The 57,339-nt window shown below is 40.9% G+C and carries 61 protein-coding genes and 2 pseudogenes (1 of these 63 only partly in view); 35 read left to right on the top strand and 28 right to left on the bottom strand.

The window, feature by feature from the left end; all coding sequences use genetic code 11:
* The 5 genes from FTU03_RS04435 to FTU03_RS16300 form a co-directional block, all read left to right on the top strand.
* Positions 1-170: the 3' end of an FAD-dependent oxidoreductase gene (locus FTU03_RS04435; RefSeq protein ID WP_179992174.1), read on the top strand. Its footprint begins 1,252 nt before the window's first position; 170 of the gene's 1,422 nt are visible here — the last part of the coding sequence; the start codon falls outside the window, past its left edge; it ends in the stop codon at positions 168-170.
* A 270-nt stretch (positions 171-440) separates the two neighbouring features.
* Positions 441-1,034, top strand: a complete 594-nt coding sequence (locus FTU03_RS04430) for a LemA family protein (RefSeq protein WP_218945690.1) — start codon at positions 441-443, stop codon at positions 1,032-1,034.
* 37 nt (positions 1,035-1,071) lie between these two features.
* On the top strand, positions 1,072-2,115 hold the full coding sequence (locus FTU03_RS04425) for a TPM domain-containing protein (protein WP_179992173.1): 1,044 nt from the start codon (positions 1,072-1,074) through the stop codon (positions 2,113-2,115).
* Positions 2,109-2,669, top strand: coding sequence for a TPM domain-containing protein (locus FTU03_RS04420; RefSeq protein WP_179992172.1), 561 nt, complete (start codon positions 2,109-2,111; stop codon positions 2,667-2,669). Before FTU03_RS04425 ends, FTU03_RS04420 begins: the two co-directional genes overlap by 7 nt.
* A gap of 219 nt (positions 2,670-2,888) precedes the next feature.
* Entirely contained in the window at positions 2,889-3,242 is a 354-nt protein-coding gene (locus tag FTU03_RS16300; RefSeq protein ID WP_306669516.1) for a prepilin-type N-terminal cleavage/methylation domain-containing protein, read from the top strand.
* Positions 3,243-3,792: 550 nt separating this feature from the next.
* On the opposite strand, the pseudogene FTU03_RS04410 reads toward FTU03_RS16300, so the two are convergent.
* Together FTU03_RS04410 and FTU03_RS04405 are read right to left on the bottom strand one after the other, a co-directional pair.
* Positions 3,793-4,203 (bottom strand): annotated as a pseudogene (locus FTU03_RS04410) (transposase family protein); the annotation flags it as partial.
* A 37-nt stretch (positions 4,204-4,240) separates the two neighbouring features.
* The gene (locus FTU03_RS04405; protein WP_004783114.1) at positions 4,241-4,645 is read right to left on the bottom strand and encodes a transposase family protein; all 405 of its coding nucleotides are present in this window, start codon (positions 4,643-4,645) and stop codon (positions 4,241-4,243) included.
* Between the two features lie 788 nt (positions 4,646-5,433).
* Between FTU03_RS04405 and FTU03_RS04400 the strand changes: the two genes are divergently transcribed.
* Complete coding sequence (locus FTU03_RS04400; protein WP_179992170.1) at positions 5,434-7,068, top strand: PglL family O-oligosaccharyltransferase; 1,635 nt, start codon at positions 5,434-5,436, stop codon at positions 7,066-7,068.
* Between the two features lie 50 nt (positions 7,069-7,118).
* On the opposite strand, the gene bfr is transcribed toward FTU03_RS04400, so the two are convergent.
* From bfr to FTU03_RS04385, 3 genes are all read right to left on the bottom strand, one after another.
* Complete coding sequence (gene bfr / locus FTU03_RS04395) at positions 7,119-7,583, bottom strand: bacterioferritin (protein ID WP_179992169.1); 465 nt, start codon at positions 7,581-7,583, stop codon at positions 7,119-7,121.
* A gap of 226 nt (positions 7,584-7,809) precedes the next feature.
* Positions 7,810-8,004: a bacterioferritin-associated ferredoxin gene (locus FTU03_RS04390; RefSeq protein WP_004787097.1), complete on the bottom strand. Its 195-nt coding sequence runs from the start codon at positions 8,002-8,004 to the stop codon at positions 7,810-7,812.
* A 218-nt stretch (positions 8,005-8,222) separates the two neighbouring features.
* Positions 8,223-8,606 carry a RidA family protein gene (locus FTU03_RS04385; protein WP_004787096.1) on the bottom strand — a complete coding sequence of 128 codons (384 nt, stop codon included), beginning with the start codon at positions 8,604-8,606 and terminating at the stop codon, positions 8,223-8,225.
* A 131-nt stretch (positions 8,607-8,737) separates the two neighbouring features.
* Between FTU03_RS04385 and FTU03_RS04380 the strand changes: the two genes are divergently transcribed.
* A complete protein-coding gene (locus tag FTU03_RS04380; RefSeq protein ID WP_179992168.1) occupies positions 8,738-9,796 on the top strand; it encodes an RNA-guided endonuclease TnpB family protein in 1,059 nt (352 codons plus the stop codon).
* A gap of 73 nt (positions 9,797-9,869) precedes the next feature.
* Here FTU03_RS04380 and FTU03_RS04375 read toward each other — a convergent pair whose 3' ends face one another.
* The 3 genes from FTU03_RS04375 to gmk form a co-directional block, all read right to left on the bottom strand.
* Positions 9,870-11,975 (bottom strand): bifunctional (p)ppGpp synthetase/guanosine-3',5'-bis(diphosphate) 3'-pyrophosphohydrolase, encoded by a 2,106-nt coding sequence (locus FTU03_RS04375; RefSeq protein ID WP_179992167.1) that lies wholly within the window; start codon positions 11,973-11,975, stop codon positions 9,870-9,872.
* Between the two features lie 217 nt (positions 11,976-12,192).
* Entirely contained in the window at positions 12,193-12,474 is a 282-nt protein-coding gene (gene rpoZ / locus FTU03_RS04370) for a DNA-directed RNA polymerase subunit omega (protein WP_004650579.1), read from the bottom strand.
* A gap of 77 nt (positions 12,475-12,551) precedes the next feature.
* Entirely contained in the window at positions 12,552-13,175 is a 624-nt protein-coding gene (gene gmk, locus FTU03_RS04365; RefSeq protein ID WP_179992166.1) for a guanylate kinase, read from the bottom strand.
* Between the two features lie 135 nt (positions 13,176-13,310).
* Here gmk and ispH point away from each other — a divergent pair, with 135 nt between their 5' ends.
* The 12 genes from ispH to rplS all read left to right on the top strand — a co-directional run bounded on the left by ispH (position 13,311) and on the right by rplS (position 23,684).
* Positions 13,311-14,261: a 4-hydroxy-3-methylbut-2-enyl diphosphate reductase gene (ispH, locus tag FTU03_RS04360; protein ID WP_179992165.1), complete on the top strand. Its 951-nt coding sequence runs from the start codon at positions 13,311-13,313 to the stop codon at positions 14,259-14,261.
* A 161-nt stretch (positions 14,262-14,422) separates the two neighbouring features.
* The gene (locus tag FTU03_RS16170; RefSeq protein WP_257225557.1) at positions 14,423-14,848 is read left to right on the top strand and encodes a Tfp pilus assembly protein FimT/FimU; all 426 of its coding nucleotides are present in this window, start codon (positions 14,423-14,425) and stop codon (positions 14,846-14,848) included.
* A gap of 10 nt (positions 14,849-14,858) precedes the next feature.
* Positions 14,859-15,305 carry a prepilin-type N-terminal cleavage/methylation domain-containing protein gene (locus tag FTU03_RS04350; protein ID WP_179992164.1) on the top strand — a complete coding sequence of 149 codons (447 nt, stop codon included), beginning with the start codon at positions 14,859-14,861 and terminating at the stop codon, positions 15,303-15,305.
* On the top strand, positions 15,298-16,149 hold the full coding sequence (locus FTU03_RS04345) for a PilW family protein (protein ID WP_179991495.1): 852 nt from the start codon (positions 15,298-15,300) through the stop codon (positions 16,147-16,149). Before FTU03_RS04350 ends, FTU03_RS04345 begins: the two co-directional genes overlap by 8 nt.
* Positions 16,146-16,922: a hypothetical protein gene (locus FTU03_RS04340; RefSeq protein ID WP_179992163.1), complete on the top strand. Its 777-nt coding sequence runs from the start codon at positions 16,146-16,148 to the stop codon at positions 16,920-16,922. The genes FTU03_RS04345 and FTU03_RS04340 overlap by 4 nt, the downstream gene beginning before the upstream one ends.
* Positions 16,923-16,932: 10 nt before the next feature.
* The gene (locus FTU03_RS04335; protein ID WP_257225556.1) at positions 16,933-20,562 is read left to right on the top strand and encodes a pilus assembly protein; all 3,630 of its coding nucleotides are present in this window, start codon (positions 16,933-16,935) and stop codon (positions 20,560-20,562) included.
* Positions 20,563-20,570: 8 nt separating this feature from the next.
* Entirely contained in the window at positions 20,571-20,969 is a 399-nt protein-coding gene (locus FTU03_RS04330) for a prepilin-type N-terminal cleavage/methylation domain-containing protein (protein ID WP_373684490.1), read from the top strand.
* 8 nt (positions 20,970-20,977) lie between these two features.
* On the top strand, positions 20,978-21,382 hold the full coding sequence (locus FTU03_RS04325; protein WP_179992161.1) for a type IV pilin protein: 405 nt from the start codon (positions 20,978-20,980) through the stop codon (positions 21,380-21,382).
* Between the two features lie 138 nt (positions 21,383-21,520).
* Complete coding sequence (gene rpsP / locus FTU03_RS04320; protein WP_004826436.1) at positions 21,521-21,778, top strand: 30S ribosomal protein S16; 258 nt, start codon at positions 21,521-21,523, stop codon at positions 21,776-21,778.
* A 21-nt stretch (positions 21,779-21,799) separates the two neighbouring features.
* Positions 21,800-22,348, top strand: coding sequence for a ribosome maturation factor RimM (rimM, locus tag FTU03_RS04315; RefSeq protein WP_004787070.1), 549 nt, complete (start codon positions 21,800-21,802; stop codon positions 22,346-22,348).
* A 43-nt stretch (positions 22,349-22,391) separates the two neighbouring features.
* Positions 22,392-23,141 (top strand): tRNA (guanosine(37)-N1)-methyltransferase TrmD, encoded by a 750-nt coding sequence (gene trmD, locus FTU03_RS04310; protein WP_179992160.1) that lies wholly within the window; start codon positions 22,392-22,394, stop codon positions 23,139-23,141.
* 171 nt (positions 23,142-23,312) lie between these two features.
* Positions 23,313-23,684 (top strand): 50S ribosomal protein L19, encoded by a 372-nt coding sequence (rplS, locus tag FTU03_RS04305; protein WP_004787066.1) that lies wholly within the window; start codon positions 23,313-23,315, stop codon positions 23,682-23,684.
* A 523-nt stretch (positions 23,685-24,207) separates the two neighbouring features.
* Here rplS and FTU03_RS04300 read toward each other — a convergent pair.
* From FTU03_RS04300 to FTU03_RS04290, 3 genes are all read right to left on the bottom strand, one after another.
* On the bottom strand, positions 24,208-25,176 hold the full coding sequence (locus tag FTU03_RS04300) for a triacylglycerol lipase (RefSeq protein ID WP_034704494.1): 969 nt from the start codon (positions 25,174-25,176) through the stop codon (positions 24,208-24,210).
* A 169-nt stretch (positions 25,177-25,345) separates the two neighbouring features.
* Positions 25,346-26,356, bottom strand: coding sequence for a triacylglycerol lipase (locus FTU03_RS04295; protein WP_179992159.1), 1,011 nt, complete (start codon positions 26,354-26,356; stop codon positions 25,346-25,348).
* 505 nt (positions 26,357-26,861) lie between these two features.
* Positions 26,862-27,890: a lipase secretion chaperone gene (locus tag FTU03_RS04290; protein WP_179992158.1), complete on the bottom strand. Its 1,029-nt coding sequence runs from the start codon at positions 27,888-27,890 to the stop codon at positions 26,862-26,864.
* Positions 27,891-28,043: 153 nt separating this feature from the next.
* Between FTU03_RS04290 and truB the strand changes: the two genes are divergently transcribed.
* The 3 genes from truB to FTU03_RS04275 all read left to right on the top strand — a co-directional run bounded on the left by truB (position 28,044) and on the right by FTU03_RS04275 (position 30,327).
* Positions 28,044-28,949, top strand: a complete 906-nt coding sequence (gene truB / locus FTU03_RS04285) for a tRNA pseudouridine(55) synthase TruB (protein WP_179992157.1) — start codon at positions 28,044-28,046, stop codon at positions 28,947-28,949.
* A gap of 15 nt (positions 28,950-28,964) precedes the next feature.
* Complete coding sequence (locus FTU03_RS04280) at positions 28,965-29,732, top strand: TSUP family transporter (RefSeq protein WP_004787054.1); 768 nt, start codon at positions 28,965-28,967, stop codon at positions 29,730-29,732.
* A 127-nt stretch (positions 29,733-29,859) separates the two neighbouring features.
* Positions 29,860-30,327, top strand: coding sequence for a hemerythrin domain-containing protein (locus tag FTU03_RS04275; RefSeq protein WP_179992156.1), 468 nt, complete (start codon positions 29,860-29,862; stop codon positions 30,325-30,327).
* Between the two features lie 72 nt (positions 30,328-30,399).
* On the opposite strand, the gene FTU03_RS04270 is transcribed toward FTU03_RS04275, so the two are convergent.
* Positions 30,400-31,284: a DMT family transporter gene (locus tag FTU03_RS04270; protein ID WP_179992155.1), complete on the bottom strand. Its 885-nt coding sequence runs from the start codon at positions 31,282-31,284 to the stop codon at positions 30,400-30,402.
* A gap of 332 nt (positions 31,285-31,616) precedes the next feature.
* On the opposite strand from FTU03_RS04270, the gene FTU03_RS04265 reads away from it, so the two are divergent.
* Positions 31,617-32,747, top strand: coding sequence for a hypothetical protein (locus FTU03_RS04265; protein ID WP_179992154.1), 1,131 nt, complete (start codon positions 31,617-31,619; stop codon positions 32,745-32,747).
* 45 nt (positions 32,748-32,792) lie between these two features.
* Here the strand turns inward: FTU03_RS04265 and FTU03_RS04260 are convergent, their stop codons facing one another.
* Positions 32,793-33,659 carry a DMT family transporter gene (locus tag FTU03_RS04260; protein ID WP_179992153.1) on the bottom strand — a complete coding sequence of 289 codons (867 nt, stop codon included), beginning with the start codon at positions 33,657-33,659 and terminating at the stop codon, positions 32,793-32,795.
* 126 nt (positions 33,660-33,785) lie between these two features.
* Entirely contained in the window at positions 33,786-35,018 is a 1,233-nt protein-coding gene (serA, locus tag FTU03_RS04255) for a phosphoglycerate dehydrogenase (RefSeq protein ID WP_005233651.1), read from the bottom strand.
* A 354-nt stretch (positions 35,019-35,372) separates the two neighbouring features.
* On the opposite strand from serA, the gene FTU03_RS04250 reads away from it, so the two are divergent.
* From FTU03_RS04250 to FTU03_RS04240, 3 genes are all read left to right on the top strand, one after another.
* Positions 35,373-36,782, top strand: coding sequence for an FAD-binding oxidoreductase (locus FTU03_RS04250; RefSeq protein ID WP_034704522.1), 1,410 nt, complete (start codon positions 35,373-35,375; stop codon positions 36,780-36,782).
* A gap of 142 nt (positions 36,783-36,924) precedes the next feature.
* Positions 36,925-37,302: a hypothetical protein gene (locus tag FTU03_RS04245; RefSeq protein WP_179992152.1), complete on the top strand. Its 378-nt coding sequence runs from the start codon at positions 36,925-36,927 to the stop codon at positions 37,300-37,302.
* A 74-nt stretch (positions 37,303-37,376) separates the two neighbouring features.
* On the top strand, positions 37,377-37,952 hold the full coding sequence (locus FTU03_RS04240; protein ID WP_179992151.1) for a hypothetical protein: 576 nt from the start codon (positions 37,377-37,379) through the stop codon (positions 37,950-37,952).
* On the opposite strand, the gene FTU03_RS04235 is transcribed toward FTU03_RS04240, so the two are convergent.
* Positions 37,943-38,911 (bottom strand): IS30 family transposase, encoded by a 969-nt coding sequence (locus FTU03_RS04235; RefSeq protein ID WP_257225564.1) that lies wholly within the window; start codon positions 38,909-38,911, stop codon positions 37,943-37,945. The genes FTU03_RS04240 and FTU03_RS04235 overlap by 10 nt on opposite strands.
* Positions 38,912-39,092: 181 nt before the next feature.
* On the opposite strand from FTU03_RS04235, the gene FTU03_RS04230 reads away from it, so the two are divergent.
* The gene (locus tag FTU03_RS04230) at positions 39,093-39,506 is read left to right on the top strand and encodes a hypothetical protein (protein WP_179992149.1); all 414 of its coding nucleotides are present in this window, start codon (positions 39,093-39,095) and stop codon (positions 39,504-39,506) included.
* A gap of 102 nt (positions 39,507-39,608) precedes the next feature.
* The gene (locus FTU03_RS04225) at positions 39,609-40,838 is read left to right on the top strand and encodes an MFS transporter (RefSeq protein ID WP_179992148.1); all 1,230 of its coding nucleotides are present in this window, start codon (positions 39,609-39,611) and stop codon (positions 40,836-40,838) included.
* A 181-nt stretch (positions 40,839-41,019) separates the two neighbouring features.
* On the opposite strand, the gene FTU03_RS04220 is transcribed toward FTU03_RS04225, so the two are convergent.
* The 5 genes from FTU03_RS04220 to FTU03_RS04200 form a co-directional block, all read right to left on the bottom strand.
* Positions 41,020-41,316, bottom strand: a complete 297-nt coding sequence (locus tag FTU03_RS04220) for a DUF3817 domain-containing protein (RefSeq protein ID WP_004787034.1) — start codon at positions 41,314-41,316, stop codon at positions 41,020-41,022.
* Positions 41,317-41,443: 127 nt separating this feature from the next.
* The gene (gene yccS, locus FTU03_RS04215; RefSeq protein ID WP_257225563.1) at positions 41,444-43,546 is read right to left on the bottom strand and encodes a YccS family putative transporter; all 2,103 of its coding nucleotides are present in this window, start codon (positions 43,544-43,546) and stop codon (positions 41,444-41,446) included.
* A gap of 205 nt (positions 43,547-43,751) precedes the next feature.
* On the bottom strand, positions 43,752-44,294 hold the full coding sequence (gene sodC / locus FTU03_RS04210) for a superoxide dismutase family protein (protein ID WP_034701498.1): 543 nt from the start codon (positions 44,292-44,294) through the stop codon (positions 43,752-43,754).
* A gap of 110 nt (positions 44,295-44,404) precedes the next feature.
* Positions 44,405-45,553 (bottom strand): AI-2E family transporter, encoded by a 1,149-nt coding sequence (locus FTU03_RS04205; RefSeq protein WP_179992146.1) that lies wholly within the window; start codon positions 45,551-45,553, stop codon positions 44,405-44,407.
* A gap of 132 nt (positions 45,554-45,685) precedes the next feature.
* The gene (locus tag FTU03_RS04200; RefSeq protein ID WP_179992145.1) at positions 45,686-46,330 is read right to left on the bottom strand and encodes a ParA family protein; all 645 of its coding nucleotides are present in this window, start codon (positions 46,328-46,330) and stop codon (positions 45,686-45,688) included.
* Positions 46,331-46,453: 123 nt separating this feature from the next.
* Here FTU03_RS04200 and FTU03_RS04195 point away from each other — a divergent pair, with 123 nt between their 5' ends.
* Both FTU03_RS04195 and FTU03_RS04190 read left to right on the top strand, forming a co-directional pair.
* On the top strand, positions 46,454-46,921 hold the full coding sequence (locus tag FTU03_RS04195; RefSeq protein WP_004787020.1) for a Holliday junction resolvase-like protein: 468 nt from the start codon (positions 46,454-46,456) through the stop codon (positions 46,919-46,921).
* 26 nt (positions 46,922-46,947) lie between these two features.
* Positions 46,948-47,532, top strand: coding sequence for a hypothetical protein (locus tag FTU03_RS04190; RefSeq protein ID WP_179992144.1), 585 nt, complete (start codon positions 46,948-46,950; stop codon positions 47,530-47,532).
* Here the strand turns inward: FTU03_RS04190 and FTU03_RS04185 are convergent.
* The gene (locus FTU03_RS04185) at positions 47,529-48,155 is read right to left on the bottom strand and encodes a class I SAM-dependent methyltransferase (protein ID WP_179992143.1); all 627 of its coding nucleotides are present in this window, start codon (positions 48,153-48,155) and stop codon (positions 47,529-47,531) included. The genes FTU03_RS04190 and FTU03_RS04185 overlap by 4 nt on opposite strands.
* A gap of 180 nt (positions 48,156-48,335) precedes the next feature.
* Here FTU03_RS04185 and FTU03_RS04180 point away from each other — a divergent pair, with 180 nt between their 5' ends.
* Entirely contained in the window at positions 48,336-48,899 is a 564-nt protein-coding gene (locus FTU03_RS04180; RefSeq protein WP_004787012.1) for a hypothetical protein, read from the top strand.
* Between the two features lie 223 nt (positions 48,900-49,122).
* Here the strand turns inward: FTU03_RS04180 and FTU03_RS04175 are convergent, their stop codons facing one another.
* Positions 49,123-49,455, bottom strand: a complete 333-nt coding sequence (locus FTU03_RS04175; protein ID WP_179992142.1) for a HopJ type III effector protein — start codon at positions 49,453-49,455, stop codon at positions 49,123-49,125.
* Positions 49,456-49,620: 165 nt separating this feature from the next.
* On the opposite strand from FTU03_RS04175, the gene crcB reads away from it, so the two are divergent.
* Complete coding sequence (crcB, locus tag FTU03_RS04170; RefSeq protein WP_179992141.1) at positions 49,621-50,001, top strand: fluoride efflux transporter CrcB; 381 nt, start codon at positions 49,621-49,623, stop codon at positions 49,999-50,001.
* Between the two features lie 76 nt (positions 50,002-50,077).
* On the opposite strand, the gene FTU03_RS04165 is transcribed toward crcB, so the two are convergent.
* A complete protein-coding gene (locus FTU03_RS04165; protein ID WP_179992140.1) occupies positions 50,078-50,329 on the bottom strand; it encodes a type B 50S ribosomal protein L31 in 252 nt (83 codons plus the stop codon).
* Between the two features lie 97 nt (positions 50,330-50,426).
* Entirely contained in the window at positions 50,427-51,725 is a 1,299-nt protein-coding gene (locus tag FTU03_RS04160) for an AarF/ABC1/UbiB kinase family protein (RefSeq protein WP_179992139.1), read from the bottom strand.
* 288 nt (positions 51,726-52,013) lie between these two features.
* Here FTU03_RS04160 and FTU03_RS04155 point away from each other — a divergent pair, with 288 nt between their 5' ends.
* Positions 52,014-52,220: a DUF1737 domain-containing protein gene (locus FTU03_RS04155; protein WP_034701512.1), complete on the top strand. Its 207-nt coding sequence runs from the start codon at positions 52,014-52,016 to the stop codon at positions 52,218-52,220.
* Between the two features lie 31 nt (positions 52,221-52,251).
* Here the strand turns inward: FTU03_RS04155 and FTU03_RS04150 are convergent, their stop codons facing one another.
* Together FTU03_RS04150 and FTU03_RS04145 are read right to left on the bottom strand one after the other, a co-directional pair.
* A complete protein-coding gene (locus FTU03_RS04150) occupies positions 52,252-53,610 on the bottom strand; it encodes an MATE family efflux transporter (protein ID WP_179992138.1) in 1,359 nt (452 codons plus the stop codon).
* 40 nt (positions 53,611-53,650) lie between these two features.
* Entirely contained in the window at positions 53,651-54,109 is a 459-nt protein-coding gene (locus FTU03_RS04145; protein ID WP_004786999.1) for a DMT family transporter, read from the bottom strand.
* A gap of 126 nt (positions 54,110-54,235) precedes the next feature.
* On the opposite strand from FTU03_RS04145, the gene hemW reads away from it, so the two are divergent.
* Complete coding sequence (gene hemW / locus FTU03_RS04140) at positions 54,236-55,390, top strand: radical SAM family heme chaperone HemW (RefSeq protein WP_179992137.1); 1,155 nt, start codon at positions 54,236-54,238, stop codon at positions 55,388-55,390.
* 102 nt (positions 55,391-55,492) lie between these two features.
* Here hemW and FTU03_RS04135 read toward each other — a convergent pair whose 3' ends face one another.
* Positions 55,493-55,777: a hypothetical protein gene (locus tag FTU03_RS04135; RefSeq protein ID WP_179992136.1), complete on the bottom strand. Its 285-nt coding sequence runs from the start codon at positions 55,775-55,777 to the stop codon at positions 55,493-55,495.
* A gap of 375 nt (positions 55,778-56,152) precedes the next feature.
* Positions 56,153-56,362, bottom strand: coding sequence for a cold-shock protein (locus FTU03_RS04130; protein ID WP_004786992.1), 210 nt, complete (start codon positions 56,360-56,362; stop codon positions 56,153-56,155).
* 423 nt (positions 56,363-56,785) lie between these two features.
* Here FTU03_RS04130 and FTU03_RS04125 point away from each other — a divergent pair.
* Positions 56,786-57,339 (top strand): annotated as a pseudogene (locus FTU03_RS04125) (IS4-like element ISAbe18 family transposase); the annotation flags it as partial.

Genomic DNA, 57,339 nt, shown 5'->3' with positions numbered 1-57,339 from the left:
ATGGTTCAGGTCGCGTACTTGCAGCTGAACAACAGCAATACAAATTCCAGACTTCAAATCCAAAAATCTTTGCTGGTGGCGACATGGTCCGTGGTTCTGACCTAGTCGTGACTGCGATCTGGGAAGGTCGTCAGGCTGCAGAAGGTATTCTCGATTATCTTGATATTTAATCTAATTTAATCCTCTATTTAAAAAACCCGCTACGGCGGGTTTTTTATTTTTTTTCATTTTACTAATTTATTCAGCTTAGTTCTAAGTAGTTATAATAAATATGGATTTAAACTTATCAATATATCCAATATTAATTCGTAGCTCTGAAGCAGAACAGAAGGAATAAAAACGATAAAAGTAAAAAATTATAAAAATTAACAAAAACTAGGAAAAATATGTTTAAAATCAAATTAATTAAATAAATATCAATAAAGAATTGAGGATAAAAGATGATCCCTGTATTAAAAAAATCTTTCATTGCTCTGATGTTAGCCAGTACCCTGACGCTTACAGGTTGTGGCTATAACACCTTACAAGTTAAGGATGAGGCTGTAACTGCAGCATGGTCCGAAGTACAAAACCAGTACCAGCGTCGTGCTGACTTGGTGCCGAATTTGGTGAATATTGTCAAAGGCTATGCGGCGCATGAAGAGCAGGTATTGACTGAAGTGACTCAGGCACGCGCTAATGTTGCAGGTTTGAAAGTCGATCGTGAAGTGCTGGAAGATCCTGAACTGTTCCAGCGTTATCAGGAAGCTCAGGCACAAATGACTAGTGCTTTATCGCGTTTATTGGCCGTAACCGAGAATTATCCTGATTTGAAAGCTAATGAGCAGTTCCGTGATCTGCAGGTACAACTTGAGGGTACTGAAAACCGTATTGCGGTAGCGCGTAACCGTTATATTACGACTGTACAAGATTTTAACTCTTATGCACGTCAGTTCCCGCAGGTGATGACGGCCAAAGTTATTGGGATGGATACCAAACCAAACTTTAGTGCAGAGCAGAGTGCGCAACAGGCACCTAAGGTTTCATTTGAATAAGCCTGATCTTGGGTAATCTGCTAATAAGGTGGCTGCAATGATGCATATAAGCGCTGTAAAACTTTGTACAGGTATATTTCTCAGCCTCATTATGAGCCTGATGAATCCTGCCTGGAGTGAAACAGCAACAGCAACTGATACAGAAGAAGTGATTGTTGCACGTGAAATTTTGCAGCCTAAAACGAATACTACGGATCAAAATGTAGAATCTGCAGATACAGCACCGCAGCGCCAAATTGCCAATGATATGGCAGAAGGTCAGGTTCAGCGCGACTTGCCCACCATGAATGAGCCGGTGATTGATCAGGCAAATTTATTAACGGCAGCAGAAAAACAACAACTTAGTCAACGAATCATCAATCTTTATCAGGCAGGTAAGGCTCAGATCGGAGTAGTGATTGTCCCTACTACTGGACAGGAAGATATTTTTGACTATTCCATGCGTGTGGCAGATCGTTGGCAACTGGGATCAAAAGAACACGATAATGGTCTGTTAATGACCATTGCAGTAAATGATCATCGTATCCAGATTTTAACTGGATATGGGTTAGAAGGTGTTCTGCCAGATATTGTGGCTGGACGAATTATTAATAACAAAATTACACCTTTGTTTAAGCAGGGTCAGTATGCGCAAGGGATAGATGCCGGTCTGGCAGAAATCGAGCGTATTCTAAATCTAGATCCTGAGATTGCAGCTCAAGCAGCGGCTGAGCTTAAAGAACGTCAGGAACAGGCTTATAAAGCACAGCAAGCATCTCAAGCGACTTTTGGTTCGGTTATTTTTATTATCGTCGCTGGTGTCATTGGTTCCATGATCTTTGGCAGGAAGCTGAGTGCGGCCACTGCCGCAGTAGCAGGTACCGCAGCTGGATTAGTCAATGGAATGGGATTGGTCGCTAGCCTATTAATTGGTGCTGGAGTTTTCTTTTTGCTCGTTACCTCACTTGCCCAGCTGATCCTGCACGCCTTTATGGCAGGTGGAGGTCGTGGTGGCGGTAGTGGGCGTGGTGGTTTTGGAGGCGGCGGCTTCGGTGGAGGCGGCGGTGGTTTTGGTGGGGGAGGAGCATCAGGCTCATGGTAACAACTACAGATACGACAGATATAGTCACGCAGCCAAAGCTGGAAGAACATACACAGCCGAGTTTTAAGCGCTGGCTCAAGCATTTCTTTTATATGCCGGCAACCAAACGTTTTTTCTCCAAGCAGGATCAGCATGCGATTGCAGTGGCGGTGGAAGAAGCTGAACATGGACATGTGGGGGAGATTCAGGTGGTGATCGAAGGCTGTCTGCCTTCACGATCTGCCTATTATCAAGATACGCTTCGTCGTGCCCGACAACTCTTTGCTGAACTTGGTGTTTGGGATACAGAGCATAATAGTGGCGTGCTTTTATATTTAAACCTCTGTGATCATAAAGTGGAAATTGTAATTGATCGGGGAATTAAACAGGCGACTACACAAGATGTATGGAATCAGATTTGTGAAAATATTATTCAGCAGTTGAAGCAACAGAAGTATAAGAATGGGGTGATTTTAGGTGTTAAGCAGATTGGAGAAATTTTGAACTATTATTATGATCAAAAAATAGATGATTTAAAGAATGAATTAGGGAATAAACCGATAATTCTAGGGTAATTTTAGTCAAATAACTGACAATTTTTGTCAGTTATTTGCATAAAATGAAAAATAATAATTACAAAAAGAAAAATATTTTTTTAAAGTACTGTTTTTTCTCTCAATTTTATTATAATAAAACTTGGCACACTTAGTGCTAAATATAAAATTAAGCTAAATGAGCTTTTCTTTAGGCTTATAAATAAACAAAAAACATTTGTGGAGAATGTTATGAAAACTATGCAAAAGGGTTTTACCCTTATTGAATTAATGATCGTTGTTGCGATTATCGGTATTTTGGCTGCTATCGCGATTCCTGCATATTCAAACTATACGAAAAAATCTCGTGATGGTTCATGTCTGTCAGAAGCTAAAGGTTATGCAAACCAGTTGTATGTCTATTGGTCTGATCCAAACCGTGAAGGTGATGAGCCGACTTCTAACTCAGAAAACTGTGAAGAATTTACGGATAAGCCAGATGCAGATACCATTGATAGTGCAATTATGAAGACATCCGCAAAAGATGGTACAGATCGTGAAATCCAGTGCGATTTCTCGAAAGGTGCATCTTGTACTTTAGCTAGTGGTGATTAAAGTTAAGTGATCTGATTATAAAAAAGTCGTCTTAAAGACGGCTTTTTTATAAGAGAAGCTTTTTAAAAAATTTATAATTATAGGTAAATTTTTATCCTATAAAATATTTTCTAATTTAATACAATTTAATATTTTTTGGATCACAAATTCTTGTTAATTGCGTATTTATATTTTCTTAAAATATTTATTTTAAAAAGAAAAAATTTAGATTGTGAATTTTTTTAAAATAAAATTAATTGATTTTTTTATTATTTTAATTTTATACTAAAAGATAGTAAATTTTTTTTAATCAAAAAATAATTCTCTATTTTATGCAGCATAGAATGCTTTATTTACTAGTAATTTTGTTAAGATGTATTTTAAATTTTTAGATAGAGAGTTATTTATTTAATATAATTATTAATTCATAAACTAATTTTTATTAATAAATATTGATTGTTGTTTTGTCTATTTATTTTAATTTTTAGAGTTTTAATTACCTTGTTTTATTATGTCTTTGTCGCGAATTGGTTTTAATAACGTACTGAATATTGATGATAGTAGACTTCCTTCATAAATCATTTTTCAACCAATTTAATTGTTTATCTTTCACCCAATCTAAATTGTATATGCCAGCAAGTAAATTAAACCGCAGGTTTAATCGTTTACGACGATTTCTATATACACAAGATAAAATCTTAAAACATTTCATCCTTCCAAATACATGCTCTACTTGAATTCGTCTACGACCAATCTCTTTATTTAACTTTTTTAATTCAGAATCTAGTTGTTCAGTTTTCTTTGCTTTAGATGGCATGAGGCATCCAAAACCCAATTTCTTTATCCCTAAATACCCCTTATCAACGATAAAAAAGGGCTTAAATTTTAATTTCCTCATGCTTTTTTTGAATATTTTAAAATCATGCATGCTTCCATGACTTCCACATACACTCAGTATTTCACCTGTTGTATAGTGCATAGATAGCTGAAATTTAAAGGTATGTCGCTTTTTTTTACCGCTATACCATTTCTTCTGTTTTTTTTGGACGTTGAACTAATATTTCAGTTGCATCAATCACAACAACTTCCCAATCCACTTCATCTCGATTAGGAAGTTGTTTTGGCAAGTTAAATTTTCCAGAACGGATTAAGGTATCTTCAATAACACGTGTGATACGAATTGCACTCGTTTCAGATACACCGTAACTCATACCAAGATGAAAAAATGTTCGATATTCTCTCCAATATTCTATACATAAGAGCAAACGATCTTCCAACGGTAATTTATGCGGTCGTCCTTTACCAATATGACAAGGTAAATGCTTATTTAGCTCGGCCAACATGAGGTTAAATGTAGCCCAACTAACACCGGTAAGCCTACGAAATTTAACGTCTGATAATTTTTGAATATCTTTGAATTTCATCCAAGAATTATCCCTTGAATTAAATAATTTTGCTGATTAATTTAAGATCAAATAAATTGTACGTTTTTTGATTTATGACGGAAGTCTAGTATTAAAGTTGAATAATGTATATTATATGTTATCCTTCATTTATATATAAAATTTTACTATACCAAGCAGGTAATTTTACTTGGATAGACTTAGAAAAAGATCAATGGTATTATTATTTGTGGTTAATTTTAATTATTAAAACATGGTTGATCTATTTGTTTTTATATACTCATTTTTGATTTAAGTTCTCAAATTTAACATGGTGTAGTTTGGTCAATAAGATTATATTATTATTTTGTACTTCCTGCTGATTTATTTAAAAATTATTATTGATGGGTAAATAAGTTGTCATTTTTATATAATTATAGTTTTGAGTTTTGTTTTTTAATGATGTAAATTAATATTTTTATTATTTTAAATATAAAATATAAAATATAAAATATAAGAAAAATTATTCAATTTTTATAAATGAGATCAGTATTTTTTTTGGATTAACAAGCATGTTTTTTTAAAATTAAAAAGATAGTTGCATATTATTTAAAAGTGTAGAAAAGTATTTTAAAATAATTTAGCTGATGTATACCTAAGAGTAATTATTTATTTTAGAAAATATCTAATTTTATTCCTTAAAAAGGATAAGGATAAAGTTATAGTTTTATCTTTATAATTAAGGGTATTCTTTGAACTTAAAAAAGCAGATTACCAATTGTTGTGCTTTTTGATTATTATGTGCCAAATTCTTTTTTCTTGAAACTCTCATGAAATTCACGCTCGCTCTCATCGCAGCAATTCTTATTTCGCTCGCTTGGCTGATGCCTGTGCATTACCGCCCATGGGTCACCTATACCGGCGAACTTTACTCCTTTTTTACTTTATTAGCTCTCGCAGCAATCGTCCTAAAAGAAAAAATTAAATTGCCTGTGATCAGCTTGCCTTTATTATTACTTGCTTGTATCCCTGTAGTTCAATTTCTGGCAGAACAGGTATTTTTCTTTAGTGTTGCTATGATAGGGGCTCTCTATGTGTTGAGCTTCTGGCTGGCTAGTGTATTAGGATATAACTTTTCAACAGGGCAGTTTAGCCGGGAAGAAACTTTTACCAATCTCAGTTATGTATTCCTTGCTTCTGGAACGATTACTGGTTTAATCGCATTGTGTCAGTGGTCTAATCTGGATTCGGTATTACCGGGGATGGTGAATATTAGTGGGACAACACGACCATATGCTAACTTTGCACAGCCGAATAATATGGCGACTTTCTTAGTCATGGCCTTGATAAGCTGCCTTTATCTGTATGAAAAGAAAAAAATCCAGACCAAATGGCTATTTTCATGTGCGGCAATAATTGTCATGGGTGTGGCTTTAAGCCAGTCACGTACTGCATGGGTGGCTGCGATCGCGATCATGTTGTATCTGGCGTTCTACCAATATAAAGGCATTATTCGTCTGAAATGGTATTACAGCACAGCATGGTTCATCTTTTTTGTTTCCTGCATTGTCGCTTTTCCATTGCTAAGTCAATTGGCGACCCAACTTATGGATGCCCAGGTAGTACAGAGCCGTGATGTTGTCTCCCGTGCTACAGGCGATATGTCACGACTCGCCATCTGGCAGCAAATGCTGGCCGCGATTCAGGCAGAGCCATGGTGGGGCTATGGCTGGTATCAGACCAGTGTAGCGTTTGTCTCGATTAGCGATACCGTGCAAGGCCCGGTCTGGGTTCGTAGTGCACATAATTTTATTATTGATTTCTTACTATGGAATGGGCTGATTGTTGGTCTGCCTTTTTTAGCCTATTTCGGCTATTTAGGTTATCAGCTACAAAGATGGGTGAAAACTCCTGAGTCGGTCATTGGTATTTTGATGATTGGAGCTTTTCTTACTCATGCCATGTTTGAGTTTCCGCAGCACTATGCCTATTTCCTGCTGCCAGTCGGTTTTATTCTGGGTACAGTTTTGGCGCAAAATCTAAAAATTAAAATAATAGTTATGCCATCAATCGGCATGAAATTCATTTTTGTTGTTGGGTTACTTTTATTAATTTTGATTTATCGCGATTATGATGTTGCTGTGCCAAAACTTGGACAAAGTATTCGCTATGAAATGCAGCCTGAAAACATCACCAATCAAAAGCCGATCTATCTGCTGACCGAGTTTAATCACCGCATTGACTGGATTCGAGTCAATCCTTATCGCAAAATGAGCGAAGATGAAATTCATCAATATGAAAAGTTGGTGGTGAGCTATCCAACCAAATACAACTTTTTAAAATATATTCGTTTATTGGCGTATAACGGTTATATAAATGAAGCACAGCATCAACTGCAGCGTTTAAATACGATTCAGAAAACTGAACTGAGCTATGCAGAGGTGACTCGGGACATGCCGCACTAATAAGTACAAAAAAGCCAGCATCTGCTGGCTTTTTGATTTTAAATCGAAGCTTAGAGCTGACTTTGAATATAGTTTTCGATACCCACACTTTCAATCAGGTCGATTTGCGTCGTGGTCCAGTCTAGATATTCTTCTTCTTTTTCCAGAATTTCCTGAACGAGATCACGAGTGACATAATCCATTTGAGTCTCAGCTAAAGCAACGGCCTGTTGAATAGTTTCAATATTCTCTTTGACTTTGCGCACATCACATTGCAGTACTTCTTGTGTGTGCTGACCAATATACAGTTTACCTAGGTGCTGCAGATTCGGTAGACCTTCTAGGAATAGAATACGTTCAATAATTTTATCGGCATGCTTCATCTGAACAATGGATTCTTTATATTCTGCCGAGCCCAGTTTCTCAATGCCCCAGTCATTAAACATGCGTGAATGCAGGAAATACTGGTTAATCGCTGTAAGGTGGTGATACAACACCTGGTTCAGCTGATTAATTACATCACGATTGCCTTTCATCGTATCACTCCATATAGCCTGTTAACCCATTCATCGCTATGGGTTTTTGATTAACTTATCTTAAATCAATCGAGCGAGCAATGGCGAGTAATTTATTGAACTGCAAATGAAAATCGCAATCAAAAAGCTTCAGGTGAAATATAAAGCAATAAAAACCCGCCAGAGTCAGAGGCGGGGGAGGAGTAATGATACGAGACCATTGATTTTATAATTATCGTTATCCGCTTTAGGCAGCAACCGCTAGCCGTGCAGCAATCTGGGAAATTTCATCACTGATGATCATACGGGCTTCAGGAGCACAACGACCACAACACGTCCCTAGATCAAGCATTTCGCGTACATCACGGTAACTTTCGGCGCCATTTGCAATAGCATCTTTAATGTCTTGATCTGTAATGCCACGGCATAGACAAACGTACATAGGATACAACCACAGTGAATAAATAAGATAAGAGATATTATTGATAATTGTTATCGTTTGTCAATAAAGATCATTTGAAATAGCTTTTATTGTGATTGGTGATTTAGATAAAAAAATATCACTCAAGCAAAAATCCGATTATTGCTCGGGTTTTTGCTTGAGTGATTCATGATTGCAAACGAAATATAGAAGCTTAGGTGTTACATAAATTTTAAAAATTATTGCTGAATGATGACTACGCCATCCATCTCGACCAGAGCATCTTTCGGTAGGCTGGCAACACCGAGTGCTGCACGTGCTGGATAAGGCTGGGCAAAATATTCACCCATAATCTGATTCACCAGCTGGAAGTGCGATAAATCAGTCAGATAAATATTCAGTTTGGCGATGTCTGCCAGAGAGCCACCGGCCGCTTCGCAGACGGCTTTTAAATTATCGAATACACGGCGAATCTGTGCTTCAATGCCTTCAACCAGTTCCATGCTGTATGGATCTAAACCTATTTGACCAGATAGATACAGGGTATCGCCCACAAGAATGGCTTGCGAATAGGTGCCAATGGCAGCAGGGGCATTTTCAGTATGGATTACTTGGCGGAACATTAATTTCTCCTTTTATCAAATGGAGCGTAAAACTCTGTCCTTCAGGGCAGAGATATAAGCGATACGACATAAAATGTCGTTGAATTTTTTAAAATCAACACCTTTAATTTAACATGATCTAAAATAAGCTCATGAAAACACTTAAATTACGCATAAAAGACAAACATTGCAAGGTGCTAGACCAATTAGCATCTGAGGTGAACTTTGTTTGGAATTATGTGAATGATTTGAGTTTCAAACACCTGAAAAGAACAGGTGACTTTTTCTCAGCATTTGATATGACTCAATACACAAAAGGAACTTCAAAATTGTGTGGTTTGCATAGTCAAACAGTGCAAGGGATAACAGAAGAATATGTTGATAAAAGAAGACAACACAAGAAAGCAAAGCTGAAATGGCGTGTGAGTAACAGGAAGTCAGCAAGACGTTCGCTTGGTTGGATACCATTTAAAAAAGTAGCGATTAAATATGCTGATGGATATGTGCAATACGGCAAGCAGAAATTTAAGCTATGGGATAGCTACGGCATAAGTAAATACAGCGTGAGAACAGACTCATTCATTGAGGATAGTCGTGGGCGCTGGTATGTGTGTCTTGTTGTGGACTCACCTAAACAAGACAAACCAACGGCAACTAAAGCGATTGGTATTGATCTTGGTCTAAAAGACGTTGCCACCTGCTCAGATGGTACTGTAATTTCAAATCCTAAGTTTTACCGTAATTACGAGCAGAAATTAGGGATTGCTCAAAGAGCAAGAAATAAAAAACGTGTACGTGCATTACACGCTAAAATTGCCAATTGTCGTAAAGACCATTTGCATAAAGCAAGCACTCTGCTTGTGAAAGAAAATGCACTGATTGTTGTAGGTGACTTAAGTGCGAGCAAACTTGTAAAAACCAAGATGGCGAAATCTGTTTTGGACACAGGATTTTCAGCACTGAAAACAATGCTCAAGTATAAATGCGAGAACGCAGGGGTATTGTTTGAGGAAGTCAGTGAGAAATTCACAACCCAAATCTGTTCGTGCTGCGGTGAAATCACCTCTAGCAGTCCCAAAGGTAGAACAGATTTGCGAATAAGAGTATGGGAATGTGAGTGTGGAAGTATAAATCATCGTGATTTAAATTCCGCTAAGAACATACTTGCGCTTGGGCATGAGCGTCTAGCAGTAGGAATCCGCTTGCTTTAGCTGGAGGATGTCAACATCAACATACATCATATTAGATCAATTCAACTGACAAAAGCATTATCGTTTTAAATGATTAACTGGCTTTAGAGGTTTCAGCAATATTGAGCGGTTGTTCTAAGCGGGTAATACGTGGAAAACCAAAATGCATGCGTAAATCACGAATAATCTTGGCAATCTGTTTACGGTTATGCACCACAATATTTACATAAGTTTTGCCATCATAATTACGCACCATCTCTACACCTGTATGGCCTTTACGACATTGATAAATCAGATCGGAAATCTGTTCATCGTCCATGGCCTGATCAATACAGAGATAGGCAGTAAAGCTGACATCATCCAGATCTTCAGTCGTCCATTGTAGAGGCATAATATTTTCAGGATGCATATGTTGTTCCTGCAATAAATTATGGCAACGGGCACGATGTACAATTAGGCCACGACGAGTCAGATGACCTTGAATTGGATCACCAAGTACCGGGTTGCAGCAATGTGCGTATTTAACATCTACACCTTCTGTACCCTGAATAAGACGACCTGAACTATTCGCATTTTGATGCTGGTCATGTGCGAATAAATGGTTGGCGACCAGTTGTGGTAATAAGTCACCTACAGCAATCTGTTCAAATAGTTGCTCTTTAGTGGGAACATGACGCCATTCCAGTACATTTTTCCAGTCAGCGTCGGTCAGATCGAGAATAGAACACTGGAAAAGTTTTAAGGCACGGTTGAGGGCCTGTTGACCCACAAGGCGCTGTTCATCAATGTCTTGATCGCGCAGGATATTCTGAATCGCGCGACGGGCTTTTTGGGTGTTAATAAAACTGAGCCAGTCCGGGTTTGGGGTTGCAAGAACATCAGTGATAACTTCAACGACCTGACCACTCAATAATGGCGTAGAAAGCGGTTTGGTTTCACCATTAATTTTAGCGCCAATAGCGTGGTTACCCAGGAACAGGCTGGCAGCATAGGCAAAATCAACTGCAGTCGCACCTTGCGGTAATTCATGCAGATGACCGTGAGGGGTATAAACCCAAATTTTTTCCTGATGCAAATAATCCAGTAATTCGCTGAACGTAGTTTTGGCGCATTCACCATCAACCAGTACGTTCAGATTTTGCATGGATGCTTGAATGGCAGAGCGACAGGCTTGAGGGGCATTTTCACCAAGTACGACGCCAAAGCGTGCAGCTTTACGCATCAGTTCAGTTTGAATAGTTAGCGATAAAGTAGTCTTTTCGCCTTTTAAGCGCATGGTTAAAGACTGGTTGCCGCCTGGAAGGGGGCGACGAATATTGTCCTGATAATTTTGAACTGTAAAACTCTCAGTCAGAATATCTGCGAGACGGTCACAGTCGGCAATGCTCTGTAAGATAATTTCAAATGCGTGGCTATGTGTAAGTTCCTGCAGATCAATATCATTTTTTACAAAATGGCGTAATAGTTCGATATTATTATTTTTCTTTTTAACCCGGCCTTCAATGGCATATTGCTGTAGTAGTTCGTTAAGTTTCTGTTCCCATTTGGCCTGATATTCACAACGTTTAGGCTTGGTTTCTAAAAGGGCAGCCTGGACATCATTGTACATATCCAGATCCAGATTCTGATAACAAAGATGTTCCAGATTATCAGCCATTTCATTCATGCCGACCAAGCGTGCCATCGGAACAAAAATTTCAAAGGTTTCACGCGCAATACGGGCACGTTTATCCGGGCGTAGCGCTTCCAGCGTAGTCATGTTGTGATAGCGATCTGCCAGTTTCACAATAATGACACGTGGATCCTGTAAAGTTGCTTGCAGGATTTTACGGAAAGAGGCCGCTTTATTATATTCTTTATCGCTGGAGTGGCTGAGTTTGGTGACCCCATCAACCAGCTCTGCAACCGTGCTGCCAAATTTTTCAGTAATGTCATCTTTATTGAAGTCGGTATCTTCAATGACATCATGCAGCAGCGCTGCCATTAAGGTTTCAGTATCCAGACGCATATGGGCCAGAATACAGCTCACCGCGATAGGGTGCAGAATATAAGGTTCACCACTTTTACGGGTAATGCCATCATGGGCAATATCGGCATAATCACAGGCCGCAAGCACACGTTCGACATCGCTTTCACTTAAGTACGCGTCGATGATGATTTTTAACTGTTGCTTAGCTTCACTGACCTGTGGGCCTGGCATAAAACACCTTTAAAACTGGATTTTTTAACAAATAAAACAGAGAAAGCTCGTATGAAATGTATAACATAAAGTGGGTCAGTTTTTTCATATCAACAAGTGAAAAATTTATACTGACTTTAGAGCTAACCCTTATGTTATAACCGTTCTGCGCAAAATATAAAAGTCACAGAACAAAAAAAGCCTAGTTTAAAACTAGGCTTTTTGGAATGGTTTATTCTTATTGGAAAGAAAAACCATCTAAATTTAGATTATTTGCAGAAAGAGCAAGGTCTAAACTAGAAGTTTGATAATCTTGATCACGTTGTTTCAAAATATCTTTTGATACATGACCTGCAGCGATTTCACGTAAAGCAACTACAGTCGGTTTGTCATTGTCCCATTCTACAGTTGGTTCAATGCCTTGACGTGCCAATTGACGCGCGCGTTTGCTTGCCACTAGTACAAGCTCAAAGCGGTTGTCTACATGGTCTAAACAATCTTCAACGGTTACGCGTGCCATAAGAATTCTCGTTTTGAATAGTAAATTTCAACAGACTGCACAGTATAAAATGCTTTGTCTGGAGACTCAAGTTTTAATCACTGTTCGCTTGGAGTAATTAAAGCCTGGATCAGTTTTTCATGGCGGGACGCTTGCTGGGAAAGCACCAGTCGATTGGCAATAATCACAGACTCAAGATCATGTAATGCTTTATTAAAGTCATCATTGATAATGACATAATCAAAGTTGACATACTGCTGCATGTCTTCGACTGCACAGCTAAGACGGTGTTCAATCACTTCAACAGAGTCTGTACCACGGTTGGAAAGACGCTGACGCAAATCAAACTGGCTTGGCGGAAGAATGAAAATCTGTTTAGATTCAGGAAAAAGTCGACGGACTTGTTGTGCACCTTGCCAGTCAATTTCAAGTAGTACATCATGACCTTTAGCAAGTTGTTCTTTTACAGTCGCTTGTGCTGTGCCGTAATAATTACCAAAGACTTCGGCATATTCAATAAAACCACCTTCCTCGACCAGGTTTAAAAAGTCTTCTTTAGTCGAGAAATGATAATGTACGCCATCGAGTTCGCCAGGTCGTTGACCGCGTGTCGTATGAGAAACAGAAACATGAAGATTGTTGACGCGTTCAAGTAATGCTTTAACGAGGGATGTTTTGCCCGTTCCAGACGCTGCAGAAACGACAAACAAGAGACCCGACATGATATTTTTCCTGATATGATAAAATATCTTCTCTATTTTAGAGTAGACCGGCTTTAAACTAAATAGTTGTACGTCGATTGTTTTACATTTATTTCAATTGTAGCGCCATAAATTGAGTGAGTATTGAGGATTTCTATGGAAATTGTTTTAGCTAACCCGCGTGGTTTCTGTGCCGGTGTGGATCGTGCCATTGCGATCGTGAACCGTGCCCTAGAATGCTTTAATCCACCCATTTATGTGCGTCATGAAGTGGTGCATAACAAATTTGTGGTTGATGACTTACGTCAGCGCGGTGCGATCTTTGTCGATGAGCTAGATGAAGTTCCAGATGACAATATCGTGATTTTTAGTGCACATGGGGTGTCTAAGGCTGTGCAGCAGGAAGCCGAACGCCGAGGTTTAAAAGTTTTTGATGCGACCTGTCCATTGGTCACTAAAGTACATATTGAAGTGACCAAATATGCCCGTGAGGGAGTAGAAGCGATTCTGATTGGTCATGAGGGTCACCCAGAAGTTGAAGGCACTATGGGGCAATATGATAAAAATAATGGCGGTGACATTTATCTGGTCGAAGATGAAGATGACGTCGCTGCTTTAACAGTTCGTAATCCTGAGAAAGTCGCTTTTGTGACCCAAACGACTTTGTCGATTGACGATACAGCGAAAGTCATTGATGCGCTTCGCAGAAAATTTCCGAATATTCAAGGCCCACGCAAGGATGATATTTGCTATGCGACACAAAACCGTCAGGATGCTGTACGTGATTTAGCTGCACGTTGTGATGTTGTGTTGGTTGTAGGATCACCGAATTCATCCAATTCAAATCGCTTGCGCGAACTGGCGGAACGTATGGGTAAAGCAGCCTATTTGGTTGATAATGCAGATGAGCTCAAGCAGGAATGGTTTACCAATATTTCTAAAATTGGGGTAACCGCAGGTGCTTCCGCCCCGGAAATTTTAATTAAGCAGGTGATTCAGCGTTTACAGGATTGGGGTGCACAGGCACCCAAAGAGCTGGATGGGCGAGAAGAGAATATTACATTTAGTCTGCCAAAAGAGTTACGTATTCCTGTAACACAGGCTTAAATTGTTAACTATTTAACAATTTATTTTTTATTAAAAAATAAGCAGATAGCTATAATATGACAGTTATCTGTTTTTTTATGCCATTTATCTGCTCTGTGTGGGTTTTGTAACTTTCATGGGTATTATTTTAACTGGGTAGAAGTTTTAGCTTGGGGGAGCGCATGCAGAAAGAAAAAGGATTTACCTTAATTGAGCTGATGGTGACGATTGCTGTATTGGCGATTGTTGCAAGTATAGCTGCTCCTTCTATGAATGATTTTAGAAAGAACCAACAGTTAAAAGAACAGGAAAATAAAATTAAATTGGCACTCACAGAGGCGCGTACAGAGGCACGTTTGCAAAATAAACCTATGACAGTTGTGTTTAGTGCATCAAGTTCGGGTGCATCTAATACAATTTTTGTTGATGTAGATAGTTCTAAATTTAATTTTAATATGAAGAATAAAAAAATAACTTTTTACAGTAATGGTTTGGCTGACACTTCTGAGGGATCATGTTTGAGTATTTCTGATATTGATGGGGAGCGAACTAAAGCATTAAAAATAGAAAAATTGGGAATACTTTCAACTAGTAACAGTTGTTCTTGAGGTTGAGTGAATGATAAGTAGTCAAAAAGGTGTGGGCTTAATTGAAATTATTACTTCTTTAGTCATTCTTGCAATCGCTGCTATGGGATTTGTTGCCTTGCAATATCGAACCTTGGAAATGGCATCCGAATCTTTAAGTCGTGTTGAAGCTGTCAATATAGCTCGGAATTTATCTGAGCGGATGTATGTGAGTCGTACCTCTTATACGAATTGTTTTAAAGGGTCATGTTCTGGAGATACATTTGCAGGTAAGGATTGGAATGAAATGCATGAGTTGGCAGCCGCTAGAGGTATGAATATAGGAGTCTATAAATGTCCAGAAACGACAAATGGGCGTCAATGTATTTATGTTGCTTGGGGCGAGACAGATGCTAAGCCTGGTTCTTGCACTGAAACTGCTAAATTTGCATATAAGTCTGATGCCAAGTGTGTAGTGGTGGAGGCATTCAATGAATAAATCTCATCAGGGCTTCACGCTTATTGAGCTTATGGTGTCACTTGTACTTGGCTTGATTATCGTTGGTGCTGCGTTTCAGATGCTAATTTCTGGGCAACGTAGTTTAGCCTTTCAGGAGTCTATTCAAGGTCTACAAGATAATGCAAACATAGGTATCAATTACGTTGCCGATGATATCAAGCTGGCTAATCTTAATTTAAGGTTTAGTGAAATAAAACCAAGCCAAGTCTCTGGACTTGTTGTAAAAAGTGCCAATTATCTGAATGGTGCAACAACGAGTACAACCGTATCCGGTACAGGGTCAGCCTCAGATTTTGTAAGCACCACGAGTGATGTGTTGGTGATTCAATACAAACCTGACCCATCCAAAGAATATGATTGTGAAGGAAATACGATCAGTGCAAATGATGTTGTTGTTCAACGCTACTTTGTAAGACGTGATGATAACGGCGCGACACATGATTATGTTTTAGCATGTGATGCAGGAAAATATAAAGAGGGTGTTGCGTTATCTAGCTTAGATGGTAAAGGTCAAATTATTATGAAAGGAGTTGATCTTTTTAAAGTGCGTATAGGTGTTAAAGATAAAGATAATAATTTGTCATATAAAACTTTAGGTGAATTTGCTGACGAACCTAATACATCTAAAGCAGTTTCTTTACAGATTGGGATATTATCCCGCTCCTTAGATAGTATTAGTGGCAATTCAGAAGAAAAGTTAAAGCACAATATATTAGGTAAACCTTACACAATCACTAAGCCAAGTACAGTAAAAACAAAATATGTTTGGATTCCAGTTGAACGTACGATTGCGCTTCGTAATGGACTGGGGGAAGAGTTATGAACAAAGTCAATCAGCAAGGTTCAACAATTATTGTGGTTATGGTGGTTGTTATTTTACTAACGATCATTGGTGCTATGGCCATGCGTGGCGGTATGTTTGGTCTAAGAATTGCGACCAATAGCCAAGTGAATAACATTATGGACCAAAATAATGATGCCTCTTTTTATTATATTGAAAATTTAGATTTTATTAAGAAGCAATTGGTTGGAATGGGATTATTTGGATTCCCTAAAATGGCTGATAATCGTAATAAAGAATTAGTACTTTGCTATCGTGGAAGTTCTACGAAATTCTATCAACTTGGTAAGGCAAGTCTAATTTATTCAGAACTTGAAAGTGGTTCTGAAACAGTGAAAAAAGAGCATATTGGGGGCTCTTCAAATATGGGGTTCTGCCAAGTTGATTCTTCTAAGTCTGACTTTGTAAGTGGTCGTGGTGCTGCAATGACTCAAATCGCTGTGCGTATATCAGGTTATTCAGAGGATGAGCCATTTGCGCATTATCAAATCGGGACAGATGCTGAAACAGGAAAATTAGAGGACACATTACGTGTGGTTGTAAGCTCAACTACTGTTATGCCAGTACTTAGCTCTGCAACGGATACCACCATAAATAATTGTATGCAGAACTTAAGTTATATCGATGATCCAGATTCTGACTTGCAGACGGTTTCAAAATGTTTGAGCGGTGCAAGTGTTCCATTCAAGACTCAAGTTGCAGAATATAATTTGGGTCAATTCATTAAAAAATATTCTGCTCCAGCAAGCTCTTAGGAGAGCCGTTATGAAAATTAGCACACAGATGAAAAAAAAATGGATGCAATTTAAAGTATCGGCTTTATCTGCATCAGTGACAGTTTTAATTGTAAGTGGTATTCCTACTCAAATCTCAGCGTCCGATATTGATATTTATCAGGCGGGTGGTACTGGAAATATCGATGTACATTTCATGCTTGATATTTCAGGGAGTATGGGGGTCTATTCATTATTCGATGACTACCAATACTATGATTCTGACAATAAAGTAAAAAAACTAGGCCAAAGTTGCGAAACGAAAGAAGTTAATTATGGAGGATTTGAAAAGGTAAGTACTTTTACAGCGAATAAAGGTATAAAGGTGATCACCTTCACAAGTTATGGAAACGGGAAGAATTATAAAAAAGATGGAAGTAATTACTATTACGTGGGTAGTGGTGGAGATTATAAAATAGATGATTATTATGATGCTAAACGTGGGGATAGATCTAATTTATATGTCTGGAAAGATAACTTGGTGACTAAATCTGTGGAATCTTGTAATGATGAATATGCTTGTAAGGGGGCATTATTCCAGCAAAATAGTACCTACTATATTTACAATGGTGAATATTTGCCAGAAAATTTAACTGTTCAATTTGGTGGAAATGAATATATTTATGCCCCTCAAGGAGAAGCCTATTGTCGAGTAGAATTAGGTGTAATGGGAACATCAAATGTAGAAGAAGAATATAAAAATAAAATTAAAAGATCTTGTGAACCAGAAAGCTCCGGTTCAGATACATATAGGTGCTTAACAAGACTAGCAAAAATGAAAAAAGGTTTACTTGAGTTAGTGGCTAGTGATACGACTCAATCCCATATGAATTATAGTTTAGGTTATTATCCATTAACAGATAATACACAAAATGGTGCTGTCATTAATTTTGGAACCTCAACAAACCAAAAAAAATTCTTAGCTATGGATAAAGAGGGTAAGCAAAAGTTTTTAACCGAAATTACCAAATTAAAAGCATTTGGTGGGACTCCAATTTCGCAAGCTTATGAAGTTTCCAGGGGGCTGTTTGATAAAACTGCTGTAAATGCCAAACAAAGCTGTTTAGGTCAAGGGATATATTTCTTGACCGATGGGGAGCCTAGTAGTGCTGGTAATAATTATTGGTCAAATATCCATACTAATGCCGCTTCTAAAAGGACGGTGAATGGTGTATTAACAGCAACAGTAGGGTTTGGTGGAGGATATGACTTAAAAGAAAGTGGAGGAAATGGGGGATTCTTCAAATGTGACTCATTAACTAAAAATGATCATAAGTCATTATGTAAGTGGGGAGAAAAAGCACAGAGCAATGGAAATGGTGGATTTTATAATGCTCAATCAACACAGGATCTTGTAAAAAGTATTGAACAATTTGTTGATGATGTTTCTGTGGAAATCGAAGGTTCTACCATGGGAACCAATACTATTCCTGTGGATGCATTGAATCCAACACAATTACAAAACTATTCATATTTCCCGATGTTTAAACCAATTGCTGGAGGTAAAGAGCAGTTATGGGCTGGCAACCTCAAGAAATTTAAAGTTAAAACTAGTACGGGTACAGTTGTAGATCAATCAGATAAGCCTGTATTTAAAGATGGAAAAATACAAGAAAAATTAAGTGATTATTGGTATGAAAGTGCGGGTAGCTCTGATGATGATGTATATATGGCTTGGGGCGGTTTACTAAGTAAGCTTAAAGTTCATCATAAGCCATTAATCACATCTGGAAATTTGGGTTCTAATCGGAATGTTTATTTAGATGTTGGGGTTAATAATGGCAGTGCTTTAAAGCATGCAGTGGCCGATGTTCTTAAAGGTAGTGAAACTTTAGAAAATAAAAAACACTATTTATATGGGTTATTGGGGTATTCAAAACTCACCCAAAGTGATTTCGATGCATTGGCAAGTAAATCATACAATGACCAAGTAAGCTATTTACAGACAAAAACAGCCAATCAAGACTTCCAAATGGGATCTGTGATTCACTCAACGCCAATCATGTTGACGCAAAAAGGTACCTTTGAGGAAAAAGATGGTGAATATGGTGTTTCTGAGCGGGAGGACTATATTTTAGCAGGGACGACACAAGGTCTAGTTCAGGTTGTAAATGCAGATAATGGTAAAGAAGTCTTTAGCTTCTTACCAAGCGAGTTTTTAACACGCCAAAATAACTCTCAAGAAAAAGGTTTTGCAGAATCTTTGGCAATGGGGCGTTTTTCAACACAAAATACTGATAATTTCTTTTATGGTGTAGATGGACCATGGGTAGCCCATACTGAATACGAGTATAGCTTTGAAGGTGATAAAGAAATTATGACTGCTAAAAAGCAATATGCTTATGGTGGTCTACGTATGGGTGGTAGAAGTTATTATGCACTGGATTTAACTAATTTGGGCAAGACCTCTGGAAAACCAAAACTTCTATTTGCTATTAAACCGGATGATCATACGACTGGAGCTTTGTCTTATATGGGAGAAAGTTGGTCAAAACCAGTCATCACTTATATTCCTTGGAAAGGTCAGAAAAAGTTAGCCATGATTGTAGGTGGTGGCTATGATCGCTTATATGAAAAACAGCTGAGTAACACTGAATTAAGTGGAACTGTTAAAGGAAATGGAATCTATATCTTTGCTGCTGAAGATTTGGATACTAATACCAAAGCGGGTACTTTGTTGTGGTGGGGAAGTAGTGATGCTACTTCTAAAGGTGGTGCTATTGAGTCTAAAGAAATTAAAGCAATGACACATAGTATTCCATCACGTGTGAAAGCGGTCGACCGTAATGGTGATGGTATTACAGATCACTTGTATGTGGGTGATTTGGGTGGACAGGTTTTCCGTATTGATTTTAATTCAAAGTTGGGTTCAAGTGCGGCGAGTAGTAACCTAGTATATCAAGCAAACAAAATAGCAGACCTAAATACCACTGGTAAATCTCCAAGACGTTTCTATGAGGCTCCAACATTTACAATTCATAAAGATGACAACGGCAAACGTTTTGCAATGGTGACATTGGCTTCAGGAGATCGTAGTAGTCCATTAGACACGGGCACGTCTTATCCTCAAGATTATGTTGTTGCAATTAAGGATGATACTGTGACGTCTAGTCCAATAGGTACTCCTACATTAATTACCGTAGATTCGATGCACGATATAAGTGGTACTGGTAGCTTTAATAAAGGTACTCATAAAGGCTGGTTTTTTCCAATGCCTAAGTCAGATGGGAAACAATTACGTGGTATAGAGGAAGGAATTGCAATCGATAATGACCTGTATTATTCAGTGTTCAATCCAGATGCGAGTACAGCGAAAGAAGAGGGTGGAGCAGATGATTGTACGGGTGGTGTAACAGGAAAAAGTATCGCATATAAATTCTGTCTGCCATACGGTGATAAAACTTGTTTTGGAGCCACTTCATCAAGTAATCCGGAAAAAATTGCTGAATTGGGGGCTGGTATTATTGGTTTGACATTTGGTGCAGGTCGGACTCAGGTGAATCATAGAACCCTTATTTTCAATAAAGATGTTAGCCCAGCACCTCCAGAGTATGTGGTGTCGGATAAATTAGTACCGAAACGTTGGTTTGAATATTTACCATTTAATTCTGGTGGTGAATAGTTATGAAAATCAACCAAGGCTTTACTCTGATAGAGTTAATGATTGTAGTTATAATTCTAGCTATCTTGGCAGCCATTGCACTGCCAAGTTATCAGGCTCAAGTTCGTAGAGGTAATGAAAAGCTTGCTTTGCAACAAATCGCTGATTTGAGTCTTGAGCTTGAGAAAGAGAAGTCACGTAACTTTAGTTATGAAGGTATGAATGGAAAAAGTGTGTCAGCTAATGTAGGAACCAAGCTGATCTATACAACGACTGTCACATCTAGCCTAAGAAAATGGTCGATTAAATCTTGTGTGAATCAGACTTTAGATGATGCTGGTTTGTATAAAAATTATGCATCAAATAGCCAGGGAGCAACATGTGAATGGTCCGATACTTCTTGTACAGTACCATCTAAATGCCAATGAGGGATCAAATGAAATCATATAAACAAGGTTTTACGCTCATTGAATTAATGATTGTTGTGATCATAATTGGTATTTTGGCTGCAATTGCTTATCCAAGCTATACGGGTTACCAAGAAAGAACCAAACGCGTTGAAGCTCAAAGTGTGATGTTAGATATTGCGCAACAGTTATCCACATATAAAGTTGCTCATGGTAGTTATAGTGGTATATCTACTGCAACTTTTATTACGCCAAAAGTTTCTGATGATGTTAAAAAGAATTATACATTGGGCTTAACATTGTCAAATGATAATCAAGTATGGACGATGGAAGCAATTCCTCAGGCCACTACAGGTAAGCTAACTTTGGATAGTAAAGGTAATCAATGCTGGGTCAAAACCTCAGACCCATGTGCATCTTGGGACGGTAAATAAATTCAAAACTGTGGATAACCAATTTTTAATCTTTCATTCAGGGCAAAGTTCAAGTAAAATATTGCCCTCTATGAAAGGGGTTTGAAGTGTTCCGGTGGTCGGTACATGAATAATCCGTAAAAACTATAAGGTTCTATCATGGTTGTTATTCGTCTTGCACGCGGTGGTGCTAAAAAACGTCCGTTCTATCAAATCATTGTGACTGATAGCCGTAATGCACGTGACGGTCGTTTCATCGAACGTATCGGTTTCTTCAACCCTACAGCTCAAGGTAAAGCAGAAAAACTTCGTTTAGATGCTGACCGTTTTGCTCACTGGGTTTCTCAAGGTGCTCAACCTTCTGAACGTGTTGCTTCTTTAGCTGCTCAAGCTAAGAAAGCTGCAGCTGCTGCTTAATTTTAAGGTAGCAGGTAGCCCATGACACCAACACAGAATGTTCCCGAAGATCGTATTCAGATTGGACAGTTACGTTCAGCATATGGATTAAATGGGTGGCTCTGGGTCTATTCCAATACAGAACCTATGAGCAACATATTTGACTACCTTCCTTGGTACATTGAGACCAAAGCAGGTTGGCAAATTGTCGATGTAAAACGTTGGAAACCACATGGCAAGGGCTTGGTTGTTTCGCTAAAAGGTGTGAGTGATCGTACCGCAGCAGACGGCCTGGTGGGTGCTAATGTCTGGATTTCTAAATCGCAACTGCCTCAACCAGGCGTGGACGAGTATTACTGGTCTGATTTGAAAGGTCTAACTGTGTTAGGTCTGGATGAAGAAGAACAGGAAGTGAATCTCGGTCAAATCCATGAAATGTTTGAAACAGGTGCCAATGACGTGATGGTAGTTCGCGCTACTGCTGACAGCGTCGATGGCGAAGAGCGAATGATTCCATGGCATAAAGATGTGGTACAGCGGGTTGATCTCGAAGCTGGTCGTATCTACGTAAATTGGGGCGTAGATTATTAATCCTTAAAAAGGGTTAACACAGCAGGAAAATGAGGAGTCTGCGGTGTTCTTTGCAGTCATTACGCTTTTTCCTGAAATGTTTGAAGCGATTACAGCCTACGGTATTAGCGGGCGCGCAGCAAAACGTGATTTGATGCAAATTCATTGTATTAATCCACGAGAATTTGCTGAAGGGAACTATAAACGGGTGGATGAACGTCCATTTGGTGGTGGTCCCGGTATGGTGATGATGGCTGAGCCATTAGCGAAAGCAATTCATCGTGCCAAAGAGCTTGCAGCGCAAGCGGGTGCAGTTAACGTTCCTGTGGTGTATATGTCACCACAAGGAAAAACCTTAAATGAACCTGCGGTACAGGACTTCGTTAAATATGACGGACTGATTGTATTGTGCGGACGTTATGAAGGTGTCGATGAACGTTTGATCCAGAAATATGTTGATCAGGAATGGTCGATTGGAGATTACGTGTTATCGGGTGGTGAGCTCCCTGCGATGGTTTTATTGGACAGTATTATCCGGAGACTTCCGGGTGCAATGTCAGATGAACAATCACACGTACAAGACTCATTTGTGGATGGTCTGTTAGATTGCCCACAATATACCAAGCCAGACCATTTTGAAGGTATGGATGTACCGGACATCTTGAAATCGGGACATCATGCCAATATTGAAAAATGGCGGTTTTTGCAGCGATATCAGCGCACTTTGGAACGCCGGCCTGAATTGGTAGAAAAAGTTGAACTGACCAAGCAGCAAAAGAAATGGCTAAAAGATTTAAAAAGTGGCAACAACTAATCCTGTTGTCCAAATCTGTATTTAAGCAATGTTGTTTAAATATTTAAAATAGGCTCTTTATGCATTGAAGCGGTCAAGCATAAAGGGAAAGTCAATCGGGTCTATGCGATTTAGCCTCTATACCCAGCGATAATCAGACCTCTTCTGACTCGCACATATTGGAGATACCCCATGAGCGGTAAGCATCCTTTAGTACAAGCTGTTGAAAATGCTCAGCTTAAACAAGACATCCCAGCTTTTGCACCAGGTGACACAGTAGTTGTCCAAGTAAAAGTAAAAGAAGGCGACCGTGAACGTCTACAAGCGTTCGAAGGCGTTGTCATTGCTAAGAAAAACCGTGGTCTGAACTCTGCGTTCACAGTACGTAAAATTTCTAGCGGTGTTGGCGTTGAGCGTGTATTCCAAACTCACTCTCCAATCGTTGCTAAAATCGAAGTGAAACGTCGTGGTGACGTTCGTCGTGCTAAACTTTACTACCTACGCGAATTGTCTGGTAAAGCTGCACGTATTCGTGAAAAATTGCCAGCTCGTAAACAAGGTTAATTTTAGCCTTGCTTTTAAGCAAAAAAATGCGCCTTTGGGCGCATTTTTTTATGTTTGCTTTTATCTGGATTTATTCGAAATGTTCCTGCAAAGGCAAGATCATGGCATCCAAAATATCCAAGAAAATTTTATGAATAAACATCAGGAATAATACAAAATATCCCCAAGACTGGAATCCTGCATTAAAAAGTTGAATGCAAATAAAACATTGTGTGATAGCCAGTAAAATACTGATCCATACATTTGCGATAATATGTCGATGACAAGAGGGACAATAATAAGGCTCATATTTTTTAAATTGAAAAGGATTAATCACTTTTCGTTTGCAACAGGGGCAGGTTCTTTTAAATCTGTTTTTGATTTCTATAGAAGGTATCTGCATTTATTTTATTTCACAGTTCTTTTTATATTTGATGAATATTTTATATGCAGTTTAATCATGATTAACAAGTAAATTTTAAGAAAAAATTTAGCGAAAAATAAGATGGAAAAAGCCTCTGGATGAATAGAGGCTTGTGTAGCTCTATAAACCTTGCAGTTTTAAGCGGTTGGCATGCTGGCGATAAACATCGACTGGGTCTGGAGCAAAGACATTTTTTAACCCGAGTAACTGGTTCACTTCGTCCAGGTGGTTCCAGTTGTAGTTATCCCGAATGGTTTTACCGAATTTGGCACTACAGCGGGAGACCAGACCATCATTTTCCTTGCCGCCATCAATGAGCAGGGCTGTAACTTTGAGTGCTGAATCAGGATCGAGCGGGTTGGTAACTTGGCCTACACCTGTGAATGAATAGTTGTAGATACCTTTTTGTTGATATGCACCTTCACCACAGGTGGTAGTCGGCATACCAATGGGATATCTCTGATTAAAGTTCGCAGAGCCCAATGCCGTTAAACTGCTGCCACCCGCAAGTGAATCATGCGGATAAGAGTTTGGGTCCAGGCCTTGAGCCCAGGTAATGGCTTTAGAAACCAGATTTATTGTGCCGACCAGTGGCGCTTCAATAGCAGTCCCTTCAGCTTTTAGAATCAGGTCTGCAACCGGTGAACCTTTGTGCGGTGCACCTACTGTGGTTAATGAAGCCACCAGTTTAGGTTCTGAACCGGCCACATAACGAATTGTTGGGCCACCATGTGAGTGTCCGATCAGATTAACTTTATCTGCTCCGGTAATTGCGGCAATTTCCTTGACCTGCTCCAAAAGTTGTTCACCGCGAATTTCAGATGAGTTAAAAGGGGAGACTCGCGTTGCCCAAACATTCGCACCATTACGGGCCAGATCAGGTAAAATCTGATACCAATAGTCCAGTCCAAACTGGTCAGTGCCAACCCGAATGAAACCCGCCATGCCGTGTGAAAATACAATCGGATATTTGGTTTTGGCATATTGTGAACTGGCTTTCGCCGTCACCTGACTGGCCTGGGTAGAGGCATGAGCCGTAAAGCAGGCCGCTGCCATGAGCAGACCTGTCGTTAATACTCCATATTTCATCATTATTTCCTCATTCTTGTTGTTGTGTTAAGGCGATCCTCGCCATAATGTGGGGAATAGCCAGCTGAAAAGCTGACCCATTAAGCGTTTTGAGTGTTTTATCTCCCTATTTTTTTAAGTGAAAATAACGAAAAAGCCCTTATATCCGTAGATATAAGGGCGATGAAAATTATAGATTCTGAAGTTTTAAACGATTGGCATGTTGACGGTACATCGCCACCGGATCCGGAGCAAACAGGCCTTTAAGACCAAACATCATATTGGCCAGATCGGTATGGTTCAGCTTGTACTGGTCATTAATCACCTTACCAATGAATGCACTACAACGGGCAACCATGCCATCGTTGTCTTTATTGCCGTAAGATAAAGGGCCAAGCTGCATCAGGATGGTATCGATATCCAGTGCATTGGTCGCTTGAGCCACACCGGTCCAAGAATAATAATAGATACCGTTACGGTCTTTTGATTTCAGGTTCTTATTACAGTTTTCTGTGGAGGCTAAGACACCATCCTGCACCATCTGTTTGGCCACGCTGGCATTAAAAGAGCTGGAGCCAGTTTGGGTCAGGGATTTCATGGATGCATCGAAATCAATTTCCAGTTCAGGTTTGAACTGTCCCAGTGCGATCAGTGGCCCAATAATATAATCACCGAGAACATTAAAAGCAGTGCGGGTAAGAGTATTGTTCTGAATATCATCGGCCACTTTAGAGCCATGATAGGTGCCTGCAACCCCCGTAATGGATGCAATCTGCTGCGGTCGAGTCGCTGCCACATAGAGTACAGTCGGGCCACCATGGGAGTGACCGATGAGATTGATTTTTTCCTTCCCTGTAATTGCCAGCACTTCATCGACCTGATGAATGAGCTGTTCACCACGGTGGGTCGTGGTATTGGCAGGCGACAATTGGGCGGCAAACACGGTAGAGCCATTACGAGCCATATCCGGCAGAATCTGATACCAGTAATCTAAGCCAATGGTATCAGTACCTATGCGTTGCCAGCCTAGCCAGCCATGCACCATCAGAATAGGATATTTGGTTTTGGCATAGTCTGATTTGGCTTTTTCAGTGACCTGAACTGCACTTGCTGCCGCCTGGGTTTGTGTTGAAAAGCCAAAACCGAGGCCTGCTGCCAAGGAAAGCGCCAGCATCTGTGTTGTTTTAATAAAAGTACGCATAACCGTTCCTTTGTTCATTTTATTGTTATAAAAAGCAATCATTGCTCGGGAGTATTGATGCACGATAAATATTGAAGTTGGATGTCTCGATCGTGCAGACCTAATCTTCAATCACGCGCAAAAATTATTATTTTGAAGCAGAAGCATTTTTTCATGCTGATGAGCCAATTCCATGTCATTTCGGGCCATGCCTGATGAGCATTTATGAGTCCATAAATTTGCAATTTATATACGTATGTATTTTATTGTTAACTCCTTGAAATATAAGATTGATGAATGTTTAGGTTGAAATAGTTAGAAACAAATAACAATGTTAAAAAAAGTAATCAGCCCAAGAAAATCAAGGCTTTCAGAGAGAAATGGCTCTGTCAAACTCTCAAAATAGAGGGTCAGCGTTACTGTTTTTATATAAGAGATGAGACAAAAAAAAGGGAATAAGAGAAGATATTCGACGCCGTAGCAGTACTGTGTAGCTACGGCGTCAATGAGCAATTTTAGCTGAAAATTAATTGGCAAAGGGTAGGGTCCCACCCTGATCATGTACCTGTTCAAATGTACCTACACGAAGCCGTTCTTCAGGGCGCTGGAAATGTTTCTGACGCAACTGATCAACTGCCTGCTGTTTGGCATTTTCACTCAGGCCACTTTTTAGGATGTTATCGCGCTCGCCCAAGTAACGCGTCACACTGGATTTCCAATTCGCACGTTCATCATCAAGTTTTTCCAGACGTTGGGTTGCTTCAGGACCGACCAGATTCAGTCGCATCTGACGGATTTCTTCCGCAGAACCACCTCGGGCTTTAATATCAGCCGTAAGTTTACGCAGATCTTCCAGTTTATTCAGCTGCTCCAGATTTTCTTGCCAGTCCTGCGGTAACTGTGCAAATAGTTCTTTTAGTTTCTGGGCTTTTTCTGCTTCGCTCAGTTGTTTATCCGCCATGACTGCCATACGGTCTAAGGTATATTCATGATAGGTATCTTCAGTGCCAAACAGTCCTTCAATTTCATAATCAGAGAAAAAGCGCTTACGCAGATTCTGGGTGTTGGCATAGATACTGCGGTAGTAAGCTGGATCTTCTTGATCCAGACCTACAGGTGGAGTCAGTTCTCCCAAACCTTGACGATACTGGATATAACGGTTCCAAAGATCCAGAACTTGTGAGAGTGCAGGATCCTGATAATTTTGCTGAATATAGGCTTTAAAATCTCGCTGGATTTGTTCGAGGGTTTTTTCCCCATATTGGGTAATAAAATATTCAAAACAGTTACGGGTCTGTTCATTGACAATCAGGCGATTGCTGGCATCCATCTGCATCTGGCAATTAATTTCCGTATCCTGCTGGCTTGGACTCGGGAATATATTATTTACGGGGCCATTGGCCAGTGCTGCTGCCTGTTGAGCGCTGCTTTCATTGGTGGATTGCGGGCCCGAGACACGTGCCTGTGCTTCATCCCTGGGCGCAAGCCATAGAATCAGGGTAATCAAGCACAATACGATGAGCGCAATCACGATCCATAGTTTATATTTCTGCATATCCTATGCACCTTTATTTTAATTATCGGATTATTTTAAATTTTGCATTCGGCAGGATAGGAGATATTGCACCTTATATGCTGTAGAAAAGTTGTAAATAATTGGCAGGGGTTTTACCATTGCGCCAATTTATAAAATGTCTGACTTTTTGCCATGAAAGCTTCATCTCCTAAAATTCAGCGTCGTCATATCAGCGGTGTATTTCTATTAAATAAGCCTCTAGGCATCAGCTCGAATGCTGCATTGCAAAAAGTACGCTGGTTATATCGTGCGCAAAAAGCTGGACATACTGGTGCACTAGATCCCTTGGCCTCCGGTCTTTTACCGATCTGTCTGGGTGAGGCGACCAAATTTTCGCATTATCTGCTGGATTCAACCAAGCGTTACCAGACCACAGTTTTTCTGGGACATAGCACTACGACAGGTGATGTCGAAGGAGAGATTCTGCTGGAAAAACCGGTCCCTAAACTGAATGAAGAGTTGATTCAGGAGACAATTGCCAAGTTTGTTGGTGAGATCCAGCAAGTGCCACCGATGTATTCGGCTCTGAAAAAAGAAGGTCGTCCGCTGTATGAGTTGGCGCGTAAGGGCATTGAAATCGAACGTGAAGCACGTCCAATTACCATTTATGCAATTGAGCTTTTATCTTTGACTGAAAATAGTATTACGCTGGATGTGACCTGTTCTAAAGGCACTTATATCCGGGTACTCGGCGAAGATATTGCCAAAGCACTCGGTACTTATGGTCATCTGACTTATCTGCACCGGATTCAAACCGGTCATTTTGACCTTATTCCAAGATATACCATTGAATATCTGGAAAGCTTGACTGAGGCAGAACGTGAAGCACTATTACTGCCAGCTTATGCACCGGTACAGCATTTCCCGCAGATTCAGGCACCGGAAGGCCGTGCAGAATATTTTAGCCGAGGTATGGAAAGTAATATCGATCATCCGGCAGAGCCACAGGTGTTGGTCTTTGATGGTGAGAAATGCTTAGGCCTGGCTGAAATCACGGATAAAAAACGTCTGGTACCTAAACGTGTTCTTAATCTCTAGGCGCGTTGAATAACAATGGACATCGAGATTATCCTCAGTCTGGTGCTTTTTGCCTTTATGGCCGGAGCGATTGACGCTGCTGTCGGTGGTGGCGGTCTGATCCAGATCCCGGCGATTATGAGCAGTCTGCCGCAGTTGCAACCTGCCACGGTATTTGGCACTAACAAGCTGGCCTCTATTTTTGGTACAGGCTCGGCAGCCTTTTCCTATCTTAGACAGGTCAAACTGCCATGGGTTTTACTTGGTGTAATTGCGCTGTGCAGCTTTATTAGCTCATTTATTGGAGCAGCCAGTGTCACCTTGATTCCGGTGGATATTCTCAAGCCTTTTGTGCTGATTATGCTGATCGTGATTGCGATTTATACTTTCATGAAAAAGCAGTTTGGTCGGGTACATGTCGAGCAAAAGCTGAATAAAAAGATGCTGATACTGGCAGCACTAGGCAGTCTGGCCATCGGTTTTTATGACGGAATTTTTGGCCCAGGCACGGGCAGTTTCTTTATCTTTTTCTTTATCCGTTATCTGAGCGTGGATTTCTTGCATGCCTCAGCTTTATCGAAAATTGCCAATTTCACTACTAATCTCGCGGCACTGAGTTTCTTTATTCCTACAGGTCATGTGCTATTTCTGGTGGGTGCCATGATGGCAGCTGCGAATATTTGCGGTTCGCTATTAGGAGTTAAACTGGCCTTTAAATATGGCAGCGGTTTTATCCGGATTCTGTTTCTGATCCTGGTCAGTTTGCTGATTTGCCGTATGGCTTATCAGATGTTTTTAGCCTAAAAATAGATGTAAACTATTCTCAATATTAAAGTTTTTTATACAAATTCGCCTTATAAATATTCCTGACCATTTGCCGGTTTCACTCTATGCTGAAGCAAAGGCATGACAAAAACAGGAGAAAAATTACATGACCACCATTTTTGAAGCATTAAGGGAAAGTCATGAAATCCAGCGTGATCTGGCAGAAAAATTACTGCAAACTTCGGGGGATTCGCCAGAACGTCGTGAGTTGTTCAAGCAGCTGAAGAATGAACTGTTTGCGCATGAAACCGCAGAAGACCGTTACTTTTATATTCCCTTGATGATGACAGATCCCGGCCTGAACATTACCCGTCACGCCTTGGCAGAACATCATGAGATGGATGAAATGATTGAGGAACTGACTGAAACTGAATTTAGTAGCCCAAGCTGGATTGCAATTGCCAAGAAACTGTCAGATAAGGTACATCATCATTTGAAAGAAGAAGAGCATGCTTTCTTCCAGCAGGCCGGAAAAATTCTGGGAGATGAACAAAAGCAGGCTCTAGCGGATCAGTACAAAACTGAATATCAGCGTTATAAAGAAATGAAAAAAGACATGCTGGTTAAAAGCTAATATTTAAATTTATTTAAATTCAAATTTTCATGACAAAAAAAGATGGCCAGAGTGCCATCTTTTTTTATTTATTCAGCTTTCTATTTTCCGGGTTTTATATTGCTGTCGTGCTTCCCGCATGGTCACGCCAACTGAAGCCAGCATAATACAAACCAGTGCGACGGTTTGAAGTAGCGTAATTTTTTCACCCAGCAAAATAAAACCTACCAGTGCCGCCAGAGCTGGAGACAGACTGGAAAGCGTACCATAACTGGTTTTATTCAAGTGCTGAAGCGCTTTTAAATCCAGCGCATAAGGAATGGCTGTTGCCAGCACTGCGATGGTAATGGCCTTGCCCCAATATTGAGTATCAATCAAAGCAGAGGTGTTGTTATATAGGCCGATTGGTAGTAAACACAGGGCTGAAATACTGATGGCAATCGTCAGTGCATGCATCCCGATATTTTGCTGTACCACGCGTTGCCCAAAATAGATATATAGGGCCCAGCAGAGGCCGGCCCCTAAGGCGCAGGCTGCACCAAACAGGTCAAAGTTACTGCTATTGGCTTCCCCCCATGGCACCATCAGCACAATACCTAAAATTGCCAGTAATACCCAGACATAGTCCTTACGGTTCTGAATCGAAATTAAGGCCAAGCCTAGCGGGCCAATAAATTCCAGTCCGACCGCAATTCCTTGCGGGAGTTTACCCAGCGACATGTAGAACAGGATATTCATCACGCCTAGAGAAGCACTATAGCAGAGCAGATCCCGCCATTTCAGGAATTGTAAACGTCGGATAACTTTCCAGGAACGGAACATGATACAGACAATAATGGCGGCAAAGCAGAGTCTTAAAATAGTGACAGTGATCGGGTCAAGCACCAGGAAAAGTTGCTTGGCGAAGGATGCACTGATCTGGTATGAAGTCATGGAGAGAACCATGTACAATACAGCAAGAAGTTGGACGTTTGGCATGGGAGAAACTACTTATACCAGAAGGGTATAATCGAGATACAGAAGAAAGCGGAAGTATATCAAACTGGTTAATTTTTGATGAGTAGGGCAGAAGAATATTTTGTGAATACGAAGCAGATTTTGGATCAGTGGATTTAAATTTTTGATTTTATCCCCCACCGAAAAAATTAAATTCAACGTTAATTGTTGATGAGATTGTGGTTACAAATTAATCAATTTTTAATTTGATCTTAATTTTATATTTATTAAAATGGCTTAGACCTCATGATTTGGGTCAACTTTAAAATAACAATGAAAAATAAAACGATCAAAAAATAATAAGGTAGATAATAATGAAATTAAGATTACTCTCTTGTGCTGTCTTGAGCCTTATGCTGACTGCATGTGGTGGCTCTGATTCTGATAATAACGAGCCAGTCGCAGGCCAACCAACCCCAACCAATCCTGGAACCCCGGATAATGGTGATGGAACATCAGATACGATTTCTGAATTCTATACCTATCAGTTCAACCTGCCGAATATTGATGCTTCAGATATGGAGTCGGAAAAGCTTCTATTGGCCAGTCATAAAAATAAAATCACTGACGGCATCTTGTATGCAGATGATAACCGGACTGTTAATACTGAATATGATCTTGATGAAGATATGACCTTCCCAATTTATGTCACAGAAAAAGGCGTATTCCCTGCAGATCGTGCCCGTACAGCATTAGGTTATAAACTGGAAAAAGTACTGGAAAATACTTCTGAACAATTTACCAGTCGTCCCGTCACTATTCCGGAAAATAACATCAGCAATCATCGACACCTGGAGTGGTACGACCTGTCAGGTAAAGCCTTAACTGAACGTACCAATATTGCTGTCGTGAAGATGTATGACGATACCGAGACCAGAGTTTTCTTTAATACTGATACCACGGATGCTGAACGTAAATATTACAATCAATTTGCTACCAATTTTGTCGGTTTACAGAAGGCGCGTACTTTCCCGAACGGATCTAAATGTTTCCGTATTCTGGCGGAACATCCTGAGGAAGAATTTATTGAATTTGATCCGGATATCAAAACTGGCTATCGTACACTGGCTGAATGGCAGACAGGCGAGTCTGTTCAAGAGATGGCGAAAACCATTTTAGATGGCACGATGGCTAACCTGAAATTTAAAAAAGCCGAATATAAAGACGATGCGCAGCAATATTATAAATACTTTGGGGCGATCGAATATCAGGGTGAAATTTATTCCAGTACTTTCTCGGAACATGGAGAGCATATTGATCATGCCGATTATATTGCTCAAGCAAGAAAAGCTGCCTTGGACAATTTAAGGGAAGAGGGTGCAACTCCTCTAATGCTCAAATGGACAGATTACCTGTATGACCATCTTGCTTCGGCATGTGATGGCTATAATGTGACAGCAGCTACAACATTAAATACAGCTATTAAGGATGCAACGCCACGCTAAAATTAAATAGGTCATTTAAAAAAGGCGCTTGAGCGCCTTTTTTATTTAGTGCTTTCTTCTTTGTGTCATCACCGTACAGCCAATCGACGCACTGATAATGGTGGCCAGTGCCAGCCATTGTGTCCACAATAAAGTTTCGCCTAAGAATACAAAACCGGAGAGTGCTGCAACCGCAGGTTCCAGGCTCATTAGAGTGCCAAAACTCAATGCGGTTAAATTACGCAGTGCAATCATTTCCAAAGTAAAGGGTAAGGCACTGGCAAGTGCAGCCAAAATAACAAAATACATGAGGCTGCTTGGCTCAAACACATGAGCAGGCATTCCCGCAAATAGGGCAATCGGCATCAGCACCAGCATGCCGACGAACATGCCCAGACACACGGTATGATTCCCTGATACACCCGAAGGTTTTTGTCCGGCCACGATATACAGTGCCCAGCAGGAACCTGCACCTAAGGCAAACAGGATGCCCATCGGGTCAAGCGGTTGTGCAGCCTGATCAAAGGGAAACAACAGAACCAGCCCCAGAATGGCCAATCCTACCCAGATAAAATCAAATTTCTGCCGGGCATAAAACAGGGCAACACTTAAAGGGCCAATAAATTCAAAAGAGACTGCGATTCCAATCGGCAATCGATCAATTGCCAGATAAAACAGCATATTCATGCCAGCTAATGCCAAGCCATAGCTGATAATGGCTGGCCATCTGACCTGGCGGAAATTGATCTGCCAGACTTTAAAAATGAGCGCCAGAATCAATGCACCCAATAGCAGGCGCATGGCAGAAACGGTCAGGATCGGGAACTGGCCAAACAGATATTTGGCAAAGGAGCCGCTGCTCTGCATGCTAATCATCGCGATCAGCAGAATCAGCGGCGCTTGCACCATAGGTGCAATTTTAAGATTTGGCATGACTAAATTTGTTTCGATTTCTCGAAGAGCGGAAGAGCAGCATCAGCTGAGTAAGGCTTAAAAATAAAAACCTTTAAGCAATAAAAAAACCACAGCCCGAAGACTGTGGCTTTTTAAAAACCTGAATTAGAACAATACGCGAACGCGGATTGTACCTTCAAGGTTGTGTAGAGTATCGAGTGCTTCTTGAGATGCAGTTGCGTCTACATCCATCACCAGGTAACCCACATCGCCTTTGGTCATTAAAGTCTGACCAGAGATGTTGATGCCATGTTCAGCAAACAGGTTGTTGATCTTAGACAGCACACCCGGAATGTTTTTGTGGATGTGAAGCAGACGGTGTTTGCCTTCAGTTAATGGAAGCGCGATTTCTGGGAAGTTCACTGCAGAAAGCGTCATACCTTTATCTGAATAAGCTACAAATTTCTCAGCAACTTCCAGACCGATGTTCGCCTGAGCTTCCATAGTAGAACCGCCCACGTGTGGAGTCAGGATCACATTTGGAATGTTACGTAGTGGAGAAACGAATTCTTCACCGTTCGCTTTAGGCTCTTTAGGGAATACATCAACCGCAGCACCCGCAAGATGGCCAGATTTCAATGCTTCAGCCAGATCTTCGATCACCACACATGTACCACGTGCCGCATTGATGAAGATTGAGCCTTCTTTCATTTGCGCGAATTGTTCTTTGGTCATGAAGTTACGTGTAGACGGAACATCAGGAACGTGAATAGAAACAACATCAGCATTTGCAAGAAGTTCGCCCATTGTGCCGACCTGACGTGCATTACCCAGTGGTAATTTAGTCACTGTGTCGAAATAGATCACTTTCATACCCAGGCTTTCAGCAAGGACAGAAAGTTGTGAACCAATTGAACCGTAACCAACGATACCTAAAGTCTTACCACGAGTTTCGAACGAACCTACAGCAGATTTGTTCCAGCCGCCTGCATGTGTATCTGTAGATTTTTCAGGTACACGGCGAAGCAGAAGAATCGCTTCAGCAAGTACAAGTTCAGCAACCGAACGTGTATTTGAATACGGTGCGTTGAATACCGGAATACCGCGACGCATTGCTGCATCCAGGTTCACCTGGTTAGTACCGATACAGAAACAACCTACCGCGATCAGTTTGTTCGCAGCTTCAAACACTTCTTCAGTGAGCTGAGTACGGGAACGGATACCAATGAAGTGTGCATCTTTAATCGCTTCTTTCAGTGCTTCACCCTCAAGCGCTGTTTTGCGATAGTCGATATTGGTATATCCAGCTGCATTCAATGTGTCGATTGCGTTCTGGTGAACGCCTTCTAACAATAGAAAACGGATTTTATCTTTAGGTAGAGATAGATGTTGGCTCATTACGGCTCCGCTACAAAGGCCAAATTTAGTCGCCGTATAATAGCACAGGAATGGGGCGGTTATACATTTCCTTGATGACTACAATATCAGCTATTTTTGCAAGTGATAGTAGTGAAAATGATAGAACTGGTTGAGTTAAACTATCATTTTCAAAGGTATATTATCAAAATTGTCATTTTTTAAGGGAAAGCCCTAAAAATAGCTTATAATATTGCGCCATGCTGTTTAAGCTGCCAGTTTTGGTGCTTTAATCATCATGTTTCGCCTGCTTTGTATACAGGTTTTAATGCCTGAAAAATATACAAATAAACTGGCGAGGTCTCTCTTGTTTAATTCATGCTAGGTCTGCAAACGATGAATGCTCCAGTCGCTTTAACCCCAGAGTTATTGACCCAATTGACTGCAATTGTGGGTGAAAACCGTATTAAAACTGATGCGGACAGCCTCCAGAATTGGGGTCGTGATCATACCAAACACTTTGATCCAAACCCATCGGTCATCGTTTTCCCATCTTCGACTGAACAGGTTCAAGCAATTGTGAAGCTTGCCAATCAGTTCAATGTTGCAGTGACTCCATCAGGTGGTCGTACTGGTCTTTCTGCAGGTGCTGTCGCTGCGAATGGCGAGATTGTGGTAAGCATGGACAAGATGAACCAGATTCTGGAATTCTTCCCGGCAGACCGTATGGTGCGCGTACAGGCAGGTGTGGTGACTGAACAGCTGCAAAACTATGCTGAAGAGCAGGGCATGTACTATCCGGTTGATTTTGCCTCTTCTGGTTCAAGCCAGATCGGCGGGAACATCGGCACCAATGCCGGCGGGATTAAAGTGATCAAATACGGCATGACCCGTAACTGGGTGCTTGGCCTGACTGTGGTGACTGGTAAAGGTGATGTACTGCGTCTAAACAAAGGCATGATTAAGAACGCAACGGGTTATGCACTACAACACCTGTTCATCGGTGGTGAAGGTACTTTAGGTTTAGTCACTGAAGCAGAAATCAAGCTGGAACGTCAGCCACAAGACCTGCAAGTGCTGGTACTGGGTGTACCTGATTTTGATGCGATCATGCCAGTATTACATGCCTTCCAGGCAAAAATCGACCTGACTGCATTTGAGTTCTTCGGTGAGCTGGCGATGCAAAAAGTATTGGCCAATGGTCACGTACAGCGTCCATTTGAAACTGAATGTCCCTTCTATGTATTGCTTGAGTTTGAAGCGCCGTTTGAGCCGATTATGGACAAGGCGATGGAAATCTTCGAGCACTGTATGGAACAGGGTTGGGTGCTGGATGGCGTGATGAGCCAAAGTCTTGAGCAAGTACACAGCTTATGGCGTCTGCGTGAAGACATTTCTGAGTCGATTGCTCCATTTATTCCATACAAAAATGACATCTCTGTACTGATCACTCACGTACCGGCATTCATTAAAGAAATCGATGCGATCGTGAATGAAAACTACCCAGATTTCGAAATCTGCTGGTTCGGTCATATCGGTGACGGTAACCTGCACTTGAATATCCTGAAACCGGCTGACCTGACCAAAGATGAATTCTTTGCGAAATGCCAAGTCGTGAACAAGTACGTATTTGATACTGTGAAAAAATATGACGGTTCAATTTCTGCGGAACATGGTGTGGGTATGACCAAGAAACCTTATCTTGAATACACCCGTTCAGCTGAAGAAATCGAATACATGAAAGCCTTGAAAAAAGTGTTCGATCCAAATGGCATCATGAACCCAGGCAAACTATTCGATCTTTAATCAGAATAGATTTACAAAAGCGCATCGAAAGGTGCGCTTTTTTTATTGCTCTGTAACTGGACTTACAGAGTCTAAATAGCGTTAAGCTGAAAAGCCCGGCATGATAATTTCTGCATAATAAAGATAATCTGGGTTAAACAATATGTTACGGTTATTGGCGGTTACAATTTTAGGTCTGGGTGTGATGACATCAGGTTGTACAACTACCCAGAAAGTGATTGCAAAAGTGCAGTCTTCTTCAGATACACCTTTGGATCAGGTGCTTAAAATGAGGCCTGACCTGCGTGAAGAACTGGCAACAGTCGAGATTCGTCAGTTCTTTAATCGTGTTGAGTCACCGACAGTTGGACAGGTGAAAGTAACTGAAACAGGTCTGATGGATGATTCGGTGAGATCGATTCAGACCATTTATCATTTTAGGAAAGAAGATAAAAACTGGAAAATGCACAATACGGAAAAGCTCTATCAGTGTGTACGAGGTTCAAATACCAAAACTTTCCAGAAAGCAGCATGTCCATAATAATGTTTGATCTTTAAACAAAACTTCGTTAAAAGCGTATCTTCAGGATGCGCTTTTTTGCTTTTTGGGGCGATATGAAAAACGATATTAATATAGAAACTGTGCTTAGTAATATAAGTTATGAACTACAAAAATTATTTGATTCTGCCCCATACAATACTTTTGATTACTTAGATTTAGTACAGCTTCTTATTCTCTATAGATTTGAGGAGTTTTCTAAACGGCTAGAACAGCATACCGATTTATTAGAGTCTTTACTAACTAGATTAAAATACGCGAATCCTCATTTCAATTTAGATGAAGTCTTTGAAGCAGAAAGAACTGCAAGAAAAGTATTAGGGGTATTTGATAGCCAGTATAAATTCGCTGATACTGATGAATTAGATTTCCCTTTAAATATAGATAAAGATAATTTAGAAAGAAGCTATAGAAAAATAAACAGACAACTATTTGATATACATAAAGAACAATTAAGAATTTCTTTTAATAATGAAGATGTTTTGAAATTACAGAGTGAAGCTAATCAATTAGTTGAAGAGTTAAGAGTAAAGAAGTATTTATTAAATCAGGATATAGACGATAAAAATAATAGCTTAATTAAAAAATTATATGATGAAATTCATGAGGAAGAAGGGCGAATTCAAACATGAGGTGCGACAGTTTCAAAAGCCTTATGATAATCAACAAGCTGAGCAAATTTCTCTAATGGTGTAAGCCAATCTAACGCTTTTCTAGGACGAGTATTCAGTGACATGGCGACTTGATTTAAATAATGCTGATCTGCCTGATTTAAATCAATCCCTTTAGGTAAATATTGCCTAATTAAACCATTCATATTTTCGCATGTACCTTTCTGCCATGGCGAATGTGGGTCACAGAAATATACATCTATGCCTAAATCTTCTTCTAGGATTTTATGTTCTGACTTCTCACGTCCACGGTCATAGGTCAACGTTTTACGTAGTTCTGCAGGTAAATATTTCAGAGCTTCAGTTAAAGCCTTGCGCACTGATTCTGCCTTTGCATCAGGTAATGTTGCCAAGATACAGAGCCGTGTATTTCGTTCAATAAGTGTTGCTATCGAACTTTTATTGTCTTTACCTTTAATTAAATCGGCTTCCCAATGACCCGGTATTTTTCTTTCTTGAACTTCGGCTGGGCGCTCATGAATAGTTTTAATATCCTGTAATATAGAATCTTTTTTAGGTTCACCGTTAGCTTTTCGCTTTTTATTTTCATGACGCAGACAGGATAATAAGTCTTTTTTCAACTCACCCTTTGGTAATGCTCGTATAGTTGAATAAATCGTTGTATGGCTTACATTCATTGTTTGATCCAAATCAGGAAATGTCTTTAAACGCTTTGCTATTTGCTGAGGAGACCATAAACAACGGATCGCTTCAACAATAAATCTCCAGAGAATTGAGTCGATTTTGAGTTTTCTGTGACCGCGTCTACGTCTAGCGAAGGTGTTATCAGAAGCATATTGAGCTTGATAAACGTCATTGATGCTATTTCTTTTAAGCTCACGATAGATCGTACTAGGATGTCTTTTAATGAGTTCAGCAAATTTTCTGGCTGAAAAGCCTTCTTTTCTTGACTCAAGCATTAATGCAGTACGATCTTCAAAGTTAAGATGATGGTATGACAATTTTATATACTCCATAAACCCTTTAAATTAATTAGGTGGTTTATGTCGCACTTCAAGTTTTACTCTGCCAAGTTTCGATAGCAAACAAATATAGAAATTGGGCTTTAGGTATTTTGCAATTATTGGAACAATATTGATATTGGGTTTTCTTAACATCTCTATCCAAAATTGGAATCATTTAAGAGATAGTACCTATATTCATATTCCACTTGGTTGGGAAAGTCTAATCAAAACATTGATGCTTTTTAGCTTAACTACACCTGCTTGGTACTTAGCTCGTGAATCTTCTAAACATCGTAAAGTGGCATATAAAGCCAGAATGTTGGGAACTGAACTCGCTTCTTTCCCACTTTATGCCCGTGAATTTAAAGATGAGGATCGTTTAGAACTTCGGAAACATTTAGCAGATCGTTTCTTTGGACAGGAACTTTATAACGATTCGAAAGCTGATTCAAATTCTGATAATTCGTTGGAACAAGTCAAATTACTGACAGAGGCAAATAAAGTTTTAGCTGAATCTTTTAAAATGAAGAAATCGGTTGAGAACAGTTAAAGTTCAAAATACTTTAAATCCGATCTCTGCTAAAATTATTCTTCTCTATTTTAGATAAAGTTCGGTCTGCTATTAATGGGCAGACTGGCAATAACAACTCCCATGCAAAACGCCCAAACCCACAAACTGACCCGTGCCACACTGATGTTTCCTCTGGCACTGGTGCTGTTTGAATTCTCCGTCTATATCTGTAATGACCTGATCCAGCCGGCCATGTTGGCCATTACCCGTGATTTTGGCGTAAGCAGTTCCTGGGCACCATCTTCTATGTCCTTTTTCCTGTTAGGTGGGGCATTTGTTGCCGCAATTTTAGGACCCTTATCAGACCGATTAGGCCGTAAAAAAGTCCTGCTCGGTGGCGTAGCTTTTTTTGTAATCTGCTGTCTGGCGATTTTACTCACACCGAATATTCAAAGCTTTCTGTTCCTGCGCTTTTTACAAGGTTTTGGCTTGTCCTTTATTGCTGCTGTGGGTTATGCCGCGATTCAGGAAAGTTTTGAAGAACGCGATGCCATTAAAGTCATGGCACTTATGGCCAATGTCTCCTTGCTGGCACCACTTTTAGGGCCAGTAGTCGGTGCCTTTATGATTGACCATGTCTCATGGCACTGGGGTTTTATCGGCATTGCCTGTCTGGCATTTCTGAGCTGGTTTGGACTAAAAGCGAAGATGCCGAATCCGAATATCAGTATTCCCAAACAGCCACTCAGCTATATTATCGATGACTTTAAACAGGTCCTGAAAAATAAGCGTTTTGTGATTATGACCATGGCATTGCCACTGGTGAGCTTGCCATTGATGTTATGGATTGCCTTATCTCCCGTGATTCTGGTTGAAGAACTAGGCTTGAGCAGCATGCAATATGGCCTGGCTCAGTTTCCGGTATTGGGTGGCCTGATTCTGGGCAATATCATTCTGCTAAAACTTATCGACAAGATGCCGCTCGGTAAAACAGTGATGCTGGGTGTGCCATTGATGTTGTTTGGAACCATTTTGCTTTTAGTGGGAATGCTGATTTCGGATTATTTTCTGCATTGCCTGATTATCGGTACGACTTGTATCAGTCTGGGAGAGGGGATCAGCTTTTCGGTATTGTACCGTTTTGCCCTAATGTCTTCTGAAGTGTCTAAAGGCACGGTTGCGGCAACAGTATCCATCTTGATGATGCTGAGTTTCTTTATCGTGATTGAAGTGGTCAGAATTGCTTATGAAGCTTTTGATCTTTGGGCTTATTGCGGTGCCTCGTTTATTTTAATTGCGCTGTGGTTTAGCTTGCCACGTATGCAGCTGAAACAGGTGATGTTGGAAAGAAAAGGGCGAGGGGAGTTTTAAAAGAATTCCTTTCTCTTAAATATTTAATCGAATGAAGCTATTTACTTTATTTGCCTCAAATAAAAGTATTGAATGTTCTCTCTCCCTATGGGAGAGAGAGGGAAATATTAATAAAATAACCTTACCTTTGCGCAGCAGTGCTACTTGTATCTTGATTGATATAGTGATTAGAATCCAAAAGTTAAGCTTCAGCCGGCTGCTCCAACTTCTTTAATTTCATATCAAAGATAAATGGTCCAAACGGCAGAATCGACGCGATCAAGCCCAGAATAAACATACTCAGAGACCATTTCTGTTTTTCGCAGACCGCAAATAACACCACAAGAAAAAGCACGAAAAGAACGCCGTGACCCATGCCGATATATTTTACCAGAATCGGGTTATCCATCATGTACTTGACCGGCATGGCAATAAATAACAGCAGCAGAAATGAAATACCTTCAAGCAATCCAACCAGACGCAAAGTTTTAATATTCACGCGCGCTCACTCTTCTATGTTCTATTCAATCAGGCTTGAGTGTACCCAATCTACCAATTTAAGCAAAATGAAATTTATAGGATAAAATTAATTATTTTAAATACTTATATCCTAGTGCTCCGCTTGGTTATTTGATTTCAACAGCTAGTAATTGCTGTCTTAGAGACAATAATTCAGGCAAGGTTTCCAGTAACAGACTGATCTGTTTAAGCACCAGCAGCAGGTGGGTAGAAATATGTTCCTGCTGACTCAGTTGCCGGATTTCTGCCAATTGGCCTTGAATGTCCTGCTGCGGTACATTTTCAGGATTTGATAGGGCAGAGGTTAAAGTCTGCTGACAGGCAGAGAGCAGTTGCAGAATTTGCGGATCAGATACCTGTTCACGATGGCTACCCAATGCGGAAATATAACTGAGCTGACTGTGACTATAAACTAGATAATGAAAGGCATTGCGAATCAGCACCGGATCTGGATTTGGTTCGGTACTCAGACTGGAAATCATATTGGAAAGGTCAATCTGGGCATTGTGGGCCAAACGACGTGCTGTCCGATAAGCAATGCTGTTATTTTTGCCATGCTGATATTGCTCCAGAATAGCCAGTAAATAGTTCAGCGTCGCTTGGGAAGATTTTTTGATGTTGCTGGAAATATTACGGAAATTCCAGTCTGGCCAGATGCAGCTGACCGCCAGCCAGGCGATCAGACAGCCAATCAGGGTATCGATAATTCTCGGCAGAATGACTGCATAGCCAGCGCCTTTCAGATTAAAAATCAGCAGTACCACCAAGGTTGCCATCAATGTGGCCATAGCATATTTCTTGGAGCGCAAATAGAAAAAACCGACACCGAAAATAACCGTGAGCAGCAATTGGCCTTCAATACTCGGCACAAAATACAGGATCGGAATTCCCAGGATGACGCCGAGCAATGTACCTAAAGTCCGCAGTTTTAAACGGCTTTTGGTAGCGAAATAACTGATCTGGCATACAAACAGACTGGTCAGCAATATCCAGTAGCCATTTTTGGCAAAGGGTAATAGGGAAATGGCATAGCCAACCAGAAAGACCAAAGCGATCCGCACCGCATGGCGAAACAGCGCTGATTGTGGTCTCAAATGGGGTTTTAATTTCAGCCAGAAATCTGCGGGTCCACGCAGGTCATCATCAAACAGGCTGGAATCATCAAAATGCTTTGGATAATCTGGACGGTAAATGACTTGTCCATCCTGCAAATGTTGCAGCTGTTCATACACACTCAGCAGATTGCTCAGAATGAGCTGTAAGTTTTTCACTTCAATATTCTGGGGGTGCTGCGCAATCCAGTCCTGCATGGAAGCTTCTAATGCTTTGAGTGCCAGTTGATGCTGTTCAGGAAGCTGATAAGTTTCATTACGCAATACGCAAGCAGCCAACTGCTGGCAGGCAAGCGCCTGCAAGTGAATATTTTTCTGAATCCGAAAGATCAGATCGGTACGGCTAAAATGCTGGTGAATCTGCTCGTAATGCAGATAGTTGGCAGTTGCCTGCTCATGAATATCCTGAGTCAGAAAATAAAGATTCAGCCAGTAAATAGTTTTATGATTTAGGCGCGAGGCTTTGAGTCGGGTCAGTAAAGAATCTTTGGTGCGGTTAAAGCTTTCAATGACTTGGGTATTTTTTAAGGAAAGTTCATAAAGCAGCGGTTCGACATTATTCTGATTATCGGGATCAAATAATTTGGCTTTGGTCGATAGCAGTTCGGCCATCTGTTGTAGGTTGATGGACAGATTTTCCTGAACCTGTAAAGTTGGACGAATCAGATAAAATAGGATAGAAGTCAGGCCATACCACAGTACACCAACTACAAAATACAGCGGCTGTTCGTACCAGTGCGCATATTCTCCCAAGCCAAACATGGTGTAAATGGACAGCAATACAGTGCCAAATGAAATGGTGGCATAACGCTGTCCCAAAGCCCCCATTAAGATAAATACGGCACTAGAAAGTGATAGCCAGAGTGCAAACCAGACTTTATAGGAGTGCAGAAATTCCAGCATGCTACTGACTGCAAAAAACAGCAGCATGACCAGCCCCAGATTGCGCAGCCTTAAACTTAAACGGTCATCAAAATCGGTCAGGGCAGTAGCAATTGCCCCTAAAGTAACCGGAACAATCAAAGTCTCATAGCCGAGAAGTTTTAGACCAAAAGTCGTTCCTGAAAGCACAATAAACATCTGCAAACAGTAAGTCATCAAGGCACTGGACTGAAAAGGCAACAGGGCTTTTTTAAGTATGTGCTGAAGAGGATGCAATATGGAATCTGAGCTATTCACAAGAATATGATCCGTGGTATTTGACTGCCGGTTTTGAATGCAATTTAAGCGCCAATTTCAAAAGAAATATCTACTAAAAAACGGGCAAGAAGCCCGTTTTTGAATGCTAATAATCTGTAATAAATCAGATTACGCCACATGCAATACGTTCACCGCCACCGCCTAATGGCTGCGGTTCATCTGAATAGTTATCACCGCCTGCATGGACCATGATGGCACGACCCTGAACATCTGCCAGTTTCAGGCGTGGCGCAAGCAGAGTCACACGTGCTGTACCATCAGTGTTTACTTTAAGGGCTGGTAAGTCACCCAGATGACCCGTCATGGGTGTGCCATGATGAGGTGCCTGATTCGGGTTGTAGTGACTGCCGGCAGCAAGTGCAGCACCTGGTTTGCCATCTTTTTCACCCGGTGCACATGAACCATTTTCATGAATGTGGAAACCACGCTCACCCGCAGGAAGCTGTTTCAGATTAGTACGAATCACCAGGCCAGCCGGACTGTCACTCAATAATACGGTACCAATCGATTCACCGACGCCCTGTGCAGAGACAGCATTCAGGGTCACGGCTTTAACATTTTCAGTCGAAGTGGAGGTTGAAGCGCAACCGGTAAAAAGTGCGGCACTGACTGCGCACAAAGCTGTAAGTTTAAACAATGAAGACATAATTATCACACCTTGATCTTTATTCTGCTTTTCGGAATCTATTGAAACAGAGCAAGACCAAAAGCACTATGGAAAATCGGTACTTAAATGTTTTAATTTGTTTAAGCCAGTCAGTCTTGTGATTTCGGTGTCTTGTTGCGGCGCAGACGGAATTTTTTCTTCGGTTCAACCTCATGCGCCATAGTGGCTTTAGGCATCATCAAAAGTTCATTCAAGTTGCTTTCATGCAGCCATTCACGCCAGATGGCCAGTAGTACGGCCAGAATCACCGGTCCAATAAAGACACCGACCAGACCGAAACTGGCAATGCCACCTAAGACACCAAACATGATCAGCAGGAATGGAATTTGTGTTGCACCTGAAATGACCAGTGGACGAATCACATTATCTGCCGTACTCACAATACAGACACCCCAGATCATGACCCCTACGGCTTCAATGGTTTGACCTTGCGAGAACAGCCATAGCGAAACTGCACCATAAGCAACAGGAGGGCCAAAAGGAATTAAAGCAAAGATAAAGGTGATAATGGTCAGTACCATTGGGTTCGGTACGCCAGCCACAAAGTAGCTGATACCTGCCAGTAAAGACTGGGCAATCGCCGTTAAACCTACGCCATAGACCACCGCACGTGTAGTATCCGAAATTGTAGCCAGATAATGATGAATACGTGGACCGACTACCATTTCAAAGGCTTTACGCACCTGATTCAGAATGGTATGGCCATCACGATAAAAGAAGAATAACGACAGCACGGCAAAACACAGCTTGAAGACATTTTTACTGATTTCATTCAGCACAACTTTACCGTAATTCAGATGACCCTGAATCCAGACTGAAATGGTTTGTGCAATGCTATTTGGATCGGCATTAATCTCATTCAGGGTGCGGGTAATTTCCTTACCTACAAGTGGCAGGCCGCGAATAAAATCTGGAACGCTGAGATGACCTGAGAATACCTGTTTCTGCAATTCAAAATACAGGTTCCGGCCTTCGTGTTGCAGCATAAAAATGGCAAAGATAAAAGGCAAACCAAATACCAGAATCACACCCAGAATCATAATGGTCGCACTCAGTGTCGGCCGATTGCCACTCATTCTTAAGATCGACTGATACAGCGGCCAGGTCATGTACGCAATAATGGCTGCCCAAACTACAGGAATGATGAAATACTTGAGTATGTGAAAACTCAAAAAAATCAGAATGAAAAATAGTCCAAATAATAAGACTTTTTGTAGTGTAGGCGCGTACTGTTGCACTGAATTTAGAAGCTCATTTTTTTAGGTCGTGTCAGGCATATTAACTGAAAAAAAAGCGATCGAAAACGATAGTGCGGGAAGTAGTACGATTATTTTCCTTAGAATAAAAAGAAGAGGCTAAAAATAACAGAACTAGAACCATTGGCTTGGATCGTCAATAATGGCATTCAATAAAGGTTGCCATTGATCCTGTAATTCACGGTACATCTTCTGCTGTTTATCAAAAATAGACAGGCCTTGCATGGCCAGTCGGCTATAGGGTGCACGTTCAGAAATCCAGGTAACCGGTTGCTGATCAATTTTATTAAAGAATTGCTGAATGTCCTGATTACTGGCTGCATTAGGTTTGGTGCGGTTAGCGAGGAGCAGAATTTCAACCTTGCCTTTACGGATACGTTTAATATCCTGCAAATGTTTGAGAAAACGGCGCGTAGAATCAATATCAAAAAAAGAAGGCTGCAGCGGGATAATGATGGCATCCGCTTCACTAATTAGCTGTTCGGCATGATCTTCAGTCAGCGCTCCGGGTGCATCGATAATCAGATATTCCAGATTTTTAGGCGCATCCCCAATCGATTTGGCATTTCGCCAGTCCAGACTCTGAATCGGTGCGGCATCTTTTGGGCGATGTTTCAACCATTGCAAGGTCGATTTCTGGCTGTCCGCATCGGCCAGAGCAACTTTATAACCCTTTTGTGCCAGGGCAGCTGTCAGGCTAATCGCAGTAATGGTTTTACCACAGCCACCTTTCTGATTTGCAATTAAAATAGTTTTCATGACCCGGGATGATTTAATTCTGCTCCCGCCTAGCATATCATTCTTTGCAGGCTTACTGGATGGCAGACCTTTTCAACTTCAGTCGAAGGTAGGCAGCAAAATAAAGCAGATTAGGAAGATTGAATGTCCATTGGAATGGCTATGCTGATTGGTGCCTGTATTGGAGTGGTTTTAACTACCCTGATTCTGGGCCAGACGCGAAATGGTCGAATTAAAGCAGAATATGAACAATATATTGCCGAGCTGGAGCTGGAACATCAGCAAGCTTTAGTCGCTGCACAAAAACGCAGTGTAAATACCAGTCGCGCGGTACTCAAAGGCAAAATGGCCGAGCAGTTGGCACCGATCATGCCAGAGTTTCAATATCTACCTAGTGATGCCAAATTTTTAGGCGATCCGGTGGATTATGTAGTCTTTGATGGTTATACCGATTTTCGTGATGGTGAAGGACTGGCAGAAGATATTGAAGTGGTTTTGATTGATATTAAAAGTGGTGGTGCACGTCTGACCAAAGGCCAGATGGCAATTGCTCAAGCCATTCAGGAAGGGCGGGTACGTTTTGAGACCATCCGGATTGATTTTGAAGACTGAAGGACAGCAAGCTTCAACGCTACACTATGGATAAACTGATTATTGCCGCAGCACTGTTTGCGCTTGGACTATGGATCTGGTCGGAATACTTTCGGGCGATCCCGAATCTGGAGCAGGCCGGGGTACTCAAAAATTTTCAGGTAGAATCGATTGAGCCGCATCAGGCTGAATATCGCGTACTGGCTAAACAGTATTATGGGCCTGAGCGCCGTACCATTCATCCAGCCAGTCCGGTGGTGGGAAGTTTTAATGATCTGGCCTATGTCAGTAATATTGATCTGTTACTGGCAGTACCGGAAGTATCCAGTGCTGTATTTAAACCATTCAAGCTTGAGCAGGACAGGCGTTGTTTGAATATGACCGCTACAGACGCACAGGCCAATCCTGCGAACATTCAACCTCATTTGCTGAACCTGAGTGTGATTGCCGCCAGCGAAGCTGTTGCCAATAAGGTTCGCCGTTTAAAAGCAGATCAGCGGATCTGGCTGCAAGGTGACTGGGTACAGGTCAAATCAGCGACCAGCCAGCAAGAATTTCAGGTTGGAAAAGGCAATCCAAGATCAGCCCAATGCCGTCTGTTCAGAATAACTGATTTAAAAGTGCTGGATTAAAGCGGTTTATGTACTCGTGCCAGCAGCATACGCTGACCAATCTTTGGAATACCTTCGGCATCGATATAATGAACTTCATCCAGTTCAAACCCGGCCTCTAAAAGAGCGGTTTCAATATCCCGGTTAAGATGACAGCCATCTGCCACTTTCTTCTGAATCGGGGTGAGTAAATGCTGTAAGCGCTGAATGTTGAGATGCTCTCGGTTTAACACATGCTCAACCAGATGAAAATGGCCGCCTGGCTTCAGAACCCGGTAAATTTCATGCAGACTTTGGTGCAGATCTGGAATACTGCATAAGGTCCAGGTTGATACGATATTTTCCAGACTATTCTCTGCAAAAGGCAGGGCTTCTGCACGGGCCTGAATCTGTTCGACCGCAAAAGGGCTTTGACTGATACGCTGCTGAGCCAGTTTAAAAATGTCCGGGTTAGGTTCCAGCGCATAGACTTTATCGACGGCCTGATAAAAAGGCAGATTTAATCCTGTACCGAAGCCAATTTCCAGGACTTCACCTGTAATAGGCAATAATAATTCGCGGCGTAAATCCATCAGGGATGGGGTCTGCATGACCTGATTTAGCAGATGCGGAAAAATATGTTGTTGATAGAATTTATACAGCATGGTCGCATTCAAATTATTTTTAGACAGGCTTAGATTAACCGAAAATAATCAGATTAGCTAAAGCCCTCCGCTCACCAAAATTGATCAACTTGTTACTAATTTCAACTATTTATTCATTAAAAAAATCGTACTATCAAGCAAGATATTCTTGAAAAGATTTGATGGAATAAAGACAGAATTATGTTCAAACATCTTCGATACTATGCTTTGGCGGCCAGTCTTTTACTACCGCTTTATGGTCACACTTCTGTAGACCATAATGTTGCCAAAGGACTGCCACCGATGGCTAAAGACCAATCTATTTCAGTCTTGCAGCCGTTTAAAGGTGATTTCCGCATTCTGGGATCAAAAATTTATACCGACGATGAGCAGGCCAAGTTCTCTCCGATCGATTATGCGGTGAGTTGGGGGCTGTTTGCACAACCTGAAATTGCCCGGCACATTACAGTCAACCAGTATAACCGTTACCTGAACTGGAAAATGGATCGCGTGCCAGTGCCTATTGAACAGGCTAAACAGATGGTATCCAATATGCACATCATCCCTGCCAATCCACAAATTGCCAAAGCAATTAAACAGGTAAAACGGGGTGACCTGGTGCGTTTGCAAGGGGAACTGGTGGAAGTACGTGATAAAGACCTCGTCTGGAAATCCTCTTTAACTCCAACCGATACCGGTGATGGCGCTTGTGAAGTGTTTCGGGTCAGCTCAATCAAGTGGATTGAGAAAGTGGGTAAAGGTTAAAACTGGAAAACTTATGGCTTTCTGAAAGGGTCGCTTGGAGTGCTTCAGGGTGACCAGGCTTTATTGATATTTAATTTATTTTTAGCCTTATAGTTTTTCATTTTTAAAGTGAACTACTTCTTCCAAAAAATAATTTTAATCTTAAATATGAATGTCATTTTGTTCTGTTATTTTGATATAAAAAACCGCCAGAAATAGGCGGTTTTTTATTTTAAAGACATGCTTATTTGGCAACCAGTGCTTCACTTTCAAAGGCAATGCCATCCCAGCCATTTTGCATGAACTGGCGGATATTCTGGTGATCCGTTGCTTCTGGTGTGGCCAGCACAGCCGCATAGTGTTCTGCAAACAGGCTCAAGGTTTGTGCCTGATCCAAACCATTCAGTTTGGCAAATGAAAATACTTTGGCACTGCCTTGGTTTTCAGTGGCAGCATTAGCCTGTTGGCCATTTTTAAAAGCAGTAGGTGTATGAGCATAGTGCGCATCGATATATGCAATCACATCTGCAAATTTAGCTTCGCCCGCAGCCAATTGAGCCAGTAATTCCTGAGCCATGTGAATTCCCTCTAACTTAAATCAATTTGAATGGCGTCGAATATACCAATTTTTTGGCAAAGGTCCATGTTCATTCTGCAATTTTAGGTGCATGATGTTATTCATTATTCTCGTCCCACATGGTGGCTGAGAAAAGGTTTAAGATCGAATAAAGACGGAGTAGACATGAACTGGCTTTTGGTGGCAATGGGCGGGGCAATCGGGGCAACACTGCGTTATGGAACAGGAATGTTGATTGCCAAGCCACAGATGCTATTTCCGTGGCCGACTTGGTGGATCAATATTATAGGCTGTCTGTGTGCCGGAATTTTCTTTGCCTTTAGCCAGAAATATAGTTTCCTGCAAACTGAAGCACGGCTATTTTTGATGGTAGGCATCTTGGGCGGCTTTACGACTTTTTCCAGTTTTGGACTAGAAACCTTTCAGCTGCTTAAGCAGGGTGCAGTCACGATTGCCCTCAGTTATGTGATCTCTAGTGTGATTGTCGGAGTATTGATGCTGGGTGTGGGCTTTTATTTCACTCAGCTGGCTTTGGCGCAGGCATAAAAAAGTCAGGAAATTGGAGGTAATTTCCTGACATAAACCACGATTTAAATTGAGAGAAAAATCGGAGGTTTTAAGTTTAACCACGTTTAAAACGGGCAAAACGTTTGTTAAAGCTCGCTACGCGACCTTCATTACTGGTTTGACGTTGCTCACCGGTATAGAACGGATGTGAAGCACTCGAAATATCCAAGGTGACATAAGGATAAGTCTTACCTTTATATTCCTTGGTCTGGCTAGAAGTCATGGTGCTGCCAATCACGAAGTAGGCATCAGCATTGGTGTCATGAAATAAAACTTCTCGATATTCGGGATGAATGTCTGGACGCATCGTAATATTCCTCTTGTAATTTAAGAGTAATGTTATAATGTAACATTTGATATTTCAAGTGAAGTAGGGTTACAGCTTGTAAGCTTATTACTGTAACCTAACTGCGACTTGGCACAATTTCCTCAAATACATCACTCAAATCATCATGTACTTTCAAATGAATCAGGTTCCAGTATTGTCCGGAAATAGTACGGTTTACCATCAGGGTATCTGGCGAAGGTTTGAATACATCCCAATATTTCAGAGAAGGTTTGAGCAATTCCATTCCATCATGATGTGCTGAGTTTTCAGCAAAATCATAATTGGTAGTTAAAGGACGCATCAGCACTTCTAGCCATTGCTCATACAGATCGGCCGGGAATTTTCCGGTTTCTGTCAGGGTATGCAAGGCATCCAGTTGCTGTTCAATGGTCGAAATATCCTTGTCACGGGCTGCATGGATCAGTTCCTTGAAATGAGTAATGATCTCGGTAGAAAGCGTTTTAACACCGCCGTAATCGTAAATAATCACCGAGCCATCTTCACGGAAGGCAAAGTTCCCTGGATGCGGATCACAATGGAAACGTTTCAGATAGAAAATTTCCTGACCAATCGCACGGAATAAACGGCGGCCTAGGGCATTACGGGTTTCTAGCGGCCATTGGCTGGCTGTTTCCATACTTTCACCCTGTTCCAAGCTTAGGGTCAGAATATGGCGGGAAGAATATTCACTAAATACTTTCGGAATCACAATTTGGTGATCGAGCGATTCATGAAAGGCACGCGCCACTTCTAGGTTCTGTGCCTCAATTTCATAATTGAGTTCATTGTCTAGACTATGCTGGATTTCCTTAAAGAGTTGATCCTGCAATTTGCGGTCAATTTTCAGTACACCCATTAAACGTAAAGCCAGACGAACCTGTTTCAGGTCACTTTCACAGGCTTCTTCCACTCCCGGATATTGCACCTTGACCACAACCTGCTGACCATCGGGTAGAGTCGCTTTATGTACCTGTCCGATTGAGGCTGCAGCAAAAGGCTGCTCATCAAACTGCTGGAATAGGTCCTGCAAAGATTTTCCCAATTCTTTTTCGACCTGAGACTGAATCTCTTTAAATGGCATCGGTGGAGCCTGACGCTGCAATTTGGAGATGGCTCGAGCAACTTCAGGCGGAAAAATATCTTTATATTGCGAGGCAATCTGGCCGACTTTCATCACCGCACCTTTCATTTCCCCCAAGGTATCAGCAATCTGTACTCCAATATCCTGAAATAATTTACTGCGTGCAACATTTTTCTGCTCTTCATCCGCAGTTAAATTTTTAATCGAATTGGATAGGGTTTTACTTGCAATACTTGCGGTCATTCCAGCCAATTTCATAAAGCGGCGACCAGGCGTTCGAGCCGTTTTTGCCATGCGAGATTCCTCAAAATCACCATTTTTATGGGTGTATTTGATCATAGGTGACAAACTATAAATTGCCTATATTTAATTGTAGATGTTATGTTGCAAAGCTTCTCAAAGTATTCATATTTGCTTGATATTGTTCACTTGATTTATGCAATTTTTAAACCATCTTGTCGTCTGTACGGCAGTTTTTAAATCAATTATTTAATTATTCTGAAGAGAGCAAAGCATGGTTTTTAAGTTCCTTTCTATGAGGAAAGGCTTAAAATAATGGCATCTCAAGATCAAGAAATTTCAATGAAAGTCTATCGATATTTTACTGGCAAAGATGATGTGAATTTTTGTGCCCGTGTGACCAAGGCACTCAATGAAGGCTATGAGCTTTATGGTGCACCGACCATGACCTTTAATGGAACAGATGTGATTGTGGGGCAGGTAGTAATTAAGGAAGTGGCAGATGAGTCGGAAATTCCACAGGGATTGAAAGATGCATTAAATCAGTAATTCAATGCATCTTTTTTAAATAATAAGAGGATTAGGCACGCTGGCTTAAACGTTTGTTATTGCCATAAAGCCGTGCCAGCAACAGGACACAAGCCACACTGAGACCGACAATCAGTCCGACCCAGACACCTGCCGCCCCCATATCGCCAAAACGGGACAAATAAACTCCAACCGGGAAGGCAATCACCCAGTAAGCAATCATGGTGATCCACATCGGGCCTTTGGTATCCTGCATACCGCGTAAGCAACCTGCAGCACTGATCTGCCAGGCATCCATCAGCTGATAGGCCACTGCAAAGAGCACCAGATAAAGTGCAATCTGGGTCACCATAGGATCAGAGGTATAAAGCGCTACGATTTCACTACGGAACACCCAGAGTAATAACATGATGAGCAGAGCCAAAATCGTCGCGGTCATCAGACCTAAGCCTTGCACTCTACGCATGGCATCCCAGTTCTGTTCACCATAATAAGTTCCCACCCGAATGGTTAGTGCAATGGCGAGAGACATCGGAATCATGAACAGCTGTGAGGTAACAGAAATAGCAATCTGGTGAGCGGCCACAATGGTTTCACCCAATGGGCTCAAGACTATCGCTGCGGTACTAAAAATACTCACTTCAAAGAAAATTGCCAGTCCGATCGGAAAGCCCAGCTTTAAAATCCGTTTCAGCCAATATCCGTTCAGCTTTTCCCAGTGACTAAATGGCTGACTGCTTTGATAGACCCGATTTTTAAAAATATACAGTGCCAGACTCATTAACATGAGCCATTGCAGAATTGCTGTGGCAAAACCACAACCGGCACTGCCCAGTGCCGGAATAGGGCCAACTCCATACATAAAAATGAAGTTTAATGGAACCAAAAGCAGTAGCGCCATGAGGCTAATAGCAGTGACCGGACGTGGATAACCAATGGCTTCAGAATAACCACGTAAAGCCGCATACATGGTCACAGCAGGCATACCAAAGCCGATGGCATGTAGGAACAGACCAGCCTTAGGTTGCAAGCTTTCTGGGACACCTAGTAAAGGTAAAGAGAGGGGCAAAACTTGTAAAACCAGACCCGCAATCACCCCAAGGATGAATGCGACCCATAATGATTGTCGCGCAATTGTGGCAATTTTCTCAGGTGTACGTGCACCTTTAGCTTCAGCGACTAGAGGCGTGGTGGCGATCATGATGCCACTGAAGAGTAGCATGACTGGAATCCAGAGGCCGACACCAACCGCAATCGCTGCCAGATCAGTTGGTGAGAGACGCCCGGCCATAATGGTATCAATCAGGCCCAAACCTGCCTGAGAGAATTGTGTGACCATAATGGGCAACATCAGATGGAACAGCTGTTTTAATTCATAACGACGGGTTGTGGCTGTCAAAACATTCGACACAAAAATTACTCATTAGTGATCATGTGCTTAGAGATAAGGTTTAGCGTTGTAAAGTGAGAAGCACACCAATAAAAATCACCACGCCACCTAAAAGACGTTGCCAGTTCACCGGCATTTTTTCATTGCCCAGCAGACCAAACTGATCGACGATCATGGACATCACCATCTGACCAAAAATAATCATTCCGGTCAGTGTCAGGAAGCCCATTTTAGGTGCAGCATAAATGCTCATGCTGATCGCATAAACACCCAAAAAACCACCTAACCAGAGATACCAGGGAATTGCCATCAGCTCCTGTAAGCCTGGTTTGGGATGTGACTGAAACAGCACGATGCCGGCAAGTACTATTGTACCAATCAAAAAGGAAAAAAATGCAGCTTGAATAGGAGAATATAAATATTCTTTTAATTGGGTATTAATAGCCGTCTGTAAGGTCAGCAAGACCCCGATTGCAAAGACCAAAGGCAATAAAATAAGGAGCTGGGAGGATATTTTCATAATTTTAACTATCTAATTCTATTTAAATTTTTAAGCATTAGGTGATGGCGATTTTAATTTTAGCAGTGTTGTTGCCGAGTCATGTTAAAATTACGCTAGATCTTGTAGTTGTTTTTGAGTAGTTCTTTGGCTGAATTGAATCCTGCACTTATTCCCTTATCCCTGTATATCCATATGCCGTGGTGCGTACGTAAATGTCCGTATTGTGACTTTAACTCGCATGCCGTGCCTGATGGGGAATTGTCTCTCGAGCTGGAGCGGGAATATCTGCATGCGCTGGTAGAGGACTTTAAAACTCAGGTTGATTTTGCCCAAGGCCGTTCGATTCATAGTGTATTTATCGGTGGGGGAACGCCATCACTGATCTCTGCTGCAGGTTATCAGTGGCTGTTTACCGAACTGAAAGCACTGATTCCTTTTGAAGAAAATTGTGAAATCACGCTGGAAGCCAATCCAGGTACAGTGGAGCATGATCCATTTGCTGGCTATTTAGCAGCTGGTATTAATCGTCTGTCGATTGGCGTGCAAAGTTTTAATACCGAGCATCTGAAAAAGCTGGGCCGAATCCATAGCAATGAAGATGCGATCTCGGCGATTGGCCTGGCGCGTGATGCTGGTTTTCAACGGATTAATGTGGATTTGATGCATGGCTTACCTGAACAGACACTAGAGCAGGCACTCAATGACCTGAAACTGGCAGTCGAGAATGGTGCTACGCATATTTCCTGGTATCAGTTAACTATTGAGCCGAATACTGTGTTTTTCCGTACTCAGCCGATTTTACCGGTCGATGAAGTACTGGAAGAGATTCAGGAACAGGGCGAGGCCTATTTAAAAGCCAATGGCTTTATCAATTATGAAGTCTCTGCCTGGCGTAAAGAATTACCCTCGGCACATAACCTGAATTACTGGCAATTTGGTGATTATCTGGCCATTGGAGCAGGGGCGCATGGCAAAGTGACTCAACCGGATGGTGTTTACCGTTTCCAGAAAACCCGTTTGCCTAAAGACTATTTAGCCAAAGTGCCAGCCGAACATTTGCAGTTTAAGCGCATCGAAGCGGCAGATATGCCGTTTGAATTTATGATGAATGCCTTACGTTTAAATGATGGTGTGGAAGCGAAGCTTTATCTTGAACGAACAGGCTATAGTCTGGATACACTGAATGAATTGATGACTTCATTGCGCCAACGTCAATTAATGGTAGAAGATACAGAACGTCTGGCATGTACTGAGCAAGGTCACATCTTTTTAAACTCTGTGCTGGAAGAGTTTCTTTAATTGCCTAATCTATCCGAATAATTAATTCAGTTTAAAAAGAAAAAGCCCGATGAGTTACATCGGGCTTTTTCTTCTCTCTACTATGCGTTTAAGCCATTCGGATTAACGATACTTAGGCGGTAACTTGTGATGCGGGCCATTGTGATGGTTTTTGTTGAAGAAGCCCTTATGGTCTTTCTTGCCAAATTTATCATGACGATCATGCTGGTTAAAATGCGCTTTAGGAGGTGCTTTATGGAAACCACCTCTATGCGGCATTGGTTTCTTATCAAAATGATGCGCTGATGGCGTTGGATGACGATGATCCGGTCCAGGAGCCGCCATTGCTGACATGGTAGCTGTTGTTGCGATCAAACCAATCATTAGAGAAGAAACTAGTTTTTTCATGATCATACTCATATTTATTCAATGAGTTCATCATAGGAGTCAGTGATGTAGGGAAGATGGAGCCATAGACAACACTTTTGTAAATTTCAGGATTTTTTTAATTTTGTATTTAAGTTATTAATAAATAATAATTTTTATTAAATATTCTATATTTTTATGTGCAATTTTTGATTTTAAAATCATCAAAATTCTTCTCAGTTTCTTCATGTTTTAACATGACTAAAATCAGATGAAGAGATTTGGGACAAGATGATGAATGAAAAGCGAATATTTAATTATCTTTTAAATTTAATTAATTTATCTGGAAACTAAAATTAGCCAATTTAAGGTACAAAAAAAGCACTCTAATGAGTGCTTTTTTTCATCTTCGCAATATTAGATTGCAGTGATGTTAGTCGCTGTAGGACCTTTTTGGCCTTGAGCTACGCTGAAAGAAACCTTTTGGCCTTCAGCTAAAGTTTTGAAACCTGAACCTTGGATTTCGCTGAAGTGAGCGAAAACGTCTGGACCATTGTCTTGTTGAATGAAGCCAAAACCTTTAGTTTCGTTGAACCACTTTACTGTACCGGTAACTGTGTTAGACATAATATAACCTATTGAATCTTATGGATTTATAGTCAAAATTTCAGATGACTAGCTGTAACTTTGAAAAATAAAAAGGATGGAGCTTATTGATCTTTAAAACGAAGGTTTATGACTAAAACTGCGATACTTAAAAGAAGACTAACCAAAACAAGAATTTTTCTAGTTATCGCCATCATACCCTGTATTTATAGATATTCAAGTAAATTATATGGATTATTTAATAGACGTCTGAAAATTATAGATATAAATTTGTGTAGTTTGTGTACGCAGCAGATTTTTCTTTGTATCGAGTCATCATTTTGACATATGAAAAAGAGCGCCGTAGCCACTGCTGTCCCATAGTTTGCTTTAAATAAAAAAACCTGAGTCCTAACAGTTAAAATATGAGTGCAAACAAACACTTTAACGACCAGGATTCAGGTTTTGTCACATCAGAATACCGTATTTCATGAGCTAATTAAACCTGTTGTGCGACAGGATTTTGAACAACTTGCTAAAGTACACCATGTTGGACAGAAATTTAGAGCGGCTTCCCGGTGGGATCAGTTTATTGCCATATTGATGTCTCAATTCTCTTGTAGGCAAAGTCTGAGAGATATTCAATCCAATTTGGAGTGCCAACAGGAAAAGCTAAGTCATCTCGGAGCAAAGTCTATTCCCCGAAGCACGCTGGCACGAATCAATGAGCAGCAGCCTGCTGCCTTGTATCAACAGCTATTTTACAAGTTGCTTAAATACTATGACCACTCAAAAGTCGCTCATAAATTTCGCTTTAAGAATCCCTTGTATTCCTTGGATGCCAGTCATATTGACCTGTCGCTTTCCTTATGTGAATGGGCCAAAGTTCACGACTCAAAAGCCAGCATGAAACTCAGTATAGGATTGAATCACAGCAATGATATTCCTGAGTTTGTTGCAGTTGAAAATGGCAAAGAAAATGACATGGTACAAGGCCGCAAATTCCAGTTTCCTGCTGG

Source organism: Acinetobacter sp. YH12046, assembly GCF_013419905.1.
Classification (GTDB): Bacteria; Pseudomonadota; Gammaproteobacteria; order Pseudomonadales; family Moraxellaceae; genus Acinetobacter.
Note: the sequence above shows the minus strand (reverse complement) of the source record. Positions and strands in the feature narration are given on the sequence as shown.

Bases quoted from the DNA above. Each gene is read 5' to 3' on its own strand.
- FTU03_RS04295 (WP_179992159.1), bottom strand. From the start codon at position 26,356: ATGCGTACTTTTATTAAAACAACACAGATGCTGGCGCTTTCCTTGGCA.
- ispH (WP_179992165.1), top strand. From the start codon at position 13,311: ATGGAAATTGTTTTAGCTAACCCGCGTGGTTTCTGTGCCGGTGTGGAT.
- FTU03_RS04265 (WP_179992154.1), top strand. From the start codon at position 31,617: ATGAAATTAAGATTACTCTCTTGTGCTGTCTTGAGCCTTATGCTGACT.
- FTU03_RS04325 (WP_179992161.1), top strand. From the start codon at position 20,978: ATGAAATCATATAAACAAGGTTTTACGCTCATTGAATTAATGATTGTT.
- gmk (WP_179992166.1), bottom strand. From the start codon at position 13,175: ATGTCGGGTCTCTTGTTTGTCGTTTCTGCAGCGTCTGGAACGGGCAAA.
- FTU03_RS04380 (WP_179992168.1), top strand. From the start codon at position 8,738: ATGAAAACACTTAAATTACGCATAAAAGACAAACATTGCAAGGTGCTA.
- rplS (WP_004787066.1), top strand. From the start codon at position 23,313: ATGAGCGGTAAGCATCCTTTAGTACAAGCTGTTGAAAATGCTCAGCTT.
- FTU03_RS04425 (WP_179992173.1), top strand. From the start codon at position 1,072: ATGATGCATATAAGCGCTGTAAAACTTTGTACAGGTATATTTCTCAGC.
- crcB (WP_179992141.1), top strand. From the start codon at position 49,621: ATGAACTGGCTTTTGGTGGCAATGGGCGGGGCAATCGGGGCAACACTG.
- FTU03_RS04240 (WP_179992151.1), top strand. From the start codon at position 37,377: ATGAAAAACGATATTAATATAGAAACTGTGCTTAGTAATATAAGTTAT.
- FTU03_RS04345 (WP_179991495.1), top strand. From the start codon at position 15,298: ATGAATAAATCTCATCAGGGCTTCACGCTTATTGAGCTTATGGTGTCA.
- FTU03_RS04180 (WP_004787012.1), top strand. From the start codon at position 48,336: ATGTTCAAACATCTTCGATACTATGCTTTGGCGGCCAGTCTTTTACTA.
- FTU03_RS04225 (WP_179992148.1), top strand. From the start codon at position 39,609: ATGCAAAACGCCCAAACCCACAAACTGACCCGTGCCACACTGATGTTT.
- FTU03_RS04235 (WP_257225564.1), bottom strand. From the start codon at position 38,911: ATGCTTGAGTCAAGAAAAGAAGGCTTTTCAGCCAGAAAATTTGCTGAA.
- FTU03_RS04165 (WP_179992140.1), bottom strand. From the start codon at position 50,329: ATGCGTCCAGACATTCATCCCGAATATCGAGAAGTTTTATTTCATGAC.
- FTU03_RS04405 (WP_004783114.1), bottom strand. From the start codon at position 4,645: ATGAAATTCAAAGATATTCAAAAATTATCAGACGTTAAATTTCGTAGG.
- FTU03_RS04400 (WP_179992170.1), top strand. From the start codon at position 5,434: ATGAAATTCACGCTCGCTCTCATCGCAGCAATTCTTATTTCGCTCGCT.
- FTU03_RS04375 (WP_179992167.1), bottom strand. From the start codon at position 11,975: ATGCCAGGCCCACAGGTCAGTGAAGCTAAGCAACAGTTAAAAATCATC.
- FTU03_RS04175 (WP_179992142.1), bottom strand. From the start codon at position 49,455: ATGGCTCAGGAATTACTGGCTCAATTGGCTGCGGGCGAAGCTAAATTT.
- FTU03_RS04245 (WP_179992152.1), top strand. From the start codon at position 36,925: ATGTTACGGTTATTGGCGGTTACAATTTTAGGTCTGGGTGTGATGACA.
- FTU03_RS04420 (WP_179992172.1), top strand. From the start codon at position 2,109: ATGGTAACAACTACAGATACGACAGATATAGTCACGCAGCCAAAGCTG.
- FTU03_RS04190 (WP_179992144.1), top strand. From the start codon at position 46,948: ATGGATAAACTGATTATTGCCGCAGCACTGTTTGCGCTTGGACTATGG.
- FTU03_RS04160 (WP_179992139.1), bottom strand. From the start codon at position 51,725: ATGGCAAAAACGGCTCGAACGCCTGGTCGCCGCTTTATGAAATTGGCT.
- FTU03_RS04385 (WP_004787096.1), bottom strand. From the start codon at position 8,606: ATGTTCCGCCAAGTAATCCATACTGAAAATGCCCCTGCTGCCATTGGC.
- FTU03_RS04275 (WP_179992156.1), top strand. From the start codon at position 29,860: ATGACCACCATTTTTGAAGCATTAAGGGAAAGTCATGAAATCCAGCGT.
- FTU03_RS04145 (WP_004786999.1), bottom strand. From the start codon at position 54,109: ATGAAAATATCCTCCCAGCTCCTTATTTTATTGCCTTTGGTCTTTGCA.
- rpsP (WP_004826436.1), top strand. From the start codon at position 21,521: ATGGTTGTTATTCGTCTTGCACGCGGTGGTGCTAAAAAACGTCCGTTC.
- FTU03_RS04390 (WP_004787097.1), bottom strand. From the start codon at position 8,004: ATGTACGTTTGTCTATGCCGTGGCATTACAGATCAAGACATTAAAGAT.
- FTU03_RS16170 (WP_257225557.1), top strand. From the start codon at position 14,423: ATGCAGAAAGAAAAAGGATTTACCTTAATTGAGCTGATGGTGACGATT.
- FTU03_RS04200 (WP_179992145.1), bottom strand. From the start codon at position 46,330: ATGAAAACTATTTTAATTGCAAATCAGAAAGGTGGCTGTGGTAAAACC.
- FTU03_RS04250 (WP_034704522.1), top strand. From the start codon at position 35,373: ATGAATGCTCCAGTCGCTTTAACCCCAGAGTTATTGACCCAATTGACT.
- FTU03_RS04260 (WP_179992153.1), bottom strand. From the start codon at position 33,659: ATGCCAAATCTTAAAATTGCACCTATGGTGCAAGCGCCGCTGATTCTG.
- FTU03_RS04335 (WP_257225556.1), top strand. From the start codon at position 16,933: ATGAAAATTAGCACACAGATGAAAAAAAAATGGATGCAATTTAAAGTA.
- rimM (WP_004787070.1), top strand. From the start codon at position 21,800: ATGACACCAACACAGAATGTTCCCGAAGATCGTATTCAGATTGGACAG.
- FTU03_RS04340 (WP_179992163.1), top strand. From the start codon at position 16,146: ATGAACAAAGTCAATCAGCAAGGTTCAACAATTATTGTGGTTATGGTG.
- FTU03_RS04195 (WP_004787020.1), top strand. From the start codon at position 46,454: ATGTCCATTGGAATGGCTATGCTGATTGGTGCCTGTATTGGAGTGGTT.
- rpoZ (WP_004650579.1), bottom strand. From the start codon at position 12,474: ATGGCACGCGTAACCGTTGAAGATTGTTTAGACCATGTAGACAACCGC.
- bfr (WP_179992169.1), bottom strand. From the start codon at position 7,583: ATGAAAGGCAATCGTGATGTAATTAATCAGCTGAACCAGGTGTTGTAT.
- FTU03_RS04280 (WP_004787054.1), top strand. From the start codon at position 28,965: ATGGACATCGAGATTATCCTCAGTCTGGTGCTTTTTGCCTTTATGGCC.
- FTU03_RS04300 (WP_034704494.1), bottom strand. From the start codon at position 25,176: ATGAAATATGGAGTATTAACGACAGGTCTGCTCATGGCAGCGGCCTGC.
- FTU03_RS04430 (WP_218945690.1), top strand. From the start codon at position 441: ATGATCCCTGTATTAAAAAAATCTTTCATTGCTCTGATGTTAGCCAGT.
- FTU03_RS16300 (WP_306669516.1), top strand. From the start codon at position 2,889: ATGCAAAAGGGTTTTACCCTTATTGAATTAATGATCGTTGTTGCGATT.
- FTU03_RS04130 (WP_004786992.1), bottom strand. From the start codon at position 56,362: ATGTCTAACACAGTTACCGGTACAGTAAAGTGGTTCAACGAAACTAAA.
- FTU03_RS04155 (WP_034701512.1), top strand. From the start codon at position 52,014: ATGAAAGTCTATCGATATTTTACTGGCAAAGATGATGTGAATTTTTGT.
- FTU03_RS04270 (WP_179992155.1), bottom strand. From the start codon at position 31,284: ATGCCAAACGTCCAACTTCTTGCTGTATTGTACATGGTTCTCTCCATG.
- FTU03_RS04290 (WP_179992158.1), bottom strand. From the start codon at position 27,890: ATGCAGAAATATAAACTATGGATCGTGATTGCGCTCATCGTATTGTGC.
- FTU03_RS04185 (WP_179992143.1), bottom strand. From the start codon at position 48,155: ATGCTGTATAAATTCTATCAACAACATATTTTTCCGCATCTGCTAAAT.
- FTU03_RS04135 (WP_179992136.1), bottom strand. From the start codon at position 55,777: ATGAAAAAACTAGTTTCTTCTCTAATGATTGGTTTGATCGCAACAACA.
- FTU03_RS04350 (WP_179992164.1), top strand. From the start codon at position 14,859: ATGATAAGTAGTCAAAAAGGTGTGGGCTTAATTGAAATTATTACTTCT.
- truB (WP_179992157.1), top strand. From the start codon at position 28,044: ATGAAAGCTTCATCTCCTAAAATTCAGCGTCGTCATATCAGCGGTGTA.
- yccS (WP_257225563.1), bottom strand. From the start codon at position 43,546: ATGACTTACTGTTTGCAGATGTTTATTGTGCTTTCAGGAACGACTTTT.
- serA (WP_005233651.1), bottom strand. From the start codon at position 35,018: ATGAGCCAACATCTATCTCTACCTAAAGATAAAATCCGTTTTCTATTG.
- sodC (WP_034701498.1), bottom strand. From the start codon at position 44,294: ATGTCTTCATTGTTTAAACTTACAGCTTTGTGCGCAGTCAGTGCCGCA.